The following is a 55,039-nucleotide window of genomic DNA, read 5'->3' on the forward strand; positions in this document are numbered from 1 at the left end:
AAGATGTGAGCACGCTTCTTGGTGGCGCGCCGGTTGGCGTAGGCGCCGGCCACCCGGGCGATGGCCCGCACGGCCGCTTGGGCGCCCAGCCCGGCCACCTGCGCGCGCACGTCGTAGTAGGTGAGCCGGTGCAGCTCCACCACGGTGAAGGTGCGCTGCTGCCAGGACAGGCGGGAGACGACGGTGGCCGCCTGATTGCACACCAGCACCGCCGCGCCCAGGGCGTCGGCCTGGGCGGAGGTGGGTGCGAGCCGGAGCTGCACCACCGAGGGCAGGCCTTGCCGCTTGGCGGCAGAGCGGCGGATCGCCATCGCGCACCTCCTGTCACAGCACCCTCAGCCACCGCACATATTACTTACTGTTACCGAGCTTTTCCATACTGTTTTCGAAAGGAGGGGTGGCGCTTCCTCTCGGTTTGCAGGACCGGGTCTCCGCGCCACAATTTCAGATGAGAGCCAAAGAGTGGACCGTGCGAATTCAGCTGACCGAGGACGGCGACGACACCTCGGCGCAGGCGGAACTGACCACCGATGCAGGCACTCAGGTGACGGGCACCGGCCGCGCCCGCCGCAACCCGTCGGACCCGTCGGTGCCGGTGATCGGGGACGAGCTCGCGACCTCGCGGGCGATGGCCGACCTGGCCGACAAGCTGGCGATGATGACCCAGCGCGACATCAAGGGGTCGGTGGAGTCGGCCACGGGAAGCCGCTCGTGGTGAATTCGGACGTTCCCACATATCACGAGTAATCCAATTACAAATTTCACTAAATACACGCTAATTCGCTACATTGACGTCCATGGCGGCGATCGGGGAGAAATTCGTTATCTCTGGTGAATTGCGGCTGTGGACTGCGCGTCGTCGGCGCGAGGGCCGTGGCTGGCGGTGCACCGCCCCGAGCGCGTGCTGACGCTGGCCGCGATCATGACGGGCCCGATGGGCGCCGCGGCCGCGTACCGTCTGGACCAGGTCGGCGCGGCACGCCATTCACGCCGTGGTCACCGACGTGATCAACCGAACACGACTCGGGTAACGTCGTCACTCTCCCGTTGCTTGATCAAGGAGAGACGCATGGTCCGCAAAGCCGTGATCCCGGTGGCCGGCCTAGGCACCCGCCTGCTGCCCCTGACGAAGGCGCTGCCCAAGGAGATGCTGCCGATCGGCGACAAGCCCGTCATCGAGCACACCATCCGCGAGCTCGTGGACTCCGGGATCGACGAGATCACCATCGTCACTTCGGCCCGCAAGGACCTCATCCAACGCCACTTCGCGCCGGACGCCGACCTGGAGCTGCAGCTGCGCGCCGCGGGCAAGGACGTCCTGGCCGACGCGATCGCGGAGCTGTCGTCGCTGGCCCACATCACGTACCTGTACCAGAACGGCCCGTACGGCAACGGCACCCCCGTGCTCAACGCCGCCCGGGTGATCGGCGACGAGCCGTTCATGGTGCTGTGGGCCGACGACGTGTTCGTGGCCGAGGTGCCGCGGGCCAAGCAGCTCAAGGCCGCGTACGAGGCCACCCACGCGCCCGTCCTGGCCCTGATGCCGATGGCGGTCGAGGACGCCTCCCGCTACGGCGTGCCCGTCGTCAAGGAGGACCACGGCGACGGCCGCCTGCTGATCTCCGGGCTGGTGGAGAAGCCGTCCCCCGAGCAGGCACCCTCCCGGTACGCCGCGATCGGCGGATACGTCGTCACCCCCGGCGTCATCCGGGAGCTGGAGGCCCAGACCCGCAGGTGGCACGAGAACCCCCAGGGCGAGATCTACCTCACCGACGCCCTGCACCGCCACGCCGCCGAGCACCCGGTGTACGGGCAGGTCATCGACGGCACCTGGTGGGACACCGGCTCGCCGCTCGACTACCTCAAGGCCCAGTTCGCCGCCGCCCTGGCCGACCCGGCATACGGCCCGGAGCTGCGCAGGCTCGCCCTCGAAGGCTGATGGCTTGGGTTTTTTCCTGCGGAGTGGTTGTCTGTCCGGAGAACCTATGAGGAGGGCACCGGTGAGCCGTCAAATCGTTTCCATCGTGGGTGGCAAGGAGGTCGCCACCGCAACCGCGTACGAGTCGACCAATCCCGCTCGCACCGGCGAGGTCGTGGCCCAGGTCGGCCTGGCCGACGCCGACGCGTTCGCCGCCGCCTGCCGCGCCGCCAAGGAGGCCCAGCGCGAGTGGGCCAAGGTGCCCGCCCCCGTGCGCGGGCGGGTGATCGCCTCCATCGGGCGGCTGGTCGAGGCCAACACCGAGCGGCTGGCCCGGCTGGTCACCGAGGAGATCGGCAAGCCGTACGCCGAGTCCCTGGGCGAGGTGCGGGAGATCGTGGACACCTGCGACTTCTTCCTCGGCGAGGGGCGCAGGCTCTACGGGCAGACGGTGCCGTCGGAGATGCCGGACAAGAACCTGTTCACCTTCCGCAACCCGATCGGCGTGGCCGCGGTCGTCACCGCGGGGAACTTCCCGGTCGCCGTGCCGTCGTGGTATCTGGTCCCGGCCCTGCTGTGCGGCAACGCCGTCGTCTGGAAGCCCGCCGAGTACGCCGCCGCCTCCGCGCACGCCATGTTCCAGCTGTTCGTGGCGGCGGGGCTGCCCGACGGCGTGCTCAACATCGTGTTCGCCGACGGCGCCGAGACCTTCCGCGGCCTGGACCTGGCCCTCGGCGAGGGAACCGTGCACAAGGTCGGGTTCACCGGTTCCAGCGAGGTCGGCCGGAAGATCGGCGAGCTGACCGGCCGGCACCTGCAGTCGGCCTGCCTGGAGCTGGGTGGCAAGAACCCGATGGTGATCATGCCCGACGCCGACCTGGACCTGGCCGTCGAGGGCGCGCTGTTCTCCGGCTTCGGCACCGCGGGCCAGCGCTGCACCAGCCTCGGCACGGTCATCGTGCACGAGAGCGTGCACGACGCGTTCGTCGAGCGGTTCGCGCGGGCGGTGCGGGACGCCAGGGTCGGGGACCCTGCTCAGGAGGTGCTGGCGGGCCCGCTGCTGGACCGGAAGTTCGCCGACCGCTACGAGGAGTACCTGACCTGGATCCAGCCCCACCACACGGTCGTTTCAGGAAATGTCGGGCGGATCACGAAGGACAACCCGCGCGGCGACTTCGACGGCGGCGAGGGCCTCTACTACCACCCGGTCGTCGTGGACGGCGTACGGCCCGGCGACCGGCTCTTCATGGAGGAGACGTTCGGCCCGATCGTGGGCGTGACCGCGTTCCGCACCCTCGACGAGGCCGTCGAGCTGGCGAACCTGCCCGGCTACGGCCTGTCGAGCTCGATCTACACCACGAACCCGAAGCACGCCTTCCGCTTCCGCGAGGGCATCTCGGCGGGCATGGTCAGCGTCAACAACTCCACCTCGGGGGCGGAGGCGCACCTGCCGTTCGGCGGCAACGGCAAGTCGGGCAACGGCAGCCGCCAGTCGGGCATGTGGGTGCTCGACCAGTTCACCCGCTGGCAGGCCATGAACTGGGATCACTCCGGCCGTCTGCAGAAGGCGCAGATGGACGTCGCGGAGATCGTACCTGACCTGGACTTCCGCCTTCCATGACGAAAGGGGGCCCCGCGGGGCCCCCTTTGTCACAGCGGTCAGACCTGGCCGGCCTTCTCCAGGGCCGAGCAGCAGGTGTTCACCAGCAGGCGGGTGACGACGTACGGGTCGACGTTGGCGTTCGGGCGACGGTCCTCGATGTAGCCCTTCTTCTCCAGCTCGACCTGCCACGGGATGCGCACGGAGGCGCCGCGGTCGGAGACGCCGTAGCTGTACTTGTTCCACGGGGCGGTCTCGTGCGCGCCGGTCAGGCGGCTCTCGACGCCGGCACCGTACTGGGTGATGTGCTCCATCGGCTTGTCGCCCTCACCGAGCGCCTCGCAGGCGGTGATGATGGCCTCGTAGCCCTCGCGCATGGCCTTGGTGGAGAAGTTGGTGTGCGCGCCGGCGCCGTTCCAGTCGCCGCGGGCGGGCTTGGCGTCGAGCGTGGCCTCCACGCCGAACTCCTCGGCCGTGCGGTAGAGCAGCCAGCGGGCCACCCACATGTGGTCGGAGACGTCGAGCGGACTCGCCGGGCCGACCTGGAACTCCCACTGGCCGGGCATGACCTCGGCGTTGATGCCGGAGATCGCCAGGCCGGCGGCGAGACAACGGTCGAGGTGCAGCTCGACGATCTCGCGGCCGAAGATGGCGTCGGCGCCGACACCGCAGTAGTACGGGCCCTGCGGGGCGGGGAAGCCGCCCTCGGGGAAGCCGAGCGGGCGGCTGCCCTTGAAGAAGGTGTACTCCTGCTCGATGCCGAACCAGGACTCCTGGTCGGCGTACTGCTCGGCGATCGGGCGCAGCAGGGCGCGGGTGTTGCTGACGTGCGGGTCGCCGTTGATCTCCTCGACCTCGCACAGCACCAGCACGTTGTCACCGCCGCGGATCGGGTCCGGGCAGGTGAAGACGGGGCGGAGCACGCGGTCCGACGAGTGGCCCTCGGCCTGGTTGGTGCTGGACCCGTCGAAGCCCCAGACCGGAGGCTCGGCTCCGTCGACAAGGATCTTGGTCTTCGAGCGCAGCAGAGCCGTGGGCTCGGTGCCGTCGATCCAGATGTACTCAGCCTTGTAGCTCACGGCGGTCCTTTCAGGGTTCTTCACAGCCACGCCGAGTCTTACGGACAGCCGTTTCCCAATTTTTGCCCACATGTGAACGCCGTGTTAATCAGCCGATCCTTTACCTGGGCGCGTCACCCTTCCCGCACCACAGGTCACCCCGGGCGGTTGGCGCGGCATTCGGCTCTCCTGCCACCGTACTTGCCGCGCGCTCGGCGCCGGCACGTGCCCGAGGGCGTTCCGGACGCCCCGGGCACGTGCTCCGCTCTCATGTACGGCCGTCGCGCCCGTTGCCGTCGTAGCCGAGCAGCCGCATGGCCGTGTCCGGGTCCATCGCCGCGGCCAGCAGCTGGGCCCGGGCGTGGGCCTCGTCGCGCTCGCGTTCGGCCTTGGCCTGCGCCGCGCGTACCCCCTTGACCGCGACCAGCGCGAGCCCGGCTCCCACGATCACCGCCGCGATCACCACGAACAGCAGGAGCATCAGCCCCGGCGAGGCTCCCATCGGCGTGGCCGCCGAGCCGGTGATGGTGGCGCCCGCCCCGGTCACCGCGAGCGCGGCGATGATGGACAGCACCACGAGTCCGAGCAGGCTGGCGATGACCAGCCACACCCGGCCCACTGTCCGGCGCCGCGCGGGCGGCGGCGGGGTGACGGCGGGCGTGGCGACCACGACGGGCACCTGCGCCGGCGCCGGTGCGGGGGGCGCCTGGGGCACCCACGGGACGAACTCCGGCCGATCGGACGGCTCGCCGTTCGAGTCCGGAACCACCGGCGGGGCGATCACGACCGGCGGTGGGCCGGCGGGGACCGCTTGGACGACCTCGACGCCGGGCCCGCTGAAGCCGGTCGGCTGCAGCTCGACGTCCGGCTCCGCCGGCCCGGGCAGGTCGCGCTCGATGCGGCTGTGCTCCTTGTGCGCCCTGGCCGCGTCGCGGTGGTAGTCCTCCAACTCCTGATAGAGCTCCTCGGAGGCGTAGATCGTGCCGTCGATGAGCGGCCCCGGCTCGCGCCGGATGACGGCCACCACGTCGTCGCCGTTGAGCGTCTTGTGCGTCTCCAGCGCGTGTGCCACGCACAAGACCTCCCTGCGGTGCCGCTGCAGCAGCTCCTCGGTCTGCTCCAGCAGCCGCACCAGGTTGAACTCGATCCGCTCCCCCAGCACGTCGGGGGTCAGATCGGGCTCGCGCCGGCTCGGCTCCCTCTCGGTGATGCCGATGGAGCCGCCGCCGCCGCTGCGGGGCTTGCGCACGGCCTTGCCGCCCAAGATCTCCAGCTCCTGGAGCGCGGGCAGCGAGGTGACGCCGGAGCCCATGCCCCAGTACGACTCCATCATCGCGGTCAGGTACGTCGCCGAGAAGAGGTCCCCGGAGACGCCGGAGGAGTTGTCCTCGCCGAAGAACATCCGCTCCCCGGCCAGCGATGCGAGCGACACCATGATGTCGGCCTCGTGCTCCGACTTCCACCTGGTGAACTGGTCCTCGGGCTTGATCGAGGCGACCATGCCCAGGTAGTCGGCGCCCTTCTCGATGGTGGCGATGTCGATCTCGAGGTGAAAGCGGGTCACGTACGCGACGACGGCGTGGCAGGCCTCGTGCACGGCCACGGCGTGCCGCTCGCGTTCGATGTACTCGACGTCCTCGGGTGGGCCGAGCTGCTTGAGCCGCTTGGCCCGCAGCACGTCCGACCAGGTGATGATCTCGCGACCGTCGCGGATGGCGGTGATCAGCGACTCGTTGACCAGGTCCTTGATGGTGGCGCCGGTGGCGTACGGGGTGATCGTGGCGAGCTTGTCGATCTGCTTCGCGGTGAGCTCGTGCAAGACCTTGTCGAAGTAGCCCTGGTAGGTGCGCACCCGTCCGGCTTTGGACGGGTAGCCGACCTTGTAGATGCGGTCGATGCGGCCGGGCCGCAGCAGCGCCTCGTCCAGCGCGTCCGGCCGGTTGGTGGCCATCATGACGAGGATGCGGTATTTGGGCGGCGGCTTGGGCCGCATGCCGAGCAGTCGCCGTACGAGCCGGTTGAAGAACCCGCGCGGCTTCTTCAGCCCGGACAGCTCGGTGAGCAGCGCCTGCAGCGTGCCGGGGTCGCCGCTGCCGTTCATGCCGCCGCCCATGAAGAAGCGGTTGCGCCGGCCCGGCTCCTCGCCGTCCTCGCGCCGGGCGCGGAGGGCCAGCACCTGGCGGGTCTCCTCGGACAGGTAGTTGAGGCCGTGGCAGCCGGCGAAGCCGGACAGCCCGGAGAAGCCGCCCTGCCCGGGCGGGCCCTGCTGGGCCAGCCGGCCGCGCTTGCCGAGCGAGTCGGCCTCGTCGAAGAAGACGATCACGCCGCCGTACCGGAGCGCGAGCTTGCGCAGCTTCCTGAACAGGGCTTTCACCTTGAGAATGCCGATGCCCATGAACATGTTCGTGAACGCGCCCGGATCCACGAACACGTACGGCTTGCCGGTCTCGCCGGCCACCGCCTCGGCCATGAGGGTCTTGCCGGTCCCCGGCGGACCCCACAGCAGCAGGCCGCTGGGGACGTACCCGCCGCGTCTTTCGATCTCGTCGGGCCGCTCCAGGAAGACGATGTTCTCCTGGACGCGCTCGACCACGTGGTCCTGCCCCCACACGTCGCGGAAGCGGGTCTTGATGTCGTCGGGGAAGTACGTCTCGACGCCGCCCCTGGACAGGAACCAGAACAGGCCCACGAACTGGATGATGATCACGAAGAACAGGAAGACGATCTGGAGCAGGAACGGCAGCGCCTGCCAGACCAGCGCGGGCGCCTGCAAAAGCGCCGTGAACGGGCTGACGTCCAGCACCGCCCCCAGCACCAGCGCGATCAGCGTGACGAAAAAGGCGATCTTGAGCGCCCGCGAGAGGCGGTACCTGGTCCAGTCGTCGAAGCGGCGGTGCGTCCAGCGTTCGAAGCCGCCGAAGACCCTCTGGCTCCAGAAGCGGTGGTAACCCGACCAGTGCTCGCTGACGAGGAAGTGCAGTTGCCGGACGATCTCAATGCCGAGCAACCAGAAGATCCACTGGTACGACCGCGCGATCGCCAGCGCGGCCTCGGGAAAGGTGATGATGCCCTCGAAGTCGGCCATCACCTTCCACGTGAGGATGAGGTAGGCCAGCACCAGGGCGATGAGGAATTTGCTCCGGTCCCAGAACTGCATCTTCTTCCGGGTCACGGATTCGGGGTCGGAGGGCCCGCTGCCCGGGGCACGCAGCCCCTCATGAACGGTGGTGGTCAATGGTGCTCCCTCATCCAGGCAGCCGGAGCAGCTTGAAGGAATTCGCGATCTTGTCGAACTCGGCGGCGCGTTTCCTGAAACAGATCGACTGGCAGCCGATGAGCAGAACGGAGACCGTGCCGCCCTTCTCGTCGAGGACGGCGGTGTGGTCGAAGGTCTGGACGTTGTTGCCGATCTGGTAGTTGAAGCGGACCCGGACACCCCTGGCGCCGTTGTCCAGCGTCAGGACCTCATCGCCGAGGAGCTCGAAGTTGGTGAACATCGGCGGCTGACCGGTCACCGTCGACTGTTGCAGGTAGAGCTGACGCACCTGCCCGGTCACCGGCAGGATGAAGTCGCGCAGCCTGTTGAGTGAGATCCCGTCCCGCTGCTCTTCGGTGAGCTGGTGCACGGTCGCGTAGACGAAGGGATCCTGGGAGCCGAGCAGGTGGTTCACCGACGGCTCCGCCGACTGGTCGAAGGCCGTCGACCAGACCCGCTCGGCCCGCAGCGTGGCCGCCTGCGAGTTGGGGTGGTCGCCGGTCAGGTACAGCTCGATGGGGGACGCGTTGAGCTGCGTGAACGAGGACGGCACCTTGAAATATGTGGTGCCCGCCTTGTCCCGTACGTAGGTGAACTCCGGCTGCCCGCACCCCGACAGCATGAAGATCGCGACCATGAGTGCGATCAAAGCCCGTGTCTTTTCCACCAGGGCTTACCTCCGCTTTACGGACCAACGGAGTTGTTGTGCCCGCTTTCAGACAGAATGAGCCCGATGTGCGATAGAAAATCTTGACCAAATCTTGGCCATAGATTGGCTTTACTTGTTACAGATCGAAAGCGGCCCGGAGTCCTCCTGTCCGGTACAACGTTCATGCAACCCCCATTGGCGCATCCCAGGAAGTAGCGAAGGATGTGAGGATCCCTGTGGAGGGCCGCGTTCAGCGGACCGCCCCAGAGGTCAGCGAAGCTTGACCCCTACCGACCCCGGGAGCGCACGATGAGAGAACCCTCAATCGAGACCGTCGACTCCTTCGGCATGGCGGCCGAGCGCCAGTTCGCCGACGTCTGGTCGAGGACGGTCCTGTCGGTCAAGGAACGCCGCCTGCTCCTGCTCGGGCTGCTCGTCGGCCAGGGCCTCGACGAGCAGACGGAAGTTCAGCTCGACGCCGCCCTGCGCGCGGGCGACCTCACCGAGACCGAACTGCGCGAGGTGGTCGTCTTCCTGGCGCATTACGCGGGCTGGGCCCGGGGAGCGAAGCTGAACGGCCAGGTGGAGGACCTGATCGACCGGGTCAGGCAGGCGCGGGCAGAGGGCTGAGCGCGTCAGGCCCGGCCGATCCGGTGGCGCGGGCCACGCGAGTCAGGCCGGTTCGATTTTGTAGAGCGGGCCGCGCAGGCTGAGCGCGTAGAGCTCGCCGTCGGGCCCCTCGCCGAACGACGAGAGCTGCTCGATCTCGCCTACCTCTTCGCCCTTCGCCGGCTCGTCGGCGGGCGCGGCCTTGACCCATCCGGCGCAGAAGTCGCCGTACAGGAACCGGCCCCGCAGCCAGGGAATCTTCTCCCCCCGGTAGACGAATCCGGCGATCACCGAGCAGTTGCCGCCCTCGTTGAGCCGATAGACGATCACCGGGTCGACCAGCTCGCTCCCCTTGCCGCCGCGGAAGGACTCCTCGCCTTCGCGGAGGTTCCACCCGTAGTTCTCGCCGCCCTTGGAGGCGGCGGGCTGGCGGTCGACCTCCTCCCACGCGTTCTGGCCGACGTCGCCGATCCACAGGTCGCCGGTCTCCCGGTCGAAGCTGAACCGCCAGGGGTTGCGCAGGCCGTACGCCCATATTTCGGGCTTTGCGCCCTGCTTGCCCACGAACGGATTGTCCTCGGGAACCTTGTACGGGCGGCCGCCGCGCGGGTCGATGCGCAGGATCTTGCCGAGCAGCGTCTTGAGGTTCTGGCCGTTGCCGTGCGGGTCTCCGGCGTTGCCGCCGTCGCCGAGTGCGATGTAGAGGTAGCCGTCGGGACCGAAGGCGAGCTGGCCGCCGTTGTGGTTGGCGTACGGCTGGTCCTGGGTGAGCACGTCGCGCCGGCCCGTCGCCTTGGAGCCGTCGTAGGCCCACTCGGTGACGTGGGTTCTGCCCTGGGCGTCGGTCCAGTCGAGGTAGACCCAGCGGCCTGACGGGTGGAAGGCCACACCCAGCAGGCCCTGCTCGTTGCCGTCGCTCACCTCGCCCGACAGGTCGATCACCGTGTCACCGCCGGAGGTGCGCAGCCGGCCCGTCTGTTCGGCGACGTAGAGGCGGTCGTCACCCTTGCGCACGGCGAACGCCACCGGCTGCTCCAGCCGGGCGATCTCCGTGAACCGCAGTTCGCCGCGCTCGGCCGGCGTTGGCGTGGCGGCGGTCGGCTCCGCCGGCGTCTCGGTGGGGACGGTCGTCCCAGGGGCCGGTGTGAGCGGCGCGGATGGGGGCGGAGGCTGGGCCGAGCAGGCTCCGAGGGCCACGAGGACGACGACGAGGACGGCCACGACGAGGCGCACGAGCTTCATCCTGTCATGAACGCTAGGGTTCAGGCATGCCAACCGCATTGATCACCGGCGCCACCGCAGGCATCGGCGCCGCCTTCGCCCGGCGCCTGGCCGCAGAGGCGTTCTCGCTCGTCCTGGTCTCCCGGGACGAGAGCCGGCTCAACGAGGCCGCCGACCAGCTCAAGCTGAGGTACGGCGTGCGCGTCGAGGTGCTGCCCGCCGATCTGACGACCGACGAGGGATTGGCCACGGTCGAGTCGAGGATTCGCGACGGCGTCGACCTGCTGGTGAACAACGCCGGATTCGGCCACCCCGGCGGCTTCCCCGACGTGCCCGTCGAGGACGAGGTCCGCATGCTCAAGCTGCACTGCGAGGCCGTGCTCAGGCTGACCTTGGCCGCGCTGCCCGGGATGATCGAACGCGACCGGGGCGCGGTGATCAACGTGGCGTCGGTGGCGGCGTTCTTCACCCGCGGCACCTACAGCGCGTCCAAGGCGTGGGTGGTCAACTTCAGCGAGTCGGCCGCGGCCGAGCTCGGGAACCCGCGCATCAAGATCATGGCGCTGTGCCCGGGGTTCGTACGGACCGAGTTCCACGAGCGAGCCTCGATGGACACCTCCGGCATTCCCGGCTTCCTGTGGCTGAAGGCCGACGACGTGGTCCGGGCCGCGATGCGGGACCTGGCGGTGGGCAAACGCGTGTCGGTGCCGGATCCGCGTTACAAGGCCATCGTGGCGATCGGCAAGCTGGTCCCGCGCGGTCTCCAGGCCCAGGTGTCCGCACGACTCGGCCGCTGACCTCCCACCCCGCACGGTGCGGCCCACCCAGGGGCCCCCGGCGCAGGCGCCGGGAGCACCCGAGGCGCTGCTCCGTGCCTGGCCGCCCCATCCAGGGGTGGCGACACCGGGCACCGGCCGGCAGGTGAAAGCGGGTCGCGACTCGGGCGCCGGCCGTACCGCGAAAAAACGGGCCCCCGCCGCGGGAGGGGGTCGCGGTGGGGGCCCAGACGGTCGTGAGCCAGGCTCACGACCGGGAACCAGGAGACAGCGGGAGACTCAGCGGTTGGCCTCGTGGCCGATGGCCAGGCCGGAGCTCGGGTCGAAGAAGTGCAGATTGTGCGTGTCGAGGACCAGGTCGATGTTCTGGCCGGGGCGGACGTGGCTGCGGGCGTTGACCCGGGCGGTCCACAGGGACTTGTCGCCCACGAGCGGCAGCGCCGCCTCCTCGTCGTCGCCCGTGTCGGCGGCGGCGACGGTGTCCTTGTGCTCGACCGGCGGGGCGTCGATCAGGAACAGCACGTTGATCTCGGAGCCCAGCTCCTCGGTGACCTCCGCCTTGACCGGCAGCGTGGCCCAGCCGTTGGCGTGGTTGCCCGCGGAGGTGGCGTCCTCGAAGTCGGACGGGCGGATGCCGAGGATGATCTTCTTGCCGATGTACTGGTCGAGACCCGGCTTGTCAGAGAAGGTCGACTCGGGAATCGGCAGCTTGACGTCGGCGAAGGTGACGGCGGCGCCGTTGTCGCGGACCAGCTCGGCGGTGACGAAGTTCATCGAGGGCGAGCCCATGAACCCGGCCACGAACAGGTTGACCGGCTTGTCGAACAGGTTCTGCGGGGTGTCGACCTGCTGGAGCAGGCCGTCGCGCAGGACGCAGACGCGGTCGCCGAGGGTCATGGCCTCGACCTGGTCGTGGGTGACGTAGACGGTGGTGACGCCGAGGCGCTCGTGCAGCGTGTTGAGCGAGGCGCGCATGGAGACGCGGAGCTTGGCGTCGAGGTTGGACAGCGGCTCGTCCATGAGGAAGGCCTGCGGCTCACGGACGATGGCGCGACCCATGGCGACACGCTGACGCTGACCACCGGACAGGGCGGCCGGCTTGCGCTTGAGGTAGGTCTCCAGGCCGAGCATCTTGGCGGCGTCGTTGACGCGCTTCTGGATCTCCGGCTTGGGCATCTTGCGGAGCTTGAGGCCGAACGCGAGGTTCTCCTCGACCGTCATGTGCGGGTACAGCGCGTAGTTCTGGAAGACCATCGCGATGTCGCGGTCCTTGGGCGGCAGGTGGTTGACGACCTTGTCGCCGATGGCGATCTCGCCGCCGCTGATGTCCTCCAGGCCCGCGATCATCCGGAGCGCGGTCGACTTTCCGCAACCGGAGGGGCCGACCAGCACCATGAACTCGCCATCCTTGATCTCAAGGTTGAGCCCGTTCACGGCCTTTACGCCACCGGCGTAGATCTTGTCGACGTTGGTCAGAACGATGGATGCCATGACATTCCTTCGCGCTCCAGGGCTGTGGGCCCGGACGTAGTTACCGTGTTCCCACTCACGTGGATACGTTTTCAAGCATCTCACCGGAAACGGACATCGGTGTCAAGGGTTGCCGTGTGACCAGCCTTTGTCGAAGTGGCAGTCTTCCCGCGCGGCGGAAACCATGATGGAATCGTTTCCATGGAGAGGCGGGCGACGATCAAGGATGTGGCCGAGGCGGCGGGCGTGGGCGTCGCGACCGTCTCCAGGGTGCTGTCGGGCGGCTCGGCCAGTCCGCAGACCAGGGAACGCGTTCTGGCCGTCGCCGCGCAGCTCGACTACCGCCCCAGCGCGCTGGGGCGCAACCTGCGCCAGCGCCGCACCGGCGGCATGGGCCTGCTCGTCCCCGACCTGACCGACACCTTCTACGGCCAGCTCGCCGAGGGGGTGCTGGCCTGCGCCCGCTCGGCCGGCGAGCCGGTCGTGCTCGGCTCCACGGGAGGCGATCCCGAGCAAGAGTCCGAGCTGATCGGCATGCTGCTGGAGCAGAGCGTGGACCGCCTGATCGCGGTGCCGTCCGGCGACGCCGACACATGGGTCCCGGCGATCCGCGCGGGCATGACGGTGGTCTTCGCCGACCGCCTCCCCGCCAAGGCGGCCCAGGAGGACACCGGAGCCGTCGCCGTCAACGACCTCATGCTCCTGGACGGCCTCCCCCCCGCCCCGGTCGCCGGCCACCACGCCCGGCCGCTGGACGTGCCCGCCGTGGTGGCCGACGATCGGGGCGGCATCCGTACGGCCGTCCGCTACCTGCGGGGCCTGGGCCACAGGCGCATCGCGTTCCTCGGCGGCCCGGGGCAGGACCTGCGGGTGGCGGCCTTCAGGGAGGCGGTGGGGGCGCCGGTGGACGAGGAGCTGGTGGTGTTCGGCACCGGCAGCCGCGACTCGGCCTACGCCGCCGCCTCAGGGCTGTTCCAGAGCCGCCCGGACCTGTCGGCCGTGGTGGCCGGGGGGAACGTACTGGGCGAGGCGGCCGTGCTGGCGGCCAGGGAGCTGGACCTCCGGGTGCCGCGGGACGTGTCTCTGGTGATGTACGACGACGTGCCCTGGGCCGAGCTGTGCTCGCCTCCCTTGACGGTGATCGCCCAGCCCGGGAGGGACATGGGATACCGGGCGGCGGAGCTGGTGCTGCGGGCCGGGGGCAGGAAACCGCGGAGCGTGGTGCTGCCGACCGAGCTCATCATCCGAGGCAGCTGCGGCCCGCGCCGCTGACCTCCGCACCCACCCCGCGCCAGAAGATCGGACGTATCAGCGGCCGCCCGGACCGGTGTAGCGGCGGGGCAGGATCATGACGGGGTTGTCGTCGAGGATCACGTCGGGCGGCCCGAACCGGGCGGCGACCTCCCTGATCTCCGGCTCGTCGAGCATCAGCAGGCGACCCCGCTCGGCGAACAGCTCCCCGTCCACCAGCACGGTCGGCCGATCCACCTGGATGTCGCAGTGCGCGAACCCGGGACCTGTCGTGACCGGCTCGCCGTCGGTCAACCCGTCGATGCCGCAGTAGAAGGCCCCGGCGTGCTTCTCGCGCTCGAACTGCGTCCCGCCGGCCACCCGTACCTTCGGGTTGAGCCCGAACAGGCCGTGCCGCATGAAGTAGCCGCCGGGCGCGTACCGGCGCAGTTGCCCGGCCGCGGTCCCGCCCTCGATCTTGCGGACCAGGTTGCCTTCGAGAGTGATGCGCAGGGGCTCCTCGGGCACGCCGGTGACGGTGCAGTCCTCGACGACGAGCACGCCCTCGGTGTCGGCCGGCCAGAAGTTGACGCCCCCGTACGGGAAGGGCCGCCAGTCGCCGGGCCGCAGCGCGCCCGGGTCCAGGTCGAAGGTCGGCCCGGAGAAGGTCACGTCGGTCCCCCGTCCGGACGTCACCCGGATCGTCCGGGCCGCCGAGAGCTGCCGCAGCGCCCGGCCCAAGAGCGCGTAGAAGACCTCGGCCGGCAGCCGGCCGCCGGTCAGCAGCGCCCCGGCCGTGGCGGTCATGTGCAGGGACAGGAAGCGGCAGGAGCGGGACCTGATCTGGTCGAAGAAGAGCGGCGCGGTGTGCACCTCGCCCCACCAGGTGCCGCTGATCACGACGTCGGCGGCGTGGAAGGCGGCCGTCTCGATGTCGAGCGACGCCTCCGTGTCCCATCCGCCGGGGCTGAACGGCGGCACCGACAGGATGCGCACGTCTGCGTCCCGGTACGCGGCCGCCGCGGCGATCGCCTGGACGACGACGGGGTCCACGGTGTGCTCCATGAGCAGCAGCACCCGCTCCCCCGCCGTCAGCCGCACGTACTCGCACAGGTTGCGCGCGGCGGGCATCAACTCCACGATCGAGTACGGTGCCGCCGCCGGCTCGGCGACGTAACTGAAAGGCGATCCTGCGTACGAATTGATCGTCATCGCGAAACTCCCTGGGCCCGACGTGCGACGGCCGGTGGTCAACCGGCCGCGGCGCCTGGATCGATACCCAGTCCGGCGATCGCGTACCGTGTTCGCCCGATCACTGTGAGGTGATGGGGACCGCGGCCACCTCCGTGAGCCGACGATGCGGCTGACGGGCGTTCAGGTCGCCGCGTGGCGGGTCAAAGAAGTTTTTCGATTGCCGACGTGATCGAGGGGTCTTCTGGCGTGGTGCCGGGACGGAACCGGGCCACGACATTGCCCGCCCCGTCCACCAGGAACTTCTCGAAGTTCCATTGGATGTCGCCGGCCTCGCCGTCCGCGTCCGGGGTCTCGGTCAGCCCGGCGTACAGCGGGTGCCGGGCCGCCCCGTTGACGTCGGCTTTCTCCAGGAGCGGGAAGTCCACGCCGTACGTCGCCGAGCAGAACTCCTGGATCTCCTCCGCCGAACCCGGCTCCTGACCGGCGAACTGGTTGCAGGGCACGCCGATCACCGTGAAACCGCGCGGGCCGTACTGCTCCTGCAGCTTGACGAGGCCGCCGTACTGCGGCGTCAGGCCGCAGCGGGAGGCGACGTTCACGATCAGGGCGGCCTTGCCGGCCGTCAGCTCGCTCAGGGTGGTGGGGGCGTCCGCGAGGGTGCGGAGCGGGATGTCGCTGAGGCTCATGGTTCGACCTTACAGAACCGCGCCAGGAGCTCCAGGAGCAAAAAATGTGACGTAGTCATCATTTTGCCGACAAAACCGCTGAACAGCTAAATATTGTGATCTTTACTAACGATCTACCTTTTCATGGTCAATTCGCCACGAAAGGTGCTAATCGGGCAGGGTGGCGCGGTCCTTGTACCCCTTCGAGAGGGAATCCGCATGCCCATGCTCCGCCGTACCGGCGTCCTGGTCCTGACCGCCACGCTCGTGGTGGCAGGCGGCGCCTCGGCCGCACAGGCGCATAGCTCCCAGTCGAGCAGCAGTGCCAGGAACAAGTCGATCGCCAAGCCCATGGTGTCGGCGCGCGGCTGGAACAAAGCCCAGTTCAGGTGTCTGGAGAGGCTCTGGGCTCGAGAGAGCGGATGGAACCACCGCGCCGCCAACGGCTCCTCGGGCGCCTACGGCATCCCGCAGGCACTCCCCGGCCGCAAGATGGCCTCATCGGGACGCGACTGGCGATCGAACCCGCGTACCCAGATCAAGTGGGGCCTCAGCTACATCAAGCAGCGGTACGGCTCCCCGTGTCGCGCCTGGGGGCACTTCCAATCCCACGGTTGGTACTGAGCCAAACCCCAGGTTTGCCCGCATTTCCCGGAAAGGGCCGGTCATCTGCCCGGCGGGCCGGGCAATCCTGACCCAGCGAGCGGGCCTTTTCTCCGCAACGATCACACAAACACCTGTCCTTCGCGTGTCGAGATGTATGACCCGCGGTGACAGCGCGTAATAGGAATCGTGCTAAAGGACACGTCGCGGAGCCCTCCGGGTGACCGCCCGACATGGGGCGGCGGATCCCGGAGGGCCGGGCGGACCTCCACGTCCGAGCCACGGACGCGGACGGCAAGGGCGCGATCGAAGCGCGCCCTGTCCGCGCGCGACCCGAGAGCAAGGATCGTTTTGGACAGCAAACGCACGCTCAGCGGCACGCTCATCTCTATGACCGCGTTCACCGCGTTCACCGCATTCACCGCATTCAGCGCCACGACGGCCTGGGCGGAGGCGGCGCCTCCTCTCAAGATCCGGACGTGGACCACGTCAGCGCAACCGAAGATCACGGCCATTCGGCCGGAGAACAGGAACAAGAAGATCGCTCTGGACCACGTCGTCCAGCGGTCGTGGAACTACCGGGAATTCCGCTGCCTGGACAACCTGTGGACCAGGGAAAGCGGCTGGAACCATCGCGCGCTCAACCATTCGTCCGGCGCGTACGGCATCCCGCAGGCCCTTCCCGCCGGGAAGATGAGCGGCGCGGGCCGCGACTGGAAGTCCAACCCTGAGACGCAGATCCGGTGGGGCCTGGCCTACATCAAGGGGAGGTACGGCAGACCGTGCGGCGCCTGGGGGCACTTCAGATCGCACAACTGGTACTGACGACCGGGAGGGCACCCGTCACCGGGTGCCCTCCCTGCGCCCGGCGTGCGCCACGATCGCCTGAATGAACAGTTCGAGCCCGAACTCGAACTCGGCCTCGTGGTCGCACTGGTCGAGCAGCGGTGCCAGCGCGCTGACCTCGGGGAACAGCGCCGGGTCGACGCCGTCCGCAGTGATCGTCCTGGAGTGGACCGGCGCGAACGCCGGCGTCACGCCGACCTCCCTGAGCAGCGAGCCCACGATGTAGGCGATGAACATCCGCAGCATCCTGACCGCGTCCGCGCCGTCGAACCCGGCGCTGCGCAGCGTGGCCAGCGCCCGCTCGACGGGCAGCAGCCCGGCGGCGGTGTGGAGCTGGCGGCTGACCACGAGCATGGTGGAGCGCGGGTAGTGGTGGGCGATCTGCCGGAACGCCCGCGCCTGCACGCGCACCCGGTCGGTCCAGTGCGCGTCGGGGTCGTCGGTGAACTCGATCTCGCTGAGCACCGTCTCGGCCACACCGTTGAGCAGCGCGTCCTTGCTGGGCACGTGGTTGTAGAGGGACATCACGCCGACGCCGAGCTCGGCCGCGATGCGCCGCATGGAGACCGCGTCCGCGCCTTCGCGCTCGATGAGATCGATGGCCGCGGCGACGATGCGGCCGCGCGACAGGGGCTCGGTGGGCATGGCTCATTCTATTGACCACCGTACGACGTACGTGCCAGTCTCGAAGCGTGGACGTACGGTGTACGTAGCCCCCGGAGGTCCCATGTCGACGCATGATCTCTACACCATCCCCGCCGAGCTCTCCACCTGGAACGTCGAGATGTCCGGCGCCAGCCGGTTCACCTGGGAGTACGACGACGGCAGAGACCGGATGCTGGCCCTGTACCAGAAGGGCAAGGACAAACAGTGGGACTCGGCCAAGCGCATCGACTGGGACCTCGAGGTCGATCCGTACAACGTGCTCGGGATTCCCGACCAGACGATCGCCATCTACGGCACCCCGTTATGGGAGCGGATGAGCGAGCAGACCCGCCAGGAGGTACGCCGCCACGGCGCGGCCTGGCAGTTCTCCCAGTTCCTGCACGGCGAGCAGGGCGCCATGATCTGCTCGGCCAAGATCGTGGAGTCGGTGCCCGACCTCGACTCGAAGTTCTACGCGGCCACGCAGACGATGGACGAGGCCCGCCACGCCGAGACGTACGCCCGGTTCCTGCAGGAGAAGGTGGGCCTGGCGTACCCGATCAACGAGCACCTCAAGGCCCTGCTGGACAGCACGCTGAGCGACTCGCGCTGGGACATGCCGTACCTGGGCATGCAGGTGCTCATCGAAGGGCTGGCGCTGGCGGCGTTCGGGGTGATGCGCGACATCACGACCAAGCCGCTGCCCAAGCAGATCCTCGCGTACGTCATGCAGGACGAGGCCAGGCACGTCGCGTTCGGCCGGATGGCGCTGCGCGACTACTACCGCGACCTGTCGGAGACGGAGCTGCGCGAGCGCGAGGACTTCGTCATCGAGGGCTGCTACCTGATGCGCGACCGGCTGCGCGGCCGGGAGACCTGGGAGAACCTGGGCCTGTCGAAATCCGAGGTCGAGGAGGCCATGCAGGCCACCGACCAGTCCGAATACCTGAGGCTGTTCCGGTCGCTGCTGTTCAGCAGGATCGTGCCGTGCGTCAAGGACATCGGGCTGTGGAGCCCGCGGCTGCAGCAGGCGTACGCGGAGATGGGCGTGCTGGAGATGGCCGGCCAGTCGCTGGACGCGCTGATGAACCAGGACGAGGAGATCGCCGACAAGCTCGACGCCGAACGCTTCGCCCAGGAGGAGGCCGATCGGCACGCCGAGGTGGCCGAGACGATCGCGCTCGGCGAGGGCTGACTCCGGCTTCCCCTAACCGTGGAAGCGGCGGTGCAGCTCGCGCACCTGCTCGGCCAGCTCCGGCGCCGGTCCCTCCACCACCACTCCGGGCGCGACGTCGTTGACCGGCAGCGTGCGCACCGGCGGCGCGGGCACGCCGAGCTCGTCCAGCCAGACGGCGAGCTGCGCCGACGACGCCGCGTACACGATCCGCCCCAGCCCCACCCAGGCGTGCGCGGCGGCGCACATCGGGCAGTGCTCGCCCGAGGTGTAGACGGTGGCGGCGGCCCGCTCGTCCGGCGTCAGGTGCGCCGCCGCCCACCGGGCGAGTGCGAACTCCGGATGCTGGGTCCGGTCCCCCGACGCAACGTGGTTGTGATCCTCGGCCAGGACGGTGCCGTCGCCGGAGACGAGGACGGAGCCGAAGGGCTCGTCGCCCACTTCCAGGGCCCGGGTGGCGAGCTCGACGCAGCGCCGCAAGTGCGACATGTCGGATTCGTTGATCATCGGTGTCACATCCTAGACCAGCGGCGCCGCGCCAAGGCAGGCGGCGGCCGTGTCGTTGAGCGCGCTGGTCAGGCCCTCCCTGCCGGGCGGCACGCAGGACAACGGTCCGCCAAAAGCGCATGATCCTTCACGTTTCCCCATGTCACGTACGGGAAACGCACCTCGCGGCCACAGAAAACGGGTTGATCGAACGTACTAGCCTAGAAGGGATGCCTCCCGATACGAACAAACCTCGCCGTCCCCTGCTGTCCTCCAACTCCCTGTGGCGGATGAAGTCCTACCTCCGCCCGTACGTCACCAGATTGGTCTTCATCTGGCTGGCGGCGCTCGCCGGCATCGCGGCCGGCATCGCGCTCCCCCTGATCAGCAAAGAGGTCATCGACGGCCCCGTGACCAACGGAGACTCCGGCGCGCTGCTCCCCCTCGGGCTGCTCGCGATCGGCGTCGGCGTCGTCGAGGCCCTGCTGATCCTCCTCAGGCGGTGGGCCCAGGTCAAGCCGGTGCTCGGCCTGGAGACCGCGATCCGCGACGACCTCTACCAGCACCTGCAGCGCCTGCCCATGGGCTTCCACGGCGACTGGCAGTCGGGCCAGCTGTTATCCCGGGCCACGACCGACCTGTCCACGATCCGCCGCTTCCTCGGCTTCGGCATGCTCTTCCTGGTCATGAACATCCTGCAGCTGATCACGGTGACCGTGCTGCTGCTGAACATGTACTGGCCGCTGGGGCTGCTGGTGCTGGCCTCGGCCGTGCCGATCGTGTGGCTGTCGCTGCGGTTCGAGAAGCGCTACATCAAGATCTCCCGCCAGGTGCAGGACGAGCAGGGCGACCTCGCCACGCTCGTCGAGGAGTCGGCGATCGGCATCCGCACGATCAAGGCGTTCGGCCGCCGCCACCACGTCTACGACCGCTACGACGACGCCGCGCTCAAGGTGTACGGCACGTCGATGGACAAGGCCCGCCTGTCGGCGAAGTTCTTCTCCTTCCTCGAAGTCATCCCCAACGTCACGCTGGCCCTGGTGCTGCTGCTCGGCGCGCTGGCCGTCGGCACGGGCGCGCTGACGCTCGGCGCGCTGGTCGCGTTCACCACGCTGATGCTCCAGCTCGTCTGGCCGATCGCGAGCCTGGGCTACATCCTGGCCATGGCCCAGGAGGCCATGACCTCCGCCGACCGCGTCATGGAGGTCATGGACACGGTCCCGGCCATCGCGGGCGGCACCCGTACCATCGACCGGCCGCGCGGCCACCTGCGCTTCGAAGGGGTCGGGTTCCGCTTCTCCGACTCCGAGCAGCCGGTGCTGCGCGACGTCTGGCTGGAGGTGCGGCCCGGCGAGACGGTGGCCGTCGTGGGTGCGACCGGGTCGGGCAAGACCACGCTCACCGCTCTGGTACCCCGGCTGCTCGACCCCACCGAGGGCCGCGTCACGATCGACGGGCACGACGTGCGCGATCTGCAGCTGACCACCCTGCGCTCGGTGGTGGCCACGGCGTTCGAGGAGCCGACGCTGTTCTCGATGAGCGTGCGGGAGAACCTCATGCTCGGCCGGCTCGACGCCACCGAGGAGGAGCTGGCCGACGCCATCCAGACCGCGCAGGCCATGTTCGTGTACGACCTGCCGTGGGGCCTCGACACCCGCATCGGCGAGCAGGGCCTGTCCCTGTCCGGCGGCCAGCGGCAGCGGCTCGCCCTGGCGCGGGCGGTGCTGAGCAGGCCGCGGATCCTGGTGCTCGACGACACCCTGTCCGCGCTGGACGTGGAGACCGAGGCGCTGGTGGAGGAGGCGCTGCGGCACGTGCTGCGCGAGGCGACCGGCATCGTGGTCGCCCACCGCGCCTCCACCGTGCTGCTGGCCGACAAGGTCGCGCTGCTGCGCGGCGGCACGATCACGCACGTCGGGCAGCACAACCAGCTGCTGGCCGAGGTGCCCGAATACCGGGAGCTGCTGGCCCAGGACGCCGACCTCGACGACGCGTCAGAAGGGGCGCTGCGATGACCACGACGACCACGGAGTCCACGACCTCCTGGCGCGGGGTCGCCTCAGAGAATCAGGACGAAGTGCCGGAGAAGGTCTCCGTCCTGCTGCGGGAGCGCTCCCGGCGGCTGCTCGGCGACCTGCTCAGGCCGCACCGGAAGAAGATCGCGCTGCTCATCGCGATCATCGTGGTCTCGAACGCGGCCGGGCTCTCGATCCCCTACCTGGTCTCGGTCGGCATCGACGACGGCATCCCGCCCATCACGCGCGGGACAGGGCCCGCCGTCCTGCTGACCGTGGTGGGGGTGATCCTGGCCGCGGCGATCACGCAGGCGCTGACGCGCAAGGCGTTCCTGACGCTGTCGGGCCGGATCGGCCAGAGCACCCTGCTGGAGCTGCGCAGGAGGGTGTTCGACCACTTCCAGCGGCTGTCGCTGAGCTTCCACGAGAAGTACACCTCCGGGCGTGTCATCTCCCGGCTGACCTCGGACATCGAGGCCATCGCCGAGCTGCTGCAGTCGGGCTTCGACGCGCTGGTCAAGGCCGTGCTGACGATGGTCGGCACGGCGGTGCTGCTGCTGGTGCTGGACGTGCACCTGGGCCTGATGGCGCTGATCCCGCTGCCGCTGCTGCTGCTGTTCACCCGGTGGTTCCGGCGGCAGTCGGCGATCGTCTACCGGCGTACGCGGGAGACGGTGGCGCTGGTCATCGTCCACTTCGTGGAGTCGATGACAGGCATCCGCGCGGTGCAGGCCTTCCGCAGGGAGCCGCGCAACCAGGAGATCTTCGAGCAGCTCAACGACGACTACCGGGGCGCGAACGCGCGCAGCATGCAGCTCGGCGCGACGTTCATGACCGTCATCAAGCTGATCGGCAACATGACGATCGGCGGGGTGCTGCTCTACGGCGGCTGGCTGGCGCTGCACGATGAGGTCAAGGTCGGCGTGCTGGCCGCGTTCCTGCTCTACCTGCGGCAGTTCTACGAGCCGATGCAGGAGGTCAGCCAGTTCTACAACACGCTGCAGTCGGCGGGCGCGGCGCTGGAGAAGCTGTCGGGCGTGCTGGAGGAGGAGCCGGCGGTGCCCGAGCCGCGCGAGCCCGCCGCGCTCCCGCACGGCAAGGCACGCGGCAAGGTGCGCTTCGAGGGCGTCAGGTTCGCCTACGTCGAGGAGATGCCGATCCTGCCCGGACTCGATCTGACGATCCCGGCCGGGCAGAGCGTGGCGCTGGTCGGGGCGACGGGCGCGGGCAAGACGACGCTGGCCAAGCTGATCTCCCGCTTCTACGACCCCACGGCCGGGCGGGTGCTGCTCGACGGCGTCGACCTGCGCACGCTGGACGAGCCGACGCTGCGCCAGGCCGTGGTCATGGTGACGCAGGAGAACTTCCTGTTCAGCGGCACGGTCGCGGACAACATCAGATTCGGCCGCCCGGAGGCGACCGACCGGCAGGTGCGCGAGGCGGCCAAGGCGATCGGCGCGCACGAGTTCATCGCCGGCCTGCCCGACGGGTACGACACCGAGGTCGGCAAGCGCGGCGGCCGCATGTCCGCCGGGCAGCGCCAGCTCGTCGCGTTCGCCAGGGCGTTCCTCGCCGATCCGGCCGTGCTCATCCTGGACGAAGCCACCTCGAGCCTCGACGTGCCGAGTGAGCGGCTGGTGCAGCGGGCGCTGCGGACCATCCTCGCCGACCGCACGGCATTGATCATCGCGCACCGGCTTTCGACGGTGGAGATCGCCGACCGCGTGCTGGTCATGGAGCGGGGCGAGATCGTCGAGGACGGGCCGCCCGACCGGCTCATCGCCGCCTCGGGCCGCTTCGCCGGCCTGCACCAGGCCTGGCTGGACAGCTTGAGTTAGCGGCGCGCCGCGCGCGTACGGCCCCTGCCGGGTCGGCACGGCCGGCGGCGATCAGAACGGGCCGGGCAGACGCGTCCGCTCAGCGACGCGACTGCCCGGCCCGGCCGGCGGCACGACGGGTGCGGTGCCGGATCAGAACGTCAGTAGAGTGGCCGAGGCACCGGGCTGAACAGCGGCGTCGCGTCCGGCACCGCGGGCTCCGCCGACGGGATCAGCTCTGGATGCCGCTGCAGATAACCGTCAGGGAACGTGGTGGCGTCCTGCCGGCCGCACTGCGGGCAGACGGCGCCCGTTGACGGCGGCGGCACCGGCAGCCCACTGCGCAGCCAGACCTCGCCCTCGTTGCCGTGACGGTCGTCGGCGTGCCTGATCCGGTATTCCTCTTCCCACACGTGCCAGCAGCTACGGCATTCGAAAGGCACGATCCTGAGTTCCTCTTCCAATGAAGCCACCCCCTTGCTTTCGAGTGTCCGCCTGCTTCTCGGACTCTCGCAACCTGACTCACCGGACGGTGAGCACAAAGGAGAAGGCGCCCGCAACCACGCTGAGCGTGCCGAGCCAGGCGAAAACCGCATCGAGCCCCGCATCCAGGGGCTTTCCGCCGTGCAGCGCCGCCTGCACCCGCCGGAACCGGGCTCTGGTCCTGATGAGCAGCACGCCGCCGCACAGCGCGGCCAGCGCGAACCCGGCCACCGCGACCGCCGGCAGGCCATGCCTGGCCGACAGCCCGGCCGCGCCGAGCCCGCCCGTGGACAACGCCACGGCCGTACGCACCCACGCGAGCCTGGTTCGCTCACTTTGCAGTCCACGGTCCCAGACCTCCTCTTCGCCGGCCATCCTCACCCCCTCATGGTGAGAGGACGATGAGAACGAGGGCGATCACGGCCACAGCCGCCACGCCGTAGCCGAAGACGGCCGCGAGCGCGGGCGGCGGGAGCGGCGCCTGATTCCGCAGCGCCCGCTGGATGTTGCGCCAGCGCGGGTACGCCATGCCCGCGGCCAGGGCGGAGAGCGAGACGAGGATGACGGCCAGCCCGGTGCGGATCCACGGCACGAACACGTCGGCCGGCACCGCCGCCATGGCCACCCCACCCGCGCTGAGCGCCAGCGCCGTGCTCAGCCAGGTGAGGAAGGTGCGTTCGTTGGCCAAGGTGAAACGCGGGTCGGGTTCCATGGAAAAAACGGTAATTCGTCTATATTTCCCCTAGAGATGGCGGGATTGCCGATGCAACCACCGGCCCTGCCGGTCACGTCCGCTCTCCCGCCTGGGGACGCGACGGCGATCGCGGGAAACGCCTCCAGGCTCACGCGACTCGACCCACACCTGGCTCGTCCCAGTCGTGACCGAGCGGTGTGGCTCTGCTTGGTCAACCGGCCACAGGCCGCACGCAACCGGCCCGCGGCTCGGTCGAAGTCCGCCACCCTCCTCGAACGCGCGTCGCTACCATCCCGCGCGGGGCAAGGAGGATCAGCCGGTGCAGGCCTTCGTCACCTTCTCGACGTAGGCGGCCGAGTCCGTGGCGACCTTCTGTGCCGCGTCGAGGGCCTCGTTGGCGTTGGTGACGCTGATGCCGCTCAGGGTCTTCGCCAGATCGTCGGAGGCTTCCTTGATCGTGGTGTTGGCGGCCTTGTCGGCCACGTCATTGAGCTTGGCCGCGGCATCGTCCAGGGCCTTGTCCATGGCCTGGGGGTCGCCGGTCAGCTTGGTGACCTGCGTCCCCAGCTCGGTGACGATCTTCGGTGCCTCCAAGCACGCCTGGGCCTTGTCGATGGTGCTGTTGACCTCGCCACACCCGGCGGCGAAGACGGCGAGGGCGAAGATGGCAAGGGGCACGAACCGGCTCTTGTGGAGTCGCATACTTCGACCCTACCCAAGCGTCCGTGACTTCGAAGTTTTCGCCACTGCAAAGACCGCTGTCCGCCCATGGCGCCGCACGGCGCATAACCCCCTGAACAGGAACACTGGCGCGAAGGCGATCAAGAGCCCATGACTTCTGTCCGCATGGCTCTGACCAGCCTTCATATATGAATGGATATCGCCGGCTTCCCGATATCGCTATTAGACATGTCCTGATCGCATCTGCTTTGCTCCTGCCCTCCGACGAACTCTGACGGACTCTGACGGACGACAGCAAGGACTTTGACATGCGATGCTTCCGCGCCGGCCACCTGGCCACCGCGACCGCTTTGACGATCTCCCTCCTGGCGGGCGGCGGCCTCAGCGCCGGCCCGGCCGCGACCGCGGTGCAGGTGATTTCCGGGGAAGCCCAGGCGAAGAAGGAGCTGCGGACGCTGGAGGCGTCCTTCAAGGGACGCATCGGCGCGTACGCGATCGACACCGCCACCGGCAAGACGATCGCGTACCGGTCGGGTGAGCGGTTCCCGCTGCTGTCCACGTTCAAGGCGATGGCCTGCGCGGCCGTGCTGCACAGGGCCCGCACCTCCGAGCCCGGCCTGATGAGCAAGGTCGTCAAGTGGACGGCCGCCGACCTCAAGCCGAACTCGCCGACCACCGAGAAGCACGTGAAGGACGGCCTGACCGTCGCCCAGCTCTGCGAGGCGACCATCACCCTGAGCGACAACACCGCGGGCAACATGATCCTCAAGCAGATCGGCGGCCCTGCCGGTCTGACCAAATACTTCCGTACGCTGAAGGACCCGATCTCCCGGCTGGACCGCTGGGAGACCGAGCTGAACAACTGGACGCCCAAGGAGAAGCGAGACACGACCACCCCGGCGTCCATCGCCCGCGACCTGCGCGCGGTCACGGCCGGGAACGCGCTCGACGCCAAGGACCGGGAACAGCTCAACGCCTGGCTGATCGCGACCAAGACCGGCGACGCCCGTATCCGGGCCGGCCTGCCCAAGACCTGGACGATCGGCGACAAGACCGGCACCAACTCCGACGGATTCGGCGGCGGGAACGACATCGCCGTCATCTGGCCCGAGAAGGGCGCCGCTCCCATCATCATGGCGATCTACACCAACCGCACCCCCGGCCTCGCCGCCGACGACAAGACCATCGCGAGCACCGCCACGATCCTGGCCCGCGGACTCGGCAAGCTCTGACGGCACGCCGGGGGACGAAGATCGTACGTCTCGCCGCCGAGCAGAGGTAGGCATCATCCAGGTGGCGCAGCAGGAGGACCGCCTGACAGGAATCGGCGCACTGGTCCTAGGATCTCGGTTATGGCAATGTGCGAGCATCTTTCCCAGGCCGGCGACCCCGCCGCGCGGACTCCGGACGGCTGCGAGGAGTGCCTGGCCGTCGGGGGCCGGTGGGTGCACCTGCGGCGCTGCCTGGCGTGCGGCCACATCGGGTGCTGCGACTCCTCGCCCGAGAAGCACGCCACGGCGCACTACCACGCCACCAGCCATCCGGTCATCCAGTCGTTCGAGCGTGGCGAGGGCTGGCGGTGGTGCTTCCCGGACAGCCAGATGGGCTAGGACCCGGACTTCAGCGTTCCAGGATGGCCTCCTCGAAGTCGAGCTGGGCCATCACCTCGCGCAGGACCTCGTCGTCGAGGCGGCGCTCGTCGCGCAGGCGTACGAAGACCACGCGCTCGGCCTGCAGCATGTCGCGCCGCAGGCGGCGGTAGAGGGCGCTCGGGGTCTCCGCGCCGCCGTGGCCCGTGCCGCCGCCGAGGCGTTCCCACGCACTCAGCGAGCGACGCCACGACTTCTCCCTGAGCTGGGCGATGACCTGCTTGCGGATCTCGTCGGGCTCGCCCTCCTCGGCGACCAGCCGCTCCAGCTCGGCCACTCCCGCCTCCAGCGCCGCCTGCTGGGCGGCGGCCTCGGCCAGGCGGTCCTCGTACTGCTCCTGCTCGCTCGACACGCGCAGCCGCCTGATCAGTGCGGGGAACGTGGTGCCCTGGATGAGCAGGGTGCCGATCACGGTGGTGAAGGTCAGGAACAGCAGCATGGCGCGGTCGCGCGCGGGGACCTCCGGCGGGATGGCGAACGCGGCCGCCAGCGACACCACGCCGCGCATGCCCGCCCAGCTCAGGATCACCAGATGCGGCATCGTCGGGGACGGCGTCTTGGCGCGCACCCTGATCAAGGGCGCGACGGAGAACACCCAGACGAACCTGCTGACGATCGTCACCGCGAGGACCGCGGCGGCGTACCCGGCGACCTGCCACGGGCTGTAGCCGCCGATGCCCTCGATCACGGTCACGAGTTGCAGCCCGATCAGCGCGAAGACGATCGTCTCGAGGAAGAAGTCGGTGACCTTCCACACCGCGTCCGACACCAGCCGCGTGCCGAAACCGCGCAGGTGCATGCGGTAGCCGAGGTAGAGGCCGACGATCACCACCGCGATCACGCCGGAGGCGTGCACGGACTCGGCCGCGGCGAAGGCGGCGAACGGGATCAGCAGCATCAGCGTGTTCTCGACCAGCGAGTCGCGCGTGTGCTGGAACACCCAGGCGAACGCGAACGCCAGCGCCAGCCCGATCGCGACCCCGCCCACCGCCGCGATCAGGAACTGGCCGACGCTGTCGAGCAGGTCCACGGCGCCGCCGATGGCCGCCGCGATCGCCACCCGGTACGCCGTCAGCGCCGTCGCGTCGTTGAACAGGCTCTCGCCGATGAGGATCGTCAGCGTCTTGCGCGGCAGGCCGAGCCGCCGGCCGACCGCGACGGCGGCCACGGCGTCGGGCGGGGCGATGATGGCGCCCAGCGCGAACGCCAGCGCCAGCGGCAGCGTCGGCAACAGCAGGTGCACGACCAGGCCCACCACGGCCGTGGTGAACAGCACCAGCCCGATCGACAGCAGCGCCACGGATCCTTTGACGTCGCGCAAGCGCAGGTAGGAGCTGTCGAGCGCGGCCGAGTAGAGCAGCGGCGGGAGGAACACGAACAGCACCAGGTCCGGGTCCAGCGGCACCGCCGGCACCAGTGGCGAGACCAGTAGCCCGGCGGCGACCAGCAGCAGCGGGGCCGGCCAGCCCCTGCGCCGCGCCACGGCCGCCACCGCTATCGCGCCGCCCGCCATCAGCAGCAGCTGCAGGCCCAGAGTCAGATTCACCGGCGCTCCTTCTGCCTCGGCCCGATCACCACGTCGCCGTGAGCGTACCCGGTGGCCGAAACAGGAGCGTCACCACTCCCGGCGATCGCTCCGTTCGTGGTAGTCCGGCTGCTCGGGGCGCAGGCGCTCGCCCGTGGAGAACGGGTCCCCGACGTACGGGGCGGACATGTTGCGGTCGGGCTGCTGGTACGGCTGCTGCTCCTGCCGGCCGAGGGCCATCAGCGGGTCCACCGGGTTGGGCGGCGGCGTCTGGTACGCCGAGTAGTCGTCACGGACCGGCTGGGGAGCCGACCGGGGCCGGCCCGCTCCGGGGATGCCGTGCATGGGCGTGCCCAGGCCCGCGGTGGCCTGGCTCTGCTGCGGCTGAGGCTGGGGCTGCTCCTGGTAGGCCTCGCGCCGGCCGTACGGATCCGACGAGTATGGGTCCGACGGGTACGGGTCCGCCGGGAAGGCGTCGGCCCGGTGCTGGTCGGATCGGTGCTGGTCGGATCGGTGCTGGGCGGGCTGGTAGGGGTCGGCGGTCTGGGAAGGGAAGCCGAGTGGGTCGGTGCTCAGCGGCGAGGGGCGGCGCTGGTCGGAGGGCAGCTGGTAGACCGGCTCGTTGTCGGCGTACTGAGAGCCGGTGAAGGTCTCGGGCTGCGGCTGATGGCGGTGGTCGGCGGCGTACTGAGGGCCGCTGAAGGGATCCCCGGTGTACTGCGGACCGCTGAAGGGGTCTCCGGTGTACTGCGGCTGCGGGCCGCTCAAGGGGTCCCCGGTGTACTGCGGACCGCTGAAGGGGTCCCCGGTGTACTGCGGCTGCGGGCCGGTCGCATCGACGTATTGAGGGCCGGTGAAGGGCGTCCGCTCGCCGTAGGCGGGATTCGCGTCCCTGGGGGCCGTGGTCTCGCTGTACGAGGCGACGAGCTTGTCCTGAGGCGCCGGGCCTCTCGCCACGAGGACGTCGTTGGGCGACAGCGCGGCTGTGGGCCGGTCGTCGGGCTGCTGCTGGTGATGGTGCTGCTGGTGCTGCGGCTGCTGGTGCTGCGGCTGCTGATGTTGCGGCTGCTGATGCTGCGGGGCGGGCTGCTGCGGGCGCTGGTATTGGCCGGTGCCCGGGATGACCTCGGTGCCCGGATCGTGCGCCGGCACAACGGGCTGCTCGCCCGTAGCCTCTGCAAAGCCCTCGTCGAGGGTGTCGAGCAGCCTGCCGACGTCCTCCATAGGCATGCGGAAGCTCGCTGTGCACATCTCTCCACGCCACAGGCTGAGCACGAGGGTGCCCTCATGCCACGTGACCCGGAGGCACCGCTCCTGACCTCGTGCATCGAAGAAGACTTCGCCGAACGACGGCAACGGGACAACTTCCGACATGGCAGACATACTGCTTTAACCAGCCTTTTTCGTCCACTCAACCCCGGAAAACCCTTTGGAACCGGCCTTCCCAATTACACCGTAACTCCATCTGATCACACACTGGACGATCGAGTTTGACCAGTTGGAGTCCCGATCGCCCAGTGTGCCACGCGTGCCGCCGAAACGATTCGGGAACGCCGGGATGCGTATGGCCGATCACACCGCGTTCGGCACGGCGACCGGGAAAATGCGGGTAGCGTTTAGTGCCGTGCCGGACTCCCATCTCCCGTCAGTGGACGAACTGCTCACCATCGCGGTCAAAGCTCTCGGAGGGAGCGAACGGCAGGGCCAGGTGACCATGGTCCGCGCCGTGCAGCAGTCCATCGACGACGAGCAGCACCTGGCGGTGCAGGCGGGCACGGGCACCGGCAAGTCGCTGGCGTACCTCGTGCCGTCGATCCGCCACGCCATGGACAGCGACTCCCCCGTCGTGGTGTCCACGGCCACGATCGCGCTGCAGCGCCAGCTCGTCGACCGCGACCTGCCCAGGCTTTCCGAAGCGCTGGCCAAGGAGCTGCCCCACGAGCCCACGTTCGCGATCTTGAAGGGCCGCCGCAACTACCTGTGCCGCTACAAGGCCACGGCGGGCTGGCCCGAGGAGGACGAGCAGGACCAGCTGTTCGACCCGCGCGAGGTGAGCGCGACAGGCCGCATGGTGCAGCGCATCCAGGAGTGGGCCGAGGAGACCGAGACCGGCGACCGCGACGAGCTGGTGCCCGGGGTGAGCGAGCAGGCCTGGCGGCAGTTCTCGGTGAGCGCGCAGGAGTGCCTGGGCGCCAACCGCTGCCCGAGCGGCGCGGAGTGCTTCGCCGAGCTGGCCAGAGCGCGGGCCGGCGAGGTCGATGTGGTGGTGACCAACCACGCGCTGCTGGCCATCGACGCCATGGGCGACCTGCCGGTGCTGCCCGAGCACGAGGTCGTGGTCGTGGACGAGGCGCACGAGCTGGTCGACCGGGTGACGTCGGTGGTGACCGCCGAGCTGTCGGAGGCGTCGGTGGCGCTGGCGGTGCGCCGGGTCGGCAGGCTGATCGACCAGCCGATCGCCGACCAGCTGCTGGAGGCGGGTGAGGACCTCAAGGCGCTGCTGGCCGCCGCGCCCGCGGGCCGCATCGACGAGCTGCCGCAGGTGCTCGGCCTGACGCTGCAGCTGATCCGAGACACCGCCTGGCGGTGCATCACGGCGCTGGGTCCGCGCAACGCCGACAAGGATGATCCGGACAAGGCGGGGCAGCGCAAGGCGGCGTTCACGGCACTGGACGAGGTGCACGACACGGCAGTACGCATGCTGGAGGCCTACGGACACGCCTCGGAGGCCGACCGGGCGGAGGTCGTCTGGCTCGACGGGGGCACCGACCGTCGCCCGCCCATGCTGCGGGTGGCGCCGCTGAGCGTGAGCGGCATGCTGCGCGACAAGCTGTTCGGCGAGCGCACGGTGGTCCTCACCTCCGCGACGCTGGCCCTGGGCGGCACGTTCGACGCGCTGGCCGCGCAGTGGGGGCTCGGCGACGCCAAGGGCTGGCAGGGCATCGACGTGGGCTCGCCGTTCGACCACCCCCGCTCCGGGATCCTGTACGTCGCCAAGCACCTGCCGCAACCGGGGCGGGACGGGCTGCCGCAGCAATACCTCGACGAGATCGCCGAGCTGATCGAGGCGGCCGGTGGGCGCACGCTGGGGCTGTTCTCGTCGATGCGCGCGGCCAAGGCGGCCACGGAGGCGCTGCGCGACCGGCTGGACGTGCCGCTGCTGTGCCAGGGCGACGACTCGACGATGCTGCTGGTCAGGCAGTTCGCCGAGGACGAGCCGACGTGCCTGTTCGGCACGCTGTCGCTGTGGCAGGGCGTGGACGTGCCCGGACCCTCCCTCCGCCTGGTCATCATCGACCGCGTGCCCTTCCCCCGCCCCGACGACCCGCTCACCTCGGCCCGCCAACGCCACGTGGCGGCGAAGGGCGGCAACGGCTTCATGGCGATAGCGGCCAACCACGCCGCCCTGCTCCTCGCGCAGGGGGTGGGCCGCCTGATACGCGCCCAGGACGACAAGGGCGTCATAGCGGTCCTGGACCCCCGACTGGCCACCGCCCGCTACAGCGGCTTCCTCCTCGGCTCGCTGCCGCCGTTCTGGCGCACAACGGACCCCGCGATCCCGAGGGCAGCGCTGAAGCGCCTGGCGGCAGAGAGCTGACCGGGCGGAGCAGGCCCGGCTTTTGAACCACGGAGCCGGTCAAGCGTGCGCACCGTAACGGCGCTCAGCCGGTGAAGGGTCAGCGGCCGTTCCATGGAGGGCCATCAGCCGAAATATGGCGGGTGGCAGGCCACGGCACCGCCGTAACATATGGGCTTCTCACCGGGGTCGGCAGCCGTTTCCTGGAGTGCCTTCAGCCGAAGTGCGGCGGGTGGCAGGCCACGGCACCACCGTAAAATGTGGCAGGCCACGGCAGCGCCGTAAAAAAATATGGGGGTTAAATCTCCCAGGGAGACAGCTCGGGACGCTTGGGGGAGACCCCGTCGCCGGAGGAAACCCCCCGGAGGCGACGGGAGACCCAGGGGAACAGGTGCTCGCGCAGCCACTGGGCGTCTTCTCGCCGACGAGCGCGGGGATCGACCTCTCTCGCCGGCCACTCCTTGCGCCAGTCCTCGAAGGGCACTCCCAGCACATCCAGCACCCGCGCCGCCACCAGCCGGTGACCGTCCTCGTTCATGTGCAGCCGGTCCGCGCTCCACGCCCGCCAGTCGCGCAGCCCCTGCATCGACCACTGGTCGACGAGCCGGCATCCATAGAGGTCGGCGATGGACCGCACGTGCAGGTAGAAGATCGCGAACCGCCCGCGCAGCCGCCGCATCAGCGGCGTGTCGCGCGGGTCCACGCCCGTGAACAGCAGCACGTCCGCGCCGCCCGCCCGCAGATCACGCACCGCCCGCGCGACCTTCTTGGCCATGACGTCCGGATCGCTGCCCGGCCTGAGCAGGTCGTTGCCCCCGGCGCAGAAGCTGACCAGGTCGGGCGCCATCTCGACGGCCAGCGGCACCTGCTCGGCGACGATCTGGTCGAGCAGTTTGCCGCGCACGGCCAGGTTGGCGTAGCGAAAGGAAGGGTCGTCGGCGGCGAGCCGTTCGGCCACCCGATCGGCCCAGCCACGGTAGTGCCCGTCGGGACCCGGGTCGTTCAGCCCCTCGGTGAAGCTGTCGCCCACCGCGACGAAGGACTTGTAGTGCCTCATGAGGTGGTCGTCATCTCCGCGATAGCCTGCAGCGCAAGGACGTACGACTGTAGTCCGAAGCCCGCGATCGTGCCCGTCGCCACCCCGGCGACAACGGAGTTGTGGCGAAACTCCTCCCTGGCAGCCGGGTTGCTGATGTGCACCTCGACGAGCGGGGCGGTGCGCTGGGCGATGGCGTCGCGCACGGCGTAGGAGTAGTGGGTGAACGCGGCCGGGTTGAGCACCACCGGGATGCGGCCGTCGGCGGCCTCGTGCAGCCAGGCGATCAGCTCGGCCTCGTCGTCGGTCTGGCGCACCTCGACGTGGTGGCCGAGCTTGCGGCCGGTGTCGCGGCAGAGCTCGGCCAGGTCCTCGAACGTCTCCGCGCCGTACACGTCCGGCTCCCGGGTGCCGAGCCGCCGCAAATTGGGCCCGTTGAGCACGAGGATCATGCGGAGATCTCCTTGTAGGCGGCTTCGAGCATCTCTTCGGCGGGGTCTTCCAGGCGGCTGGGCCTGGCCAGGTCGTCCAGCACGACGAAGCGCTGCTTGGCGCCGCGGTTCTTCTTGTCCAGGCGCATGTGGTCGCGCAACTGCGGCCAGGCGTCGGCGCGGTAGGAGATGGGCAGGCCGACGCCGGTGAGGATGGATCGGGTGCGGTCGACGAGGTCCGCGCGGCCGGAGAGCCTGGACAGCTCGGCGGCGAAGACCATGCCGATGGCGACGGCCTCGCCGTGGCGGATGCCGTAGTGCTCGTGGCGCTCGATGGCGTGGGCAAGCGTGTGGCCGTAGTTGAGGATCTCGCGCAATCCCGACTCGCGCAGGTCGGCGCCCACGACGTCGGCCTTGACCCGGATCTTGCGTTCGATCAGCTCGCGGGTGTGGGGGCCGTCGGGCCGGGTGGCGCCCTCCGGGTCGGCTTCGATGAGCGTGAGGATGGCGGGGTCGGCGATGAAGCCGCCCTTGATGACCTCGGCCAGGCCCGCCACGTAGTCGGCCCGCGGCATGCCGGCCAGCGTGGACAGCTCGCACAGCACGCCCGCGGGCGGCAGGAAGGTGCCCACGAGGTTTTTCCCCTCGGGGGTGTCGATGCCGTTCTTGCCGCCGACCGCCGCGTCCACCATGGCCAGCAGCGTCGTGGGCACGAGCACGACCTGGACGCCGCGCAGCCACGTGCCGGCCACGAACCCGGCCAGGTCGGTCGTCGCTCCCCCGCCCACGCCCACGACGGCGTCGGAGCGGGTGAGGCCGTGCCGGCCGAGCGCGGACCACAGCTGCGCCGCCACCTCGACGGTCTTGGCCTGCTCGCCGTCGGGTACGGGCAGCTCGACCACCTCGTAGCCGCTCGCGGACAGCGCTTCGCAGACCGGCCCGGACAGCTCCGGCAGGCTTTCGGGGCGGATCACGGCGACCAGGCGCACGCCCGGCTTGAGCAGCGTCGTCAGCTCGGCCAGCACGCCGGTGCCGACGACGACGTCGTAGGGGTGGTCACCGCGTACGGTGATCCTGGTCGCGGTCATGCGGGCAACCCTCTCACGATCTCGTCGGCGAGCTCTTGCGGCTCGCGCTTGTCCGTCACCACCGTGGCCACGGCCAGCCGCTCGTAGATGGGCCGCCGCTCGTCCATGAGCTTCTTCAGCTGGCTGCGCGGGTTGAGCACGAGCAGTGGCCGGGCGGAGCCGAGCCCGACGCGCTGGACCGCGTCGGCCAGGCCGACCTGAAGGTAGACGACGTGGTGGCCCTCGAGCAGGGCTTGCGTCTCGGCGTTGAGCACGGCGCCGCCGCCGAGCGACAGGATGCCGTCGTGCTCGGCCAGCGCGCGGCGCACGGCGTCGTGCTCCAGCTCGCGGAAGCGCGCCTCGCCGTCCTCGACGAAGATGTCGGAGACCGGCTTGCCGGCCACGGCCTCCACGTCGGCGTCGGTGTCGCGGAAACCGACGCCCAGCCGCTCGGCCAGCAGCTGCCCGACTGTGGTCTTCCCGGACCCGGGAGGCCCGATCAACACGATCGTCGTCATTTGATCACCATCGAGGAGAGGTAGCCGGACAGGTTGCGGGCGACTTCTTCGACGGAGTCGCCGCCGAACTTCTCGAGCGCCGCGTCGGCCAGCACCAGCGCGACCATCGCCTCGGCCACGATGCCGGCCGCCGGGACGGCGCACACGTCGGAGCGCTCGTGGTGGGCCTTGGCCGCCTCGCCGGTCTTGACGTCGATCGTGGCCAGCGCCCTGGGCACGGTGGAGATCGGCTTCATGGCGGCGCTGACCCGCAGGATCTCGCCGTTGGTCATGCCGCCCTCGACGCCGCCCGCGCGGTTGGTGATGCGCTTGACGCCGTCTTCGGCGGTGTATTCGATCTCGTCGTGGGCGCGGGAGCCGGGCCGCCTGGCGGTCTCGAATCCGTCGCCGACCGCGACGCCCTTGATCGCCTGGATGCCCATGAGCGCCGCGGCGAGCTTGGAGTCGAGCCTGCGGTCCCAGTGCGTGTAGCTGCCCAGGCCGGGCGGCAGGCCGTAGGCGAGGACCTCGACGACGCCGCCGAGCGTGTCGCCGTCCTTGTGGGCCTTGTCGATGACGGCGACCATGGCGGCGCTGCCCTCGGGGTCGGCGCACCTGACCGGGTCCTCGTCGATCCTGGCCAGCTCGCCGGGGCCCGGCAGGATCTCGGACGGGGTCTGCGCACCGCCGATGGAGGTGACGTGGCTGATGATGTCGACCGCGAGTGCCTGCTTGAGGAAGCGCCTGGCGACCTCGCCGAGCGCGACGCGGGCCGCGGTCTCCCGGGCGCTGGCCCGGTCGAGCACCTGCCTGGCGTCGTCGAAGCCGTATTTCTGCATGCCCGCCAGGTCGGCGTGCCCCGGGCGGGGGCGGGACCTGGGGGCGTTGCGGGCCAGGCCCTCGAGCTCGGCCGGGTCGACCGGATCGGCCGCCATGACCTTCTCCCACTTGGGCCACTCGGTGTTGCCGATGCGGATCGCGACCGGGCTGCCCATCGTGCGGCCGTGCCGCACGCCGCCGACGATCGTCACCTGGTCCTGCTCGAACTTCATCCGGGCGCCGCGGCCATAGCCGAGCCGGCGGCGGCGCAGGGCCTCGTCGATCGCGGCCGTGGTCACCTCCACTCCGGCAGGGAGGCCTTCCAGAATGGCAACGAGTTCGGGGCCGTGGGACTCTCCGGCGGTCAACCAGCGCAACATGCGTACAAGTCTTCCATGCGCGGCCGGGTGAGACGTCCCGCGTTCACCGGTCGAGACACAACACGGTGAACGCGCCGAGCAGCATGAACGGCCCGAAGGGGAACTGGGTGTGCCGGGTGCCGCGCCGGGTCGCCAGCAGGGCGAGCCCGTAGAGGGCGCCGAGCAGGTGCCCGCAGAAGGCCGCGACGACCCACGCCTGCCAGCCCAGCGCCGCGCCGGCCAGGCCGATGAGCCCGGCCAGCTTGACGTCGCCCAGTCCCATCGCGTCCGGTCTGAGGAGCCACAGCAGCCCGTAGACGGCCGCCAGCGCCGCCCCGCCGGCCAGGGCTCTGGGCAGCTCTCCTGTGGGAAGCAGGGCCAGGGCCATGATCGGGTACGCGGGGAGCGTGATCGCGTCGGGCAGCAGGGTCGTACGCCAGTCGATGACGGCCAGGGCTGTGCCGATCACGGCGAACGGCACATAGGGGAGGCCGAGCCGCCAGGCGACGAGCGCGGCCACGGCGGCGGTCACCAGCTCGATGTTCGGCGGCCAGGACGGGCCGGGGACGTCGTCGTAGGAGTCGGCCAGCGCCCTGATCCGGTGTCCGCAGACCAGCCCGGCCAGCGCCATGAGTGCGACCACGAGGCGACCATAGTGCGGCCCGCACGCGACGGGCGGTTGTTCGACGGAAACGGCCCCGCCGCCGGCCGCCCGGACGAGCAGCAAGAAAGGCCTCCCTATTGCGGTCGGCGTGCCGATCACGGACACTTCCCGCGTGGACAGGGATCGGTTCGCGAGGATCGCGGTGGTCATTGCGACCTTCGTGCTGGCCCCCGTGCTGCTGGAGATGCTGGCGTGGTACATCGAGGGCGAGGACTACAGCGCCTCCCGCGCGGTCACCGTGCTGGCCGTGGTGGCCGGGCTGGCACTGATCGCGCTCGTCGCCGGCCGGGTCCGCGGCAGGCTGCCCATCATGCTGGTCACCGCGATGACGGTGGCCGCCGCCGGCGGGCTGATCCTGGGATTCGCCGCCGGATTCGGGCCGGTGCTGTGGAACCGCGGCCTGTCCGGCGAGCTGCTCGGCCTGTCGATGATCGGGATCGCCGCGTTCACCGCGCTGACCGGCGGCTACCTGCTGATCCTGTTCCGCCGCGGTCTCTACGTGCCGCATCTGGAGGCCACCGCGACCCCGTCCCCGTCGACCACGAAGCGCAAGGTGATCGGGGAGTCGGAGATCCTCATCCGCAGCCAGCAGGAGATCAGTCCCGCGCTGGAGAAGGCGCTCGGCTGCTGCGTGTCCGTGATCGATCAGGAGGATCTGCATTTCGTGGCGTTCTTCGGCCCGGAGGGCTGCGCGTTCTACACCGACGTGCTGGACGACGCCGACCTGCAGCATTTCTTCCACGACTCGACGCCGGAAGAGCGGCGGACCACATACCTGAAGCTCGGCCGCCAGCTCGACTGGCTCGGCCACCGGCTCGGCACCCATTTACGGTCGATGGAAAGCGGCACGGTGATCAGGACGGTGCTGGACGTCGAGCGCGGCGCCCTCTACCACTACTGGGTCGACCACGGCCGCTACATCATCGGCGTCACCCTGGACCAGCGCAAGGTCGGCGTGGCCGACGACAAGATGGCCAAGCTCGTGGACCTGATCCGCGGCCACTTCACGCTGCCGCCGATCAACCAGCGGTCCCGGGCCGAGCCCGGCGACGGGAACAACATCCGGCCGATCAGGAAAGACCAGGCGTGGCCCGAATCTGGCTCCTGATCCTCGTCCTGGCCACGGGATGGGGCACGGCGCTGCTCACCGGTGTCCGCGACCTCACGACGTCGCCGACGTACCTGCTGGCCAGCGCGCTGCTGCTGGCGATCGGCCTGTACGGGAGCACGCACGACATCGACCGGGCCGAGGCGCGCGCCCACGCCCGGCTGATCGTGCTGGCGGTCACGGTGGGGGTGGTGCTGAAGGCGGCGTTCATCGCCGGAGTGCTCTACCTGTTCACCGGAGATCCGCTGGCGCTGGTGCTCGCGGTCGCGGTGGCGCAGATCGACCCGCTGTCCGTCGCGTCCGTCATGGGCGACTCGCGGCTGTCGCCCAAGGCCCGCACGATCCTGGCGGCGTGGGCGTCGTTCGACGATCCGGTGACGGTCGTCCTGTCGGTGTACGCGGCGACGCTGGCGTTCTCCTCCGGCGGGATCACCGTGTCGCACCTGGCCGACCTGGGGTGGAACGCGCTGTTCGCCGCGGTGGCGTACGTGGTGTGGCGGCTGGTGCGGCGTGGCCCGGCCTGGCTGATCAACCTGGCGGCCGTCGCCGCGGTGCTCGTGGGCGCGTGGACGTTCCTGATGCTGGGGCTGGCGATCACCGGGCTGTTCCTGCGGCTGCCGGACGGGCGGCGGCTGGGGCAGGCGGTGGCGGTGGCGTTCCCGCTGGCGGCCTTCCTCATGGGGATGCTGCTGGTGGGCGGGGTGGCGCCGGCCGAGGGCGTGCTGCTGGGGGTGGTGGCGTTCTGCGCTCAGGCGCTCGCCGCCGTGGCGCTGACCTGGGGGCTGCCGATGATCGATCGGGTACGCCTGGCGCTGGCCCAGCAGAACGGGGTCACGGCGGTCATCCTGGCGCTGGTGTTCGAGCAGTCGCTGCACGGCTTCGTAGCGGTCGTGGCGCCGGCGGTCGTGGTCGTCAACCTCCTCCACGCCCTGGCCAACCGGGCGGCCGACACCTGGGAACAGCGCCGCTCAACCGTCCCCTGACCGGGCCCTCCGCCGGCTCGACGCTCCGCCCTCCGCGGCCGCGGCCTCCGTCCCTCGCCGGTCCGGCGCTCCGTCTTCCTTGGACGCGTGTCAGCCGCTGCGTCTGGAGAACCAGCGGCGTCTGCGCGCGCGCGATTGCGGCGCGGCCTCCACCCTGGCCACCGTCACGCCGGTGAGCCGGTCGAAGGCGCCGGACTCCACCGCCGCGAGCGCCTCCAGCACCTCCCCCTCGATCACGAACTGCACGGGACCGGCCACGTCCACCACGACCGCCGCCGCCTTCTCGTGCACGGCCGCCTGGCACACCTGGAGCGTGGTGGCCTGGATCGGGCGGGCGTCCGGCCGCCACCTGGCCAGGGCGTCCGTGCCGGTGAACGCGAGCACCGCCTCCCTGCCGTCCTGGCCGATGAGCTTGGGCAGCGCCATCTCGCTCTCCTTCTCCTGCCGCAGCCCGTGCGCGCCGACCTCGGACTCGGTCAGCATGGCGACCACGGGCACCAGGAGCCGGGCGCCGGTGAGGGCGTTCAGCACGTGGGCGGCGTCGGCCGTACCTGCCTGGTAGGCGGTGAGAGCGGCGGCCACCTCGGGTGCGGCGCTGCCGTCGTCGGCGGGGTCGAGAGGTTGCGGGATGCTCGGCACAACCTCCGAGACTACCTGCGCCGGGCCAGCCACGCGGGGACGGGTTGCCGGCGCGACCGGTACGCCCGCGCGACGGCGTCCCGCGCCTGCTCGACACCGTCCGCGGTGATCCGGTGGTAACGGCGGCGCGGGCGTCCGTCCGCCACGTGCGCCTCGGGGTCCTCCCACCGGCTCTCCACCCATCCGATCCGCTCCAGCCTGGCCAGGATCGGGTACACGGTGCCGCTCGGCATCTCGGCCAGCTCGCACAGCTCCAGTCCGTACCGCTCGCGAGCGCATCACGCCGTCGGGCGAGTGGCAGCTCTACGCCCCCTACGGCGTCGCCGACGCGTTCGACCTCGTCCTGCGCCCCAATCCACGGCAGGCGCCCCGGCACGTCTACGACGCCAAGGTGGCGTGGTGGACCGCCGCGTGGCCCGAGCTGACCGCGCTGCCCTGGAGGCGACTAACCGAGGTCCGCGATGGCGGCCACGGGGCCGCCCCCTGAGGGACCCTGGTGGACGGCGGCCACCGAGACGAAGACCGCCGGATCGCCCGTGACCGAGGCCGCCACGCCGCCCACCGCCGCCTTGATCTGCCGGTGCCAGTGCACGTCGGAGTCGTCCAGCATGATGTTGCGCCGCCCGCGCACCCGCCCCGACGGGTCTGCCTCGCACTTCATGAAGACGTTCACCAGCCGCCCGTCGAGGTCCGACGGGTGCGGCCGCTCGGGCAGCGACAGCCCGGAGTCCCTGATGGCCTCCCAGATGCCGTCGGCGTCCAGGGCGTCCTTCATGACGCTGTGGCCGATGCGGTAGCGCCCGCCGATCCCCCGTACGTTGCCCACGAGCACGATCTGCGCCCGGTCCAGCTCCACCCCGGACGAGCAGGAGGCCACGGACGAGTAGAGCGACAGGTCCTTGTGGATCTGGTCGGCGCGCGGCATGTCGATCTCGCCGAGCGCCACGGCGATGCCGAGGGCGGTGGTGGAGTTGGACAGGTCCATCGAGGGGCCGGTCTCCTCGATGGCGGTGTCCTGGCCGCGGCTCTTGGCGTCGGTGATGGTGGCCAGGGTGAGCAGCGGGGTCTTGGTCTGCACGTAGTGGACGTCGCGCGGATCGTCGATGCCGGCGATCTTCATCGCCTCGCGTACCCCGGCGGCGACCTTCTCCACCATGGCGGGGCGGCCGATGTCCTCGGGCAGGATCACCTCGCTCATCGCCACCCCGACCGACAGGCGCGGCTCGTCCGAGGCGGGGGCGTTCGCGGTGGTGGCGAAGACGGTGGCGTGCGGGCTGAGCACGCCGTCGGTGCCGCCCGACCACACCAGCGGTACGCTCTCCGGCGCCGGATGCCCGTGCTCGGTCAGCACCGCGCGGAAGGCGCGGTCGGCCAGGATGCGCGTGTAGTCGTTGACGCCGCCGTTGCCCTCGGTCTTGCCGATGACGGCGAGCACCCGGTGCGCCTCGATCACCCCGTCGGTGATGAGCCGCGACAGCCCGGAGGCGTCGGTGACGCTCTCGATCGGCACTTTGCGCACTTCGATCGGGTCCGGCATGCGACGCCCTTTCTTTCGTTTCACCGGTTCCCCCGCCATGGCGACGCTAGCCGAGCCGGTCAGCGGGGTTCATGGGCAATGTCTGCCCATGAACCCCGCCGCTCATGTCAAGGTGCGCTCAGCGCCACGCCCGGGGACGGCCGCGCGGCGCGGGCCGCCGGAAGATCCCGGCGATCCCGTCAGGCGGCGATGGCCGCGCGGTGGACAAAGGGGGTAGGAGCTGCTGGTGTTTGAGCGTGCATAAGGGTGCATGAAGTGCCCTTGGTTGCGTCGCGGCCGAAGTGCGGACGTGACGGCATGCACGCGGGTAAGGGTAGTACTCCTCATCGGTAAAGCGCTGGTGCATCAGAGCGGCCTGAGGGTTCCGGCCACCTCATTCGGTCTGTGGATGAGCCTGCCAGCGATATCGCGCGTACGTTCTACCCGACAGGGTCAACTCTTGGTATCCTTGCGATCACACAATGTGAAAGCTCTTGAGAGAGGCGGGTGCAGGTCATGCGGGCATGCCGGTTCGGCGGTTATCCGCAGGCGCCGACCGTGTGGTGTGCTTGGCCCGCCGCCCATCGACCGTGCCGGCATCGAGTTGGAGATTGCCGCGCATGACTGTATTGCGCCCGATCGAGGCGCCGTTCGTTGCCCCCGGCCTGTCCGGTGTGGCCGTCCGTGACCGGCTAAAGAACCTCACGACCGCCGACGAGCAGGTGCTGCGCCTGGTGGGCGCGCATCTGGGCGCGCTGGCCTCCGGTGATCTGAAGACCCGCTGCGCCGATGGGCTGGAGCACGACAACCGAACGTGGGCGGCGCGCAAACGCGAGCTGACCGGGTTGTCGTCGTCGCGGTGGGCCGGGGCGATCACCAAGGCCAGCCACGATCAGTGGGCGCTGGCCCGCCGCTGCCAGGCCGCGCACATCGCCGACCTGGAAGCCGCCATCGCCACCATCCGGCATCGGCTGTCGCTTCCGGTGGGCGAGAAGGGAACCCGGAAGGCTCCGGGCGGATACCGCTCCCGGCCGGAGTGGCACGCCAAGAGCCGCCGCCTGGGCGTGCTGGAAGACCGGCTGCAGCGGGAGAAGGCCGACCAGCAGGCCGGGATCGTGCGGGGCGGCAAACGCCTGGCCCGCACCCGGCACAACCTGGACGCCGCCGGCCTGACCGAGGACGAATGGCGGCAGAAATGGGAGGCCGAGCGCTGGTTCCTGGCTGCGGATGGCGAGTCCGGCAAGCGGTACGGCAATGAGACCATCCGCATCACTCCGGATGGCGAGGTGTCGATCCGGCTGCCCGCCTCGCTGGCGCACCTGGCCAACACGCCGCACGGCCGCTACGTCCTGACCGCCAGGGTGGCCTTCGCTCACCGCGGCACCGAATGGCGGGACCGGGTCGAAGCCAACCGGGCCGTGGCCTACCGCATCCACCTGGATGTCGATCGCGGCCGGTGGTACATCACCGCCTCCTGGCAGATCCCACCGGCCCCGGCCGTTCACCTGTCGGCTGCGCTCGCCGCAGGGGTGATCGCGGTGGACACCAACGCCGACCACCTGGCCGCCTGGCGCCTGGACGTCCACGGCAACCCGATCGGCAACCCGCGCCGCTTCCCCTTCGACCTGTCCGGGAACGCCGGCCACCGTGACGCTCAGGTCCGCCACGCGCTGACCCGGCTGCTGAACTGGGCCCGGACCTGCGGCGTGAAAGCCATCGCCATCGAAGACCTGGACTTCGCCACTGAGAAGACCCGGGAGAAGCACGGCCGCCGCAAACGCTTCCGCCACCTCATCTCCGGCATGCCCACCGGCAAGCTCCGCGCCCGGCTCACCGCGATGGCCGAGGCCACCGGCATCGCCATCATCGCCACCGACCCGGCCTACACCTCCAAGTGGGGCGCCCAGCACTGGCAGGCCCCACTGACCAGCAACAAACGCACGCCCACCCGCCACGACGCGGCCGCCGTGGCAATCGGCAGACGCGCCCTCGGGCACCCGATCCGGCGACGGACGGCACCGCCCCCTGCTCACCAGAGCGATGAGCAGGGGCATCGGACCGCCCAGGCCAGACCGGGCACCCGCGGGCGCGAGGAACCCCGCCCCCGCATCTCCGGACCACGGACACGATCCGCGCAGCCCGGATACGGCCAGAACGCGGGCAACCAGAACGCCCAACACCGTTCGGAGCGTTCGACTGAGCATGTGCAACTCATGCTCAGTCCTTAGGAACGGTTAGGGTCGCGGAGTGATTCGCGACGTACAGGTCAACGGGATCAGGCTCGTCTACCGGGAGGAAGGCGACCCCGCCGCTCCCCCGCTCCTGCTGATCCACGGCCGGACCGCCGACCACAACGACTGGAACGGCATCACCCAGCACTTCGCGGCCCGCTACCACGTCTTCGTGCCCGACCTGCGGGGCCACGGGGCCAGCGACCACCCGGGCGAATACCCGCTGCCCGCGATGGCCGAGGACATCGCGGCGCTGCTCGATCATCTGGGCGTCGAGCGGACGAGGCTCGTCGGGCACTCGCTGGGCGGGATCGTGGCGTACCTGGTGGCCATGAACCATCCCGATCGCGTCGAGCGGCTCGTGCTGGAGGACGTGCCGCCACCGCAGCCGCTTCGCGGGCGGGCGCCGATCGTGGAGGACGAATCGACCGGGTTCGACTGGCGGATGATGCACGACACCGAGCGGCAGTTTCTCGATCCCGATCCCGCCTGGCTCAAAGGGCTGGCCGACATCACGGCGCCGACGCTGGTGCTGTCGGGCGGGGCGACGAGCCCGTTCGACGCCGCAGGGCTGGCCGCCCGCATTCCGGGCGCCGAGCTGGTCACGATCGAGGGCGCCGGGCACCTCATCCACATCAGCGCCCGCGGCCGGTTCCTGCGCGCGGTCGACGGTTTCCTGAACGGCTGAACGGCCGCTCTCATCCCGCCGTAACGTGCGTGTTACGTTCGCGGGCAAGGGTAGGGCCGTGGTCGACATGCACGTACACCAGCGACTGAGCAGACTCCGCCTGATGGCCCCCTCGATCGGCCAGTGCGCGGTCGCCGCCGCGCTCGCCTGGCTCGTGGCCAAGGACCTGCTCGGGCACAGCCGTCCGTTCTTCGCCCCCATCGCGGTCGTCGTGTGCATCGGTGTCGGGCTCGGCCAGCGGCTGCGGCGCGTGGTCGAGCTGGTCGTCGGGGTCAGCGTGGGCATCGGCGTCGGCGACCTGCTGGTGGCCTGGATCGGCTCGGGCGCCTGGCAGATCGCGCTGGTGGTGGCGCTGGCGATGACGGCGGCGGTGCTGCTCGACAGCGGCTCGCTGATCGTGCTGCAGGCCGGCTCGTCGGCCGTGCTGGTGGCGACCCTGCTGCCGCCGTCCGGCACCGGCGGGATCGACAGGATGCTGGACGCCCTGGTCGGCGGTCTGCTGGGGCTGGCGGCGGTGGCGCTGCTGCCCGCCAGCCCGTTCGGGCTCGCGACGCGGCACGCGCTGGGGATGTTCGGGGCGCTGGCCGACGCGCTGCGGCGGATCGCCGAGGCCGTCGAGAAGTCGGACGCGGCTCTGGCCGCCGAGGCGCTGGAGGATGCGCGGAGCAGCCATCCGAGCGTGGAGGAGTTCAAGCAGGCGCTGCAGACCAGCAGGGAGATCGCCACCATCTCACCGCTGTACCGGCTCCGCCGCACCGGTCTGGAAGGGTACGAGACCGCGGCCGTGCCGCTCGATCACGCGCTCAGGAACGCCAGGGTGCTGGCCAGGCGGGCCATCGTGGCGCTCGACGGCTCCAGCGAGCTGCCGCCCTGGCTGCCCACGGCGCTGCGTGACCTGGCGGACGCGACGTTGCTGCTCAGGGACGAGCTGGCCACCGGGCGACCGCCCGAGAAAGCCGAGGCGGCGATCATGGCGGTGGCCTCCCGGCAGGAGGCCGAGCGCTGGGGGTTCTCGGCCGATGTGATGATCGCGCAGCTCCGGTCGATCACCGTGGATCTGCTCCGGGCCACCGGCGCCGAGCGGGAGGACGCGATCGCCGCGCTGCCGCCGCTGGAGGTGCCCGGCGAGCAGGACTCGCCGGAGCGCTCGTGACCTTGCTGTCACATATATCCGTAAAGGTAGAAGGGTGCGAACGAGGCTCAGCGATCATGTAAAGGACCGACTGGGCACGTTCGGTCTCATGGTGCCGTCCATCGCGCAGTGCGCGGTCGGCGCCGGGCTCGCCTGGGTCGTCGCCATCGAGCTGCTCGGCCACGCGCGGCCGTTCTTCGCGCCGATCTCCGTGCTGATCTGCGTGGGCGTCGGGCTCGGGCAGCGGCTGCGCCGGGTGGCCGAGCTGGTGGTCGGCGTCAGCCTCGGGGTGGGCGTCGGCGACCTGCTGGTGGCCTGGATCGGCTCGGGTCCGTGGCAGATCGCGCTGGTGGTCGCGCTGGCGATGGCCATCGCGGGGCTGCTGGACAGCGGGGCGCTGTTCGTGGCCCAGGCCGGGTCGTCCGCGGTGCTGGTGGCCACGCTGGTGCCGACCACGGGCGCCGGGGGCCTGGACCGGATGGCCGACGCGCTGACCGGGGGCGTCATCGGGATCGCGGCGGTCGCGCTGCTGCCCGCGAGCCCGTTCGCGATCGCGGCCAAGCACCTGTCCGGGGTGCTCGACGCGCTGTCCACGGTGCTGGAGCGGGCGGCGGAGGCGATCGAGAAGCGGGACGTGGACCTGGCCGCCGAGGCGCTGGAGGAGGCGCGCGGCACGCAGGCGGCGGTGGAGGAGTTCGAGAAGGCGCTGGAGACCAGCAAGGAGATCACCATGATCTCGCCGCTGCACTGGACCCGGCGGGCCCGCCTGGCCCGGTACGAGACCGCCGCCGTCCCCGTCGACCTGGCGCTGCGGAACGCCCGGGTGCTGAGCAGGCGGACACTGGCCTCGCTCGGAGAGGCCAGCCCTCCTCCTGCCTCGCTGGCCGAGGCGATGCGCGAGGTCTCGGAGGCGGCCCTGCTCCTGCAACTGGAACTCGGAGCCGGGCGGGAGCCGACGTTGGCGCGGCAGGCGCTGCTGGCGGTGGCCGCGCGGGAGCGGCCCGAGCAGCTGGGCTTCTCCGCGCACGTGATCATCGCGCAGCTGCGGTCCGTCGTCGTGGACCTGCTGCAGGCGACCGGGCTGGACCACGAGGCCGCCACGGCGGCGCTGACCCCGCTGGACAAGCCCGACGACGAGAGCGCGCAGGACTGACGTTCCGGCCGCCGGCGCTCCGTGGCGCCGGCTCGTGTCGTTCGCGGCAGCGGTCCCGGCCGTCGATCTCGGAGACCGCCACTACAGCAAGGTCAGGAGGACAGGCGCTTCAGCCGGGTCACCGCCTCGTCGATGACCTCGTCCTTCTTGCAGAAGGCGAACCTGACGAAGTGCTTGCCGCGCTCGGGATGGTCGTAGAAGACCTGGGTCGGGATGGCCACCACCCCGGCCAGGTCCGGCAGCCGCCGCGTCAGCTCCAGCCCGTCGGCGAACCCGAGCGGCCTGATGTCGGTCTGCACGAAGTACGTCCCGGAGGGGCTGAGCACGTCGAACCCGGCCGCCGCCAGCCCTTCCATGAGCCGGTCGCGCTTGTCCTGGAGCCCGGCGCGCAGCGCGGACACCCACTCCAGCTCGTGCCGCAGCCCGTACGCCACCGCGAGCTGCCACGGCGCGCTCGCCGTGAACGTCAGGAACTGCTTGACCGTCTGCACCGCCCCGACCAGCGGCGCAGGGGCGCATATCCAGCCGGTCTTCCAGCCGGTCACCGAGAACGTCTTGCCCGCGGAGGAGATCATCACGGTGCGTTCCCGCATGCCGGGCAGCGTCGCCAGCGGAATGTGCTCGACTCCGTCGAACGTGAGGTGCTCGTACACCTCGTCGGTGATCGCGATCAGGTCGCGCTCCTGGCAGAGCTCGGCGATGGCGGTCAGCTCGGCCCTGGTGAAGACGGTGCCGGTCGGGTTGTGCGGGGAGTTGACGAGGATGGCGCGGGTGCGGGGGGTGACGGCGGCGCGCAGCTCCGCGGGATCGAAGGTGAACCGGCCCGCGACCGGCCGCATCGTGACGGCCACCAGCCGGGCCTGGGCCAGCGCGATCGAGGCGGCGTAGGAGTCGTAGTAGGGCTCGAACGCGATCACCTCGTCGCCGGGCTCGCACAGCGCGAGCACGCTCGCCGCGACGGCCTCGGTGGCGCCCACCGTGACCAGGATCTCGCCGGCCGGATCGTAGGAGAGCCCGTAGTGCGCCGCCCGGTGGTCGGAGACCGCCCGGCGCAGCTCCAGCATGCCGGGACCCGGCGGGTACTGGTTGGCGCCCGAGGTGATCGCCTGGGTCGCGCAGTCGAGCATGGCAGCGGGGCCGTCGGTGTCGGGGAAGCCCTGGCCGAGGTTGATCGATCCGGTCTGTACGGCGAGCGCGCTCATCTCCGCGAAGATCGTCGTCCCGAAGGCGCGCATCCTGGATACAAGTGGTTCCCTCACGAGCTCAGACTATTAGTCTTCTCCCGTGATCATTCGGGTCGTGCTCGCCCTCGTCCTGTTCGCGCCTCCCATCACGACCTCGACCGCGGCCGAGCCGCGCGACTGCCCGGTCGCCATGCCCGCCCGTACGACCTGCGGATTCCTCGTCGCCCCCGAGCGCAGGGACGCCCCTGTCCGGACGATCAAGGTGGGGTACGCCGTGCACACCTCGACCGCGAAGGACCGCAAGCCTGACCCCGTCGTCTACATGAGCGGCGGGCCGGCGTCGGCCTCGATCCAGCTCACGGGGTTTCTGAGCCAGATGTTCCCCGATCGCGACGTGGTGACGATCGAGCAGCGCGGCAGCGCGTACTCCGAGCCCGCGCTGGGCTGCCCCGAGATCGCCGAGGCGCTGGTAGGGCAGTTGCGCCGGCCGAGGGCCGACGTGGCCGCGGCCGCCGTCACCTGCCGTGACCGGCTCCGGGAGCAGGGCGTCGACCTGCGCGGGTACAACACGAAGGAGATCTCGGCGGACGTCGTCGCGTTGCGCCGGGAGCTCGGCTACACGTCGTGGAACCTGTTCGGCGTCAGCTACTCGACCAGGGTCATGCTGGATGTGGCCGCCGCCGACCCGGAGGGCGTGCGCTCGGTCGTGCTGGACTCCTTCCTGCCCGAGAGCGTCGACTGGTACGACGACGCCGACAGGAACCTGGCCGACGCGACGGCGCTGCTCGGCATCGGGGACGCCTTCGAGGCCATGCGGTCCAGGCTCGACGCCGCCAACGCGCGGGTGCCGGCCACCGATCCGCTGCTCGGCAGGGACTTCACGGCGCGGATGAGCGGCGACGACGTGGCCACGATCATGGCAGAGGCGCTGCACGAGACCGGCGTGGCCGCGGTGGCGCCGGAGCTGGTGCCCGCGCTGGCCAGGGGACACGACGAGCTGCTGCGCCCGCTGGCCGACGCCGCCGGCGAGGGGCTGGTGTCGCACGAGCTCGGGCTGTATCACGCGGTGCAGTGCCAGGACGAGGTCCCGTTCAACACCTTCACCACCAGGTCCCGGCTTTTCACCGTAAACAGCGATAAAGCGGTGTGTGACGCCTGGCAGCTCCCGAAGTCCCGGCCGGTCGACGCCGCCCCTGAGGCCCCCGTGTACGTGCTCGGCGGCCAATACGACCCCACCACCCCGGCCAGGACCAGCAAGCCGGCCGCCGAGGCGCTGCCCGACGGCCGCTTCGAGGAGATCCCCCGCGTCGCCCACGCCGTGTTCCTGGCCAGCGAGTGCGCCCGGCGCAAGATCGTCGAGTTCGTCGGCGACCCGGCGGGCGACACCACGGCCCCGTGCCCGGACGACACCGGAGCGCGGCCGCAAGACCTGCACGTTACCGGGGCGCCGTACCAGATCTCCCGCTCCCCCTGGCTGGCCGCGCCGTTCGCGCTGTTCGCGCTCGCCGCCCTGATCCAGCTGATCGCGGGCGCGCTGAAGGGCCGGGCGCTGGCGGCGTTCGGCGGGCTGTCCGGTGTGGCGTTCGCCGGGCTGCTGATCCAGTCCGTGTACGGCCTGGCGGCCGGCAACCAGACGGCTCTGGCCGTCGGCGTCCCCGGCGTGATCGGCCCGTACACCTGGATCGCGGCGGCGTCGGCCGTACTGACCGCGGCGGCGCTCTTCCGCGACGCCAGATGGCCGCAGATCACAGTTACCGTCATCAGCGCCGGATTCCTCGTATGGTGGTGCACCTGGTTCCTATGACGCGCATCCGAGAGCTCGACGCCCTCCGCGGCTTCGCGGTGGGCGGCATCATGCTGATCAACACCTGGCAGCACACTCCGCACGAGCCGCGGACCGGCGTGGACTGGGCCATCGAGGCGTTGTTCCAGAGCCGGTTCTATCCGATCTTCTCGCTGCTGTTCGGGATCAGCTTCATGCTGTTCCTGCGCGGCAACAGCCGCTGGGCGCTGCTGAGCAGATTGTTCTGGCTGTTCTGCATCGGGCTGGTGCAGCACTCCTTCTACGAGGGCGAGGTGCTGACCGACTACGCCTTCTACGGGGCGGTGATGCTGCTGCCCGCCTCGTTCCTGACCGGCGGGCTGCCGGTGCTGCTGCTGGGGCTGGCGGTGCTGGCGTGGGGGCTGATGATGGGCGGCGGGGTGCTGCTGATTCCCGGCCTGTTCCTGGTCGGCATGGCCCTGTGGGAGCTGCGGCCGCCCAGGTGGCTGCTGTTGCCCGGGTTCGCCACGGCCGCGGTGGCCACCGCGCTGGTGACCGCCACCTGGGCCGTCACGCACGACTGGCTCACCTACAGCGTGGCCGCGCTGACGGGCGCGGCGACGTACGCGCTGGGGCTGCTGGTCCTGCTGCGGCCGTGGCTGTCGGCGGTGCTGGAGCCGCTGGGCAGGATGGCGCTGACGAACTACGTGTCCGGCACCGCGGTGATCATGCTGGCCCAGCCGCTGCTGAAGGCGGACCCGACCCGCTGGTCGGTGGTGGCCCTGGCGCTGGCGACGGTGACCGTGCAGGTCCTCGCCGGCCGGTGGTGGCTGGCGAGATTCCGGTACGGCCCGCTGGAGTGGACTTGGCGATGCCTGACCTGGTTTCGAACGGTGCCCAACCGGCTAGAGTCGGGCCGTGACCACAATCGCCCTCTGCCAGATCCCCGTGTCCCCTGACCCGTCGGTGAACCTCAAGAGGGCCAAGGAGGCGCTCTCCCGGGCCGAGGGCGCCGACCTCGCGATCTTCCCCGAGGCCACGCTCACCCGGTACGGGCGGCGCATCACGACCCTGGCCGAGCCGCTCGACGGGCCGTTCGTGTCGGGCCTGGCCGAGGCGGCGCGGGAGCACGGCCTGGCGGTGATCGCGGGGGTGTTCGAGCCCGGCGAGGATCGCGTGCACAACACGGCCGTGGCCATCGACGCCCAGGGCGCGCTCAAGGCGGCGTACCGGAAGATCCACCTGTTCGACTCGTTCGGCGCGAAGGAGTCCGACCTGGTCGCGCCGGGCACCGAGCCCGCCGTCGTGGAGCTGGCCGGGGTCCGGGTCGGGCTGATCACCTGCTACGACGTGCGCTTCCCGGAGCTGGCCAGGGCGCTGGTCGACAAGGGTGCCGAGCTGTTCGCGGTGATCGCGGCCTGGGGTTCGGGGCCGCTCAAGGAGGACCACTGGGTGACGCTGGTCAGGGCGCGGGCACTGGAGAACACGATGTGGACCGCCGCCGTCGGCCAGGCGCCCAACCCCGCCGAATCGCCGGACGGCTTCGGCGTGGGGCGCAGCATGCTGGTCGACCCGCTGGGCGTGGTCCGCGCCGACCTCGGCACCGCCCCGGGCGTGCAACTCGTGCGCGTGGATCACGAGTGGACGGCGGCGGCCAGGGCCACGCTGCCGTGCCTGGAACATCGGGTGCTCTGACGTCAACAGATCGTAAAGTAGAACCATGAGCGGAACGCAGATGCAGAAGGTTGTCCCGCCGCGTCTGCTCGTGCCATACCTGTCGGGCAAACGCACGGTCATTTCCGGCTACGTCTACCGGGTGCAGGATTGCGTCCGGCTGACCACGCCCGAGGCGCTCTACTTCGGGCTCGACCTGTCGTTCGACGGATCGGAGCTGTTCGCCGAGGTGCCCGAGCTCTACGTGATGCGCTGGTACGCGCGCGACGTCGACACCTACGCGGTGCCGTACGGACCGCATATGGGAGGCGACTGGAGCGACGCCCCGCCGTTCGCGGGCAACGGGTTCACGACCTCACCCGACCATGTGGTGCCGCAGTTCCACACCATTCCGATGCCGATTCCGGCAGGGGCGGAGATCGTGCACGTCACACCCGAGGGCGAGCGGCCCTTCGCCGAATACGACGGGCTGACCTGGCGGCCTGCCGCATGAGCGAGGAGATCACGCCGGTCGCCTCCGGCTTCGTCGCCCGCTACGGCGAGCGGACCCTGCCCGCCGCGCTCGGCCCGGACAACGACCAGGTGGTGCTGTTCAGCGAGGTCGAGCTGGAGGGCTTCGAGGCGGCGGCCGGCTACTGGCGGCGCCGGGTCAACAGGTCCGAGGTGGAGTGGCTGGTGCTGATCCGCACGGTGGGCGCGTTCGGCGGCGAGCCGTGCATCGTACTGGACGAGGACGACGACGGGCTGCACATCGCCTACACCGGGCACAGCGGGATGAAGGCGGAGGCGCTGGGCTACTGGATGGTGGACCACGGCGCCTACGAGGTCGTGGTGCCCCGCGAGGAGGTTTTCTCGATCCGGGTCGAACGGATTCCGGTCCCCTAGTCAACCGATGCGCCGTCCGGGTGTCTCTGGAGTGTGATCGACTCCCTGACCATGGTGCAGCCGTCGTTCGCCGAGCTGTTCGCCGCCCAGTACCAACCTCTGGTACGCCTGGCGGGGCTGCTCGGCGCCGACGACCCCGAGGACATCGCCCAGGAGGCGTTCGCCCGGCTGCACACCAGGCGGCTGCGCGACGACGCGGCCGCGCTGGCCTACTTACGCGCCACCGTCTGCAACCTGACCCGCAACCGGCTGCGCCACCTGCGGCTGGTACGGCTGCGCCGCCCCGACCCCCCAGAACCCGCGCGCAGCAGCGAACACGCCGTGCTCGTCGCCGAGGAGCACCGCGCGCTGCTCGCGGCCGTCGACCGGCTGCCGCGCCGGCAGCGTGAGGCCATGGTGCTGCGGTACTGGCTGGATCTCTCTGAACGCGAGATCGCCGAGGTCATGGGTGTCTCGCCGGGATCGGTGAAGACGCACGCCAGCAGGGCCCTGGCCGCCCTGGGCAAAGCGCTCCAGGAGGGGGAAGAGTGAACGACCTGGAACAGCGGCTTCGGTCCGCTCTTGACGCACGTGCCCGTACTTTCGAGGCCAGTCCGGACGCCTGGCAGCGGGTGCGCGAGCGCGAGCCCCGGCGCTCACGGGCGCGGTGGGTGCTGGCCGCGCTGCCGGTGGCGCTGCTGGCGGTGTTCGTCCCCATCCTGCTCACCGGCGGGCTGGGCAGGAACTCCGCAGCCGACGGCGCTGATGACATCTACCGGCGGCTCATGGCCGACAGGACGCCCGCGGGTGAGTCGGTGACCCTCGACGACCCGGCCGGTGGAAAACTGCGGCTCTGGTTCGCCAGGGGCGAGATGGGCCAGCCCGTGCTGTGCTACATCGCCGAGCGCGCACAGCCGTATGGCGCCTGCGACGGCATGATCGACACCATGTCCACGCGGAGCGGCTGGTTCGAAGGCAGCACGGCCAGGGACGGCGCGAGCCGGGTCATGGACTACGGCGTCGCCCGCCAGGGCGTCGAGAGGGTCGGCGCGGTGACCAAGAGCGGCAAGAAGATCTCGGGCACGCTGCTGCGCCCGCAGGGCGCGCCGTTCCTGCTCTGGACGGTCACGTACGCCGCTCAGGACCCGGTGTCGAAGGCCGTGTTCACCGAGCCCGGCCGCACCGACTACGAGATGCCGCGCTCCACCCTGACCATGAGGAGCAGGGACGACCAGCCGGCGGGAAAGACCATCGAGGTGGCCGGCGGCCTCACGGTCGGCCCTTACAAGACGAAGTACGGCCGGGCGCTGGTCTGGTTGCGCCAGGGCAAGCACGCCGGAAGCGTCAGTCTCGAGCCTCAGTACCTGCTGAAGGATGCGCCGGTGCACTTGTTCCCCGCTGGGGATCGAGCCTACGGCGCCGCCAGGAAGGACATCGCGCAGATCCAGCTCTCGGTCGCTGGAGAGCGCGAGACCACCGCGGCCACCAGATCCGATCCGTGGGGCCTCGGCATCGTGCTGTTCGCCATCGACGCGCAGGAGGGCTTGGACGCGGGCTACCGCCTGACCGCCTACGACGCCGCCGGAAAGGAGGTCTGGCACAAGGACTGGGCTCCGAGGCAACGAACCCAGCCGAATTACGGCACCCAGATCGGCGGCACGATGACCGTCCCGAGCACGGAGAACTTCGGCTACGGCCCCGTCCGCCTGCGGTTCGTCAAGGAGCGGCCGAGCAACGTCAAGTCGGCCTACAACTACATGATCTGCACATCGGGCGGGGTCGGGCCCGAGGGGGACGAGAACGGCGGCTGCGGCGCCGCCACCTTCGACGACCTGAACGGCTTCAGTCACGGCACCGTGCACTCCTTCCTGCCCGAGCCGGGCACGACGATCTCCTACGGCTCGGCCCGTCCGGACTGGGAGTCGGTCGACGCGGTGCTCAAGGACGGGACGCGCATCCACGGCTCGTTCCTGTCCGCCCCGGGCGCCCCCGCCCGCGCCTGGTATGTCAAGTACCCGTACGGCACCCAGATCGCCGCCCACGTCTTCAAGGTGAAGGGCAGGCAGCTCGAGCAGGTCTGGCACACCAGGCACGACTGCTGGGGCGCCAAGCCGTCGCAGGGCCGCCCGCATGCCCTGACGCGGGGGATCACCGCCCTGCTCCACGTGAACAACTGCCTGCTGTTCGCCAAGGGGAGCAAGCGCCTGCCGGGCTATTCGGAGCCCGTCCCCGGCGGCAAGCTGCGTGACATACTCGCGGCCGAGCATCCTCTGGAGTGGGTACAGCACAAGACCGACTGGTACGGCTTCACGCTCCCCGGCACGGCCCGGGTCGAGGTCGCGCTGAAGGGCGGCGGCACCGCCACCGCCGACACCGTGCCCGACCCGTGGGGGCAAGGCGTGCTGTTGTTCGCGGGGGCGGTGCCCGAGAAGGCGGGCAAGCCCGGAATCTCCTGGCCGGGCCTGCGGTTCACCGGGTACGACGCCGCCGGGCAGGTGGTGTGGACCTACAAGCCGCGCTCGCCACTGGATTAGACGCCGAGGTTGCGGTAGCGGGCCTGGCGGGCCGCGAAACGGTCCGCCGGGCTCACTTCCAGCAGCTTCGCGATCTCGTACTCCAGCGCCCGCCCCACCCGCTCGCAGAACTGCCTGGGCTCGTAGGCGGCGTCGGGCAGCTCCGGGATCACCCGGTCCACGATGCCGTCGCGGCGCAGGTCGGTGGCGCGGATGTGCTGGGCTTGGGCGATCTCGGGGGCGAAGTCGACCGAGCGGTAGAGGATCGCGGAGGCGCCCTCGGGCGGCAGCGGCGACAGCCAGGCGTGCTGCGCGCACAGCACCCGGTCGGCGGGCAGCAGCGCCAGCGCCGCGCCGCCCGCGCCCTCGCCGAGCAGCAGGCACACGGTCGGCGCGTCCAGCATGACGAGCTCGGCCAGGCAGCGGGCGATCTCGGCGGCCAGCCCGCCCTCCTCGGCCGCCTTCGACAGGTCGGCGCCGGCCGTGTCGATCACCGTGACCAGCGGCAGGCCCAGCTCTGCGGCCAGCCTCATGCCGCGCCTGGCCACGCGGAGCCCGGCCGGGCCGAGCGGCGAGTTGGCGCGCTGGTGCCGCCGGTCCTGGCCGAGCACCACGGCGGGGGCGCTGCCGAACATGGCCAGCGCGAGCAGCAGCCCCGGCTCGTTCTCCCCCGTCCCGGTGCCGCTGAGCGGTGTCAGGTGGGTGGCGGCGAGCTTCAGCAGCGCGCGCACGCCGGGCCGGTCGTCGCGGCGCGAGCGGGTGATCGCCTCCCACGCCTCCACGGGGCGCAGGTCCTCTTCCGGGGGCCGGCCCGCCTCGATGGCGGACCGGTCCGCGGCGAGCACGGCGAGCGCCCTGCTCGCGACCTGCCGCAGGTC

The 55,039-nt window shown here is 70.3% G+C and carries 54 protein-coding genes and 1 pseudogene (1 of these 55 cut by a window edge); 28 read left to right on the forward strand and 27 right to left on the reverse strand.

Going from position 1 to position 55,039, the window contains the following annotated elements:
* A pseudogene (locus tag ACTMTI_RS41575) lies at positions 1-311 on the reverse strand (hypothetical protein); the annotation flags it as partial.
* Positions 312-469: 158 nt separating this feature from the next.
* Between ACTMTI_RS41575 and ACTMTI_RS41580 the strand changes: the two are divergent.
* The 3 genes from ACTMTI_RS41580 (at position 470) to ACTMTI_RS41590 (ending at position 3,539) form a co-directional block, all read left to right on the forward strand.
* Positions 470-718, forward strand: a complete 249-nt coding sequence (locus ACTMTI_RS41580) for a DUF1876 domain-containing protein (RefSeq protein WP_441126299.1) — start codon at positions 470-472, stop codon at positions 716-718.
* A 351-nt stretch (positions 719-1,069) separates the two neighbouring features.
* Entirely contained in the window at positions 1,070-1,939 is an 870-nt protein-coding gene (locus tag ACTMTI_RS41585) for a UTP--glucose-1-phosphate uridylyltransferase (RefSeq protein ID WP_441126300.1), read from the forward strand.
* A gap of 61 nt (positions 1,940-2,000) precedes the next feature.
* Positions 2,001-3,539 (forward strand): aldehyde dehydrogenase family protein, encoded by a 1,539-nt coding sequence (locus ACTMTI_RS41590; RefSeq protein WP_441126301.1) that lies wholly within the window; start codon positions 2,001-2,003, stop codon positions 3,537-3,539.
* 38 nt (positions 3,540-3,577) lie between these two features.
* On the opposite strand, the gene glnII is transcribed toward ACTMTI_RS41590, so the two are convergent.
* The 3 genes from glnII to ACTMTI_RS41605 all read right to left on the reverse strand — a co-directional run bounded on the left by glnII (position 3,578) and on the right by ACTMTI_RS41605 (position 8,499).
* Entirely contained in the window at positions 3,578-4,597 is a 1,020-nt protein-coding gene (gene glnII, locus ACTMTI_RS41595; RefSeq protein WP_441126302.1) for a glutamine synthetase, read from the reverse strand.
* A gap of 247 nt (positions 4,598-4,844) precedes the next feature.
* A complete protein-coding gene (locus tag ACTMTI_RS41600; RefSeq protein WP_441126303.1) occupies positions 4,845-7,811 on the reverse strand; it encodes an AAA family ATPase in 2,967 nt (988 codons plus the stop codon).
* A gap of 10 nt (positions 7,812-7,821) precedes the next feature.
* The gene (locus ACTMTI_RS41605) at positions 7,822-8,499 is read right to left on the reverse strand and encodes an LptM family lipoprotein (protein ID WP_441126304.1); all 678 of its coding nucleotides are present in this window, start codon (positions 8,497-8,499) and stop codon (positions 7,822-7,824) included.
* 291 nt (positions 8,500-8,790) lie between these two features.
* Here ACTMTI_RS41605 and ACTMTI_RS41610 point away from each other — a divergent pair, with 291 nt between their 5' ends.
* The gene (locus ACTMTI_RS41610) at positions 8,791-9,111 is read left to right on the forward strand and encodes a carboxymuconolactone decarboxylase family protein (RefSeq protein ID WP_441126305.1); all 321 of its coding nucleotides are present in this window, start codon (positions 8,791-8,793) and stop codon (positions 9,109-9,111) included.
* A gap of 42 nt (positions 9,112-9,153) precedes the next feature.
* Here ACTMTI_RS41610 and ACTMTI_RS41615 read toward each other — a convergent pair whose 3' ends face one another.
* Positions 9,154-10,332: a PQQ-dependent sugar dehydrogenase gene (locus ACTMTI_RS41615; RefSeq protein ID WP_441126306.1), complete on the reverse strand. Its 1,179-nt coding sequence runs from the start codon at positions 10,330-10,332 to the stop codon at positions 9,154-9,156.
* Positions 10,333-10,358: 26 nt separating this feature from the next.
* Here ACTMTI_RS41615 and ACTMTI_RS41620 point away from each other — a divergent pair, with 26 nt between their 5' ends.
* Positions 10,359-11,108 carry an SDR family NAD(P)-dependent oxidoreductase gene (locus ACTMTI_RS41620; protein ID WP_441126307.1) on the forward strand — a complete coding sequence of 250 codons (750 nt, stop codon included), beginning with the start codon at positions 10,359-10,361 and terminating at the stop codon, positions 11,106-11,108.
* Positions 11,109-11,366: 258 nt separating this feature from the next.
* Here the strand turns inward: ACTMTI_RS41620 and ACTMTI_RS41625 are convergent, their stop codons facing one another.
* A complete protein-coding gene (locus ACTMTI_RS41625) occupies positions 11,367-12,578 on the reverse strand; it encodes an ABC transporter ATP-binding protein (protein ID WP_441126308.1) in 1,212 nt (403 codons plus the stop codon).
* A 180-nt stretch (positions 12,579-12,758) separates the two neighbouring features.
* On the opposite strand from ACTMTI_RS41625, the gene ACTMTI_RS41630 reads away from it, so the two are divergent.
* Entirely contained in the window at positions 12,759-13,829 is a 1,071-nt protein-coding gene (locus ACTMTI_RS41630) for a LacI family DNA-binding transcriptional regulator (RefSeq protein WP_441126309.1), read from the forward strand.
* Positions 13,830-13,865: 36 nt separating this feature from the next.
* Here ACTMTI_RS41630 and ACTMTI_RS41635 read toward each other — a convergent pair whose 3' ends face one another.
* Both ACTMTI_RS41635 and ACTMTI_RS41640 read right to left on the reverse strand, forming a co-directional pair.
* The gene (locus ACTMTI_RS41635) at positions 13,866-14,999 is read right to left on the reverse strand and encodes a hypothetical protein (protein ID WP_441126310.1); all 1,134 of its coding nucleotides are present in this window, start codon (positions 14,997-14,999) and stop codon (positions 13,866-13,868) included.
* A 182-nt stretch (positions 15,000-15,181) separates the two neighbouring features.
* Positions 15,182-15,667, reverse strand: coding sequence for a glutathione peroxidase (locus tag ACTMTI_RS41640; protein ID WP_441126311.1), 486 nt, complete (start codon positions 15,665-15,667; stop codon positions 15,182-15,184).
* Positions 15,668-15,865: 198 nt separating this feature from the next.
* Here ACTMTI_RS41640 and ACTMTI_RS41645 point away from each other — a divergent pair, with 198 nt between their 5' ends.
* A complete protein-coding gene (locus tag ACTMTI_RS41645; RefSeq protein ID WP_441126312.1) occupies positions 15,866-16,270 on the forward strand; it encodes a transglycosylase SLT domain-containing protein in 405 nt (134 codons plus the stop codon).
* A 369-nt stretch (positions 16,271-16,639) separates the two neighbouring features.
* The gene (locus ACTMTI_RS41650; RefSeq protein WP_441126313.1) at positions 16,640-17,074 is read left to right on the forward strand and encodes a lytic transglycosylase domain-containing protein; all 435 of its coding nucleotides are present in this window, start codon (positions 16,640-16,642) and stop codon (positions 17,072-17,074) included.
* A gap of 18 nt (positions 17,075-17,092) precedes the next feature.
* On the opposite strand, the gene ACTMTI_RS41655 is transcribed toward ACTMTI_RS41650, so the two are convergent.
* Positions 17,093-17,740: a TetR/AcrR family transcriptional regulator gene (locus ACTMTI_RS41655; protein WP_441126314.1), complete on the reverse strand. Its 648-nt coding sequence runs from the start codon at positions 17,738-17,740 to the stop codon at positions 17,093-17,095.
* 82 nt (positions 17,741-17,822) lie between these two features.
* On the opposite strand from ACTMTI_RS41655, the gene ACTMTI_RS41660 reads away from it, so the two are divergent.
* Positions 17,823-18,935 carry a ferritin-like domain-containing protein gene (locus tag ACTMTI_RS41660; protein WP_441126315.1) on the forward strand — a complete coding sequence of 371 codons (1,113 nt, stop codon included), beginning with the start codon at positions 17,823-17,825 and terminating at the stop codon, positions 18,933-18,935.
* Positions 18,936-18,947: 12 nt separating this feature from the next.
* Here the strand turns inward: ACTMTI_RS41660 and ACTMTI_RS41665 are convergent, their stop codons facing one another.
* The gene (locus ACTMTI_RS41665; protein ID WP_441126316.1) at positions 18,948-19,421 is read right to left on the reverse strand and encodes a nucleoside deaminase; all 474 of its coding nucleotides are present in this window, start codon (positions 19,419-19,421) and stop codon (positions 18,948-18,950) included.
* Between the two features lie 209 nt (positions 19,422-19,630).
* Here ACTMTI_RS41665 and ACTMTI_RS41670 point away from each other — a divergent pair, with 209 nt between their 5' ends.
* Entirely contained in the window at positions 19,631-21,415 is a 1,785-nt protein-coding gene (locus ACTMTI_RS41670) for an ABC transporter ATP-binding protein (RefSeq protein ID WP_441126317.1), read from the forward strand.
* A complete protein-coding gene (locus ACTMTI_RS41675; RefSeq protein WP_441126318.1) occupies positions 21,412-23,253 on the forward strand; it encodes an ABC transporter ATP-binding protein in 1,842 nt (613 codons plus the stop codon). Before ACTMTI_RS41670 ends, ACTMTI_RS41675 begins: the two co-directional genes overlap by 4 nt.
* Before the next feature lie 140 nt (positions 23,254-23,393).
* Here the strand turns inward: ACTMTI_RS41675 and ACTMTI_RS41680 are convergent, their stop codons facing one another.
* The 4 genes from ACTMTI_RS41680 to ACTMTI_RS41695 form a co-directional block, all read right to left on the reverse strand.
* Positions 23,394-23,675 carry a hypothetical protein gene (locus ACTMTI_RS41680; RefSeq protein ID WP_441126319.1) on the reverse strand — a complete coding sequence of 94 codons (282 nt, stop codon included), beginning with the start codon at positions 23,673-23,675 and terminating at the stop codon, positions 23,394-23,396.
* 79 nt (positions 23,676-23,754) lie between these two features.
* Complete coding sequence (locus tag ACTMTI_RS41685) at positions 23,755-24,090, reverse strand: DUF202 domain-containing protein (RefSeq protein ID WP_441126320.1); 336 nt, start codon at positions 24,088-24,090, stop codon at positions 23,755-23,757.
* A 10-nt stretch (positions 24,091-24,100) separates the two neighbouring features.
* Positions 24,101-24,427 (reverse strand): YidH family protein, encoded by a 327-nt coding sequence (locus tag ACTMTI_RS41690; protein WP_441126321.1) that lies wholly within the window; start codon positions 24,425-24,427, stop codon positions 24,101-24,103.
* 294 nt (positions 24,428-24,721) lie between these two features.
* A complete protein-coding gene (locus ACTMTI_RS41695; protein ID WP_441126322.1) occupies positions 24,722-25,111 on the reverse strand; it encodes a hypothetical protein in 390 nt (129 codons plus the stop codon).
* A 287-nt stretch (positions 25,112-25,398) separates the two neighbouring features.
* On the opposite strand from ACTMTI_RS41695, the gene bla reads away from it, so the two are divergent.
* Both bla and ACTMTI_RS41705 read left to right on the forward strand, forming a co-directional pair.
* Positions 25,399-26,322: a class A beta-lactamase gene (gene bla, locus ACTMTI_RS41700; RefSeq protein WP_441126323.1), complete on the forward strand. Its 924-nt coding sequence runs from the start codon at positions 25,399-25,401 to the stop codon at positions 26,320-26,322.
* Between the two features lie 120 nt (positions 26,323-26,442).
* Positions 26,443-26,700: a UBP-type zinc finger domain-containing protein gene (locus tag ACTMTI_RS41705; RefSeq protein ID WP_441126325.1), complete on the forward strand. Its 258-nt coding sequence runs from the start codon at positions 26,443-26,445 to the stop codon at positions 26,698-26,700.
* 10 nt (positions 26,701-26,710) lie between these two features.
* Here ACTMTI_RS41705 and ACTMTI_RS41710 read toward each other — a convergent pair whose 3' ends face one another.
* The gene (locus tag ACTMTI_RS41710) at positions 26,711-28,285 is read right to left on the reverse strand and encodes a Na+/H+ antiporter (protein WP_441126326.1); all 1,575 of its coding nucleotides are present in this window, start codon (positions 28,283-28,285) and stop codon (positions 26,711-26,713) included.
* Between the two features lie 69 nt (positions 28,286-28,354).
* Positions 28,355-29,638, reverse strand: a complete 1,284-nt coding sequence (locus ACTMTI_RS41715; RefSeq protein WP_441126327.1) for a hypothetical protein — start codon at positions 29,636-29,638, stop codon at positions 28,355-28,357.
* 229 nt (positions 29,639-29,867) lie between these two features.
* Here ACTMTI_RS41715 and ACTMTI_RS41720 point away from each other — a divergent pair, with 229 nt between their 5' ends.
* Positions 29,868-31,862 (forward strand): ATP-dependent DNA helicase, encoded by a 1,995-nt coding sequence (locus tag ACTMTI_RS41720; protein ID WP_441126328.1) that lies wholly within the window; start codon positions 29,868-29,870, stop codon positions 31,860-31,862.
* Between the two features lie 277 nt (positions 31,863-32,139).
* Here the strand turns inward: ACTMTI_RS41720 and ACTMTI_RS41725 are convergent, their stop codons facing one another.
* From ACTMTI_RS41725 to ACTMTI_RS41750, 6 genes are read right to left on the reverse strand one after another with little or no spacing between them, the layout of a single operon-like run.
* Positions 32,140-32,898, reverse strand: a complete 759-nt coding sequence (locus ACTMTI_RS41725; RefSeq protein WP_441126329.1) for an SGNH/GDSL hydrolase family protein — start codon at positions 32,896-32,898, stop codon at positions 32,140-32,142.
* Positions 32,895-33,329 (reverse strand): type II 3-dehydroquinate dehydratase, encoded by a 435-nt coding sequence (gene aroQ / locus ACTMTI_RS41730; RefSeq protein ID WP_441126330.1) that lies wholly within the window; start codon positions 33,327-33,329, stop codon positions 32,895-32,897. Before aroQ ends, ACTMTI_RS41725 begins: the two co-directional genes overlap by 4 nt.
* Complete coding sequence (aroB, locus tag ACTMTI_RS41735) at positions 33,326-34,396, reverse strand: 3-dehydroquinate synthase (protein ID WP_441126331.1); 1,071 nt, start codon at positions 34,394-34,396, stop codon at positions 33,326-33,328. Before aroB ends, aroQ begins: the two co-directional genes overlap by 4 nt.
* Entirely contained in the window at positions 34,393-34,893 is a 501-nt protein-coding gene (locus ACTMTI_RS41740; protein ID WP_441126332.1) for a shikimate kinase, read from the reverse strand. Before ACTMTI_RS41740 ends, aroB begins: the two co-directional genes overlap by 4 nt.
* Positions 34,890-36,071 carry a chorismate synthase gene (gene aroC / locus ACTMTI_RS41745; protein ID WP_441126333.1) on the reverse strand — a complete coding sequence of 394 codons (1,182 nt, stop codon included), beginning with the start codon at positions 36,069-36,071 and terminating at the stop codon, positions 34,890-34,892. Before aroC ends, ACTMTI_RS41740 begins: the two co-directional genes overlap by 4 nt.
* Positions 36,072-36,114: 43 nt before the next feature.
* On the reverse strand, positions 36,115-36,777 hold the full coding sequence (locus ACTMTI_RS41750) for a prepilin peptidase (protein WP_441126334.1): 663 nt from the start codon (positions 36,775-36,777) through the stop codon (positions 36,115-36,117).
* A gap of 49 nt (positions 36,778-36,826) precedes the next feature.
* On the opposite strand from ACTMTI_RS41750, the gene ACTMTI_RS41755 reads away from it, so the two are divergent.
* Positions 36,827-37,822, forward strand: coding sequence for a hypothetical protein (locus tag ACTMTI_RS41755; RefSeq protein WP_441126335.1), 996 nt, complete (start codon positions 36,827-36,829; stop codon positions 37,820-37,822).
* Positions 37,801-38,805, forward strand: a complete 1,005-nt coding sequence (locus ACTMTI_RS41760; protein WP_441126336.1) for a hypothetical protein — start codon at positions 37,801-37,803, stop codon at positions 38,803-38,805. Before ACTMTI_RS41755 ends, ACTMTI_RS41760 begins: the two co-directional genes overlap by 22 nt.
* Before the next feature lie 90 nt (positions 38,806-38,895).
* Here the strand turns inward: ACTMTI_RS41760 and ACTMTI_RS41765 are convergent, their stop codons facing one another.
* Both ACTMTI_RS41765 and ACTMTI_RS41770 read right to left on the reverse strand, forming a co-directional pair.
* Complete coding sequence (locus ACTMTI_RS41765) at positions 38,896-39,444, reverse strand: SseB family protein (protein ID WP_441126337.1); 549 nt, start codon at positions 39,442-39,444, stop codon at positions 38,896-38,898.
* A gap of 11 nt (positions 39,445-39,455) precedes the next feature.
* Positions 39,456-39,677, reverse strand: a complete 222-nt coding sequence (locus tag ACTMTI_RS41770; protein ID WP_441126338.1) for a PadR family transcriptional regulator — start codon at positions 39,675-39,677, stop codon at positions 39,456-39,458.
* Positions 39,678-39,721: 44 nt separating this feature from the next.
* Here ACTMTI_RS41770 and ACTMTI_RS41775 point away from each other — a divergent pair, with 44 nt between their 5' ends.
* Positions 39,722-39,931, forward strand: coding sequence for a nucleotidyltransferase family protein (locus ACTMTI_RS41775; RefSeq protein WP_441126472.1), 210 nt, complete (start codon positions 39,722-39,724; stop codon positions 39,929-39,931).
* On the opposite strand, the gene ACTMTI_RS41780 is transcribed toward ACTMTI_RS41775, so the two are convergent.
* Complete coding sequence (locus tag ACTMTI_RS41780) at positions 39,890-40,981, reverse strand: ring-opening amidohydrolase (RefSeq protein WP_441126339.1); 1,092 nt, start codon at positions 40,979-40,981, stop codon at positions 39,890-39,892. The genes ACTMTI_RS41775 and ACTMTI_RS41780 overlap by 42 nt on opposite strands.
* A gap of 599 nt (positions 40,982-41,580) precedes the next feature.
* Between ACTMTI_RS41780 and ACTMTI_RS41785 the strand changes: the two genes are divergently transcribed.
* From ACTMTI_RS41785 to ACTMTI_RS41800, 4 genes are all read left to right on the forward strand, one after another.
* The gene (locus ACTMTI_RS41785; protein ID WP_441126340.1) at positions 41,581-43,188 is read left to right on the forward strand and encodes an IS200/IS605 family accessory protein TnpB-related protein; all 1,608 of its coding nucleotides are present in this window, start codon (positions 41,581-41,583) and stop codon (positions 43,186-43,188) included.
* A gap of 19 nt (positions 43,189-43,207) precedes the next feature.
* Positions 43,208-43,879 carry an alpha/beta fold hydrolase gene (locus ACTMTI_RS41790; protein ID WP_441126341.1) on the forward strand — a complete coding sequence of 224 codons (672 nt, stop codon included), beginning with the start codon at positions 43,208-43,210 and terminating at the stop codon, positions 43,877-43,879.
* Positions 43,880-43,982: 103 nt separating this feature from the next.
* Positions 43,983-45,032 carry an FUSC family protein gene (locus ACTMTI_RS41795; RefSeq protein ID WP_441126342.1) on the forward strand — a complete coding sequence of 350 codons (1,050 nt, stop codon included), beginning with the start codon at positions 43,983-43,985 and terminating at the stop codon, positions 45,030-45,032.
* Between the two features lie 88 nt (positions 45,033-45,120).
* A complete protein-coding gene (locus ACTMTI_RS41800) occupies positions 45,121-46,164 on the forward strand; it encodes an FUSC family protein (RefSeq protein WP_441126343.1) in 1,044 nt (347 codons plus the stop codon).
* Positions 46,165-46,256: 92 nt separating this feature from the next.
* On the opposite strand, the gene ACTMTI_RS41805 is transcribed toward ACTMTI_RS41800, so the two are convergent.
* Positions 46,257-47,423 (reverse strand): pyridoxal phosphate-dependent aminotransferase, encoded by a 1,167-nt coding sequence (locus ACTMTI_RS41805; protein ID WP_441126344.1) that lies wholly within the window; start codon positions 47,421-47,423, stop codon positions 46,257-46,259.
* Positions 47,424-47,448: 25 nt separating this feature from the next.
* Between ACTMTI_RS41805 and ACTMTI_RS41810 the strand changes: the two genes are divergently transcribed.
* From ACTMTI_RS41810 to ACTMTI_RS41840, 7 genes are read left to right on the forward strand one after another with little or no spacing between them, the layout of a single operon-like run.
* The gene (locus tag ACTMTI_RS41810) at positions 47,449-49,152 is read left to right on the forward strand and encodes an alpha/beta fold hydrolase (protein ID WP_441126345.1); all 1,704 of its coding nucleotides are present in this window, start codon (positions 47,449-47,451) and stop codon (positions 49,150-49,152) included.
* Positions 49,149-50,069 (forward strand): DUF418 domain-containing protein, encoded by a 921-nt coding sequence (locus ACTMTI_RS41815; protein ID WP_441126346.1) that lies wholly within the window; start codon positions 49,149-49,151, stop codon positions 50,067-50,069. Before ACTMTI_RS41810 ends, ACTMTI_RS41815 begins: the two co-directional genes overlap by 4 nt.
* Positions 50,029-50,805, forward strand: coding sequence for a carbon-nitrogen hydrolase family protein (locus ACTMTI_RS41820; protein WP_441126347.1), 777 nt, complete (start codon positions 50,029-50,031; stop codon positions 50,803-50,805). Before ACTMTI_RS41815 ends, ACTMTI_RS41820 begins: the two co-directional genes overlap by 41 nt.
* A 25-nt stretch (positions 50,806-50,830) precedes the next feature.
* Positions 50,831-51,277, forward strand: coding sequence for a hypothetical protein (locus ACTMTI_RS41825; protein WP_441126348.1), 447 nt, complete (start codon positions 50,831-50,833; stop codon positions 51,275-51,277).
* Positions 51,274-51,669, forward strand: a complete 396-nt coding sequence (locus ACTMTI_RS41830) for a hypothetical protein (protein ID WP_441126349.1) — start codon at positions 51,274-51,276, stop codon at positions 51,667-51,669. Before ACTMTI_RS41825 ends, ACTMTI_RS41830 begins: the two co-directional genes overlap by 4 nt.
* A gap of 33 nt (positions 51,670-51,702) precedes the next feature.
* Complete coding sequence (locus ACTMTI_RS41835) at positions 51,703-52,200, forward strand: sigma-70 family RNA polymerase sigma factor (RefSeq protein ID WP_441126350.1); 498 nt, start codon at positions 51,703-51,705, stop codon at positions 52,198-52,200.
* Positions 52,197-54,182, forward strand: coding sequence for a hypothetical protein (locus ACTMTI_RS41840; RefSeq protein WP_441126351.1), 1,986 nt, complete (start codon positions 52,197-52,199; stop codon positions 54,180-54,182). Before ACTMTI_RS41835 ends, ACTMTI_RS41840 begins: the two co-directional genes overlap by 4 nt.
* On the opposite strand, the gene ACTMTI_RS41845 is transcribed toward ACTMTI_RS41840, so the two are convergent.
* Positions 54,179-55,039 carry the 3' portion of a carboxyl transferase domain-containing protein gene (locus tag ACTMTI_RS41845; RefSeq protein ID WP_441126352.1) on the reverse strand. Its footprint extends 627 nt past the window's final position, so the window shows 861 of its 1,488 coding nt (coding positions 628-1,488); its start codon lies beyond the right edge, outside the window — the gene reads right to left on this strand; its stop codon occupies positions 54,179-54,181. The genes ACTMTI_RS41840 and ACTMTI_RS41845 overlap by 4 nt on opposite strands.

Origin of the sequence: Nonomuraea sp. H19 (assembly GCF_052068215.1) — a bacterium.
Lineage (GTDB): Bacteria > Actinomycetota > Actinomycetes > Streptosporangiales > Streptosporangiaceae > Nonomuraea.

What these genes read in the sequence shown, in the direction of transcription:
- ACTMTI_RS41800 (WP_441126343.1), top strand. Translation starts at nt 45,121, where the DNA reads ATGGTGCCGTCCATCGCGCAGTGCGCGGTCGGCGCCGGGCTCGCCTGG.
- ACTMTI_RS41655 (WP_441126314.1), bottom strand. Translation starts at nt 17,740, where the DNA reads ATGCCCACCGAGCCCCTGTCGCGCGGCCGCATCGTCGCCGCGGCCATC.
- ACTMTI_RS41625 (WP_441126308.1), bottom strand. Translation starts at nt 12,578, where the DNA reads ATGGCATCCATCGTTCTGACCAACGTCGACAAGATCTACGCCGGTGGC.
- ACTMTI_RS41690 (WP_441126321.1), bottom strand. Translation starts at nt 24,427, where the DNA reads ATGGAACCCGACCCGCGTTTCACCTTGGCCAACGAACGCACCTTCCTC.
- ACTMTI_RS41705 (WP_441126325.1), top strand. Translation starts at nt 26,443, where the DNA reads ATGGCAATGTGCGAGCATCTTTCCCAGGCCGGCGACCCCGCCGCGCGG.
- ACTMTI_RS41665 (WP_441126316.1), bottom strand. Translation starts at nt 19,421, where the DNA reads ATGATCAACGAATCCGACATGTCGCACTTGCGGCGCTGCGTCGAGCTC.
- ACTMTI_RS41815 (WP_441126346.1), top strand. Translation starts at nt 49,149, where the DNA reads ATGACGCGCATCCGAGAGCTCGACGCCCTCCGCGGCTTCGCGGTGGGC.
- ACTMTI_RS41620 (WP_441126307.1), top strand. Translation starts at nt 10,359, where the DNA reads ATGCCAACCGCATTGATCACCGGCGCCACCGCAGGCATCGGCGCCGCC.
- ACTMTI_RS41660 (WP_441126315.1), top strand. Translation starts at nt 17,823, where the DNA reads ATGTCGACGCATGATCTCTACACCATCCCCGCCGAGCTCTCCACCTGG.
- ACTMTI_RS41715 (WP_441126327.1), bottom strand. Translation starts at nt 29,638, where the DNA reads ATGTCGGAAGTTGTCCCGTTGCCGTCGTTCGGCGAAGTCTTCTTCGAT.
- bla (WP_441126323.1), top strand. Translation starts at nt 25,399, where the DNA reads ATGCGATGCTTCCGCGCCGGCCACCTGGCCACCGCGACCGCTTTGACG.
- ACTMTI_RS41635 (WP_441126310.1), bottom strand. Translation starts at nt 14,999, where the DNA reads ATGACGATCAATTCGTACGCAGGATCGCCTTTCAGTTACGTCGCCGAG.
- ACTMTI_RS41770 (WP_441126338.1), bottom strand. Translation starts at nt 39,677, where the DNA reads ATGCCGAGCGGCACCGTGTACCCGATCCTGGCCAGGCTGGAGCGGATC.
- ACTMTI_RS41685 (WP_441126320.1), bottom strand. Translation starts at nt 24,090, where the DNA reads ATGGCCGGCGAAGAGGAGGTCTGGGACCGTGGACTGCAAAGTGAGCGA.
- ACTMTI_RS41695 (WP_441126322.1), bottom strand. Translation starts at nt 25,111, where the DNA reads ATGCGACTCCACAAGAGCCGGTTCGTGCCCCTTGCCATCTTCGCCCTC.
- ACTMTI_RS41795 (WP_441126342.1), top strand. Translation starts at nt 43,983, where the DNA reads ATGGCCCCCTCGATCGGCCAGTGCGCGGTCGCCGCCGCGCTCGCCTGG.
- ACTMTI_RS41615 (WP_441126306.1), bottom strand. Translation starts at nt 10,332, where the DNA reads ATGAAGCTCGTGCGCCTCGTCGTGGCCGTCCTCGTCGTCGTCCTCGTG.
- ACTMTI_RS41675 (WP_441126318.1), top strand. Translation starts at nt 21,412, where the DNA reads ATGACCACGACGACCACGGAGTCCACGACCTCCTGGCGCGGGGTCGCC.
- ACTMTI_RS41830 (WP_441126349.1), top strand. Translation starts at nt 51,274, where the DNA reads ATGAGCGAGGAGATCACGCCGGTCGCCTCCGGCTTCGTCGCCCGCTAC.
- ACTMTI_RS41645 (WP_441126312.1), top strand. Translation starts at nt 15,866, where the DNA reads ATGCCCATGCTCCGCCGTACCGGCGTCCTGGTCCTGACCGCCACGCTC.
- aroQ (WP_441126330.1), bottom strand. Translation starts at nt 33,329, where the DNA reads ATGATCCTCGTGCTCAACGGGCCCAATTTGCGGCGGCTCGGCACCCGG.
- ACTMTI_RS41610 (WP_441126305.1), top strand. Translation starts at nt 8,791, where the DNA reads ATGAGAGAACCCTCAATCGAGACCGTCGACTCCTTCGGCATGGCGGCC.
- ACTMTI_RS41650 (WP_441126313.1), top strand. Translation starts at nt 16,640, where the DNA reads ATGACCGCGTTCACCGCGTTCACCGCATTCACCGCATTCAGCGCCACG.
- aroC (WP_441126333.1), bottom strand. Translation starts at nt 36,071, where the DNA reads ATGTTGCGCTGGTTGACCGCCGGAGAGTCCCACGGCCCCGAACTCGTT.
- ACTMTI_RS41585 (WP_441126300.1), top strand. Translation starts at nt 1,070, where the DNA reads ATGGTCCGCAAAGCCGTGATCCCGGTGGCCGGCCTAGGCACCCGCCTG.
- aroB (WP_441126331.1), bottom strand. Translation starts at nt 34,396, where the DNA reads ATGACCGCGACCAGGATCACCGTACGCGGTGACCACCCCTACGACGTC.
- ACTMTI_RS41780 (WP_441126339.1), bottom strand. Translation starts at nt 40,981, where the DNA reads ATGCCGGACCCGATCGAAGTGCGCAAAGTGCCGATCGAGAGCGTCACC.
- ACTMTI_RS41825 (WP_441126348.1), top strand. Translation starts at nt 50,831, where the DNA reads ATGAGCGGAACGCAGATGCAGAAGGTTGTCCCGCCGCGTCTGCTCGTG.
- ACTMTI_RS41785 (WP_441126340.1), top strand. Translation starts at nt 41,581, where the DNA reads ATGACTGTATTGCGCCCGATCGAGGCGCCGTTCGTTGCCCCCGGCCTG.
- ACTMTI_RS41670 (WP_441126317.1), top strand. Translation starts at nt 19,631, where the DNA reads ATGCCTCCCGATACGAACAAACCTCGCCGTCCCCTGCTGTCCTCCAAC.
- ACTMTI_RS41740 (WP_441126332.1), bottom strand. Translation starts at nt 34,893, where the DNA reads ATGACGACGATCGTGTTGATCGGGCCTCCCGGGTCCGGGAAGACCACA.
- ACTMTI_RS41630 (WP_441126309.1), top strand. Translation starts at nt 12,759, where the DNA reads ATGGAGAGGCGGGCGACGATCAAGGATGTGGCCGAGGCGGCGGGCGTG.
- ACTMTI_RS41640 (WP_441126311.1), bottom strand. Translation starts at nt 15,667, where the DNA reads ATGAGCCTCAGCGACATCCCGCTCCGCACCCTCGCGGACGCCCCCACC.
- ACTMTI_RS41725 (WP_441126329.1), bottom strand. Translation starts at nt 32,898, where the DNA reads ATGAGGCACTACAAGTCCTTCGTCGCGGTGGGCGACAGCTTCACCGAG.
- ACTMTI_RS41720 (WP_441126328.1), top strand. Translation starts at nt 29,868, where the DNA reads ATGCGGGTAGCGTTTAGTGCCGTGCCGGACTCCCATCTCCCGTCAGTG.